Here is a 50287-nt window from a genome sequence, read left to right as displayed (position 1 = left end):
TGCATCATGCTGACACACAACATATCTCAGTCGTGCCTCGTTTAACTGCTGACGCAACCGCTGAATGTCTTCCTCCCGCCAGGGCGGCTTGATCCTGGAGCCACCAGAATAGATCGCAAACAGATCTGCATCTTCGAGATCCATTTCTTCATACCAGAACTGCAGGGCAGCTCTGATCAACATGATTTCTTGTCTCTGTATCATATCGCTCCTTTCTTAAGAACTTGGAAAATGGACCAAGTAAGACCTACAGTTTGGTAACAAATAGACGCCCTGAAACAGCCTTCGAGGAGACTCTTCCAGGGCGTTCAAAACTATCTGTACCGATCACTGATAGTTAAGGATATTTCCTTCATGTATTCTGACGCGGAAACTGGTGAAATTTAGATATTCATACGCAACGCGGAAATGATGCTCAGAGAACGTAGCGTCTGGTCGCGTTTAGCGTTGATTCGACATTGCGTGCTTAGGCAAGGCACTTACCCCTTAGTGGCACCATAAGTATGCTTGCATATCACAAAATAATTTGTATACTATTAAAATGACTTCAAAAGCCCTCATAGCGTGGATTGGCAATACTGACCTCAGGGCGTCGCGTGGGGAATCTCGGGACGGTGCCGGGCCTATTGCGAATGCGGTTACGAAGCGTGAGTTCGACGAGCTCCACCTGCTATCGGATCACAAAGCCGCTGATTCCAAGTCGTTTATGAAGTGGCTCAAAAAAGAGACCGGCACCCAAGCCAAAGTCTGGCCGGTGGAGCTGACCGGCCCAACCCGATTTGATGAGATCTACGAAGGGGCAATTGGCGTCTTGAAGACGCTGGAAAAAGAAGACATCGATCGTCATCGCACGTTTCATGTCAGTCCCGGGACGCCAGCGATGGGCGCCGTGTGGGTGCTGCTCGCCAAAACACAATTCCCAGCAGAGTTGATTGAATCGTCGAAGGAAGAAGGGGTCAGGACGATCTCGATTCCGTTTGAGATCGCGGCGGACTACATCCCAATGCGAGACATCGAAGGCGACGAGGAAATTAGGCGACTCACACAGGGACTACCGCCGGAAGCTCCAGAGTTCACGGAGATCATTCACCGCTGCCAGGTAATGAAAACAGTGATCGCACAGGCCCGGCGTGTTGCAGTCGAAGATGTGCCATTGTTAATTCAGGGCGAATCAGGGACAGGTAAAGAGCTGTTTGCACGAGCGATCCACGCGTCCAGTCTGAGAGCAGGCAAGCCGTTCGTTGAGGTAAATTGTGGTGCGATCCCAGCCGAATTAGTCGAATCCGAGTTCTTCGGCCACAAGAAAGGTGCGTTCACAGGAGCAAGTGAAAACAAAGTTGGATACCTGGAGACCGCTAACGGTGGCACGCTATTTCTTGACGAGATCGGTGAATTACCGTTGGCAGCACAGGTAAAACTATTGCGTGCGTTGCAGGAGAAGAAGATCACGCGCGTGGGTGAAGCAAAAAGCAAGAGCGTCGACTTTCGTGTTATTGCAGCAACCAATCGGATTTTGCTGGATGAAGTCGCAGCGGAGCGGTTTCGGGAAGATCTTTTTCACCGGCTTGCGGTCGGCGTTCTGAACCTTCCGCCGCTCCGGGAACGCCCGAATGATCTCAATCTTCTGATTGACTACTTTCTAGATCGAATCAATGTTGACCGTACCGCCAGTCCCGGCTGGGAACACAAGAAACTTTCTGCGGGTGCAAGAAATCTTCTGAACCAACATCCGTGGCCGGGCAACATTCGAGAATTATCTAATACGCTTTGCCGAGCCGCTATTTGGTCTGGTGGAATGAATATCGGAACCGAGCAAATTCGCAATTCGTTGTTCCCCGTCAAGCGTGCTTTGCCGGGATATGACTCGATCCTCAACCGCAGTCTGGGTAACGACTTGGATCTGACTGAACTGATCGGCGAAGTGGCTCGCCACTACCTGTCTCGAGCATATGACGAGGCGGACAAAAACAAGTCAGCGGCATGCAAGCTTGTGGGGCTTCCGAACTATCAGACGTTCACAAACTGGATGAAGAAATATGGAGTGAAATCGTAATGGCACGCTCGTTGCTTTTAGGGGATTTGTCGAAAACGAATTTCCAAACCAGAAGTAACAACGCCAAGGACAACGTCATGCAAGAAGTCACACTCAACAACTCGAACGGAAGCAACGGCCCTCACTTCAAGGTCGAAGGTGATTCATCGCACCTGCATAGCCGCATGACGCTTGAATTGATCGTCACTGACCCGGATGTCTGTTCCGAGCTGCGTGTCCATGAAACGGATGACGAACGGAACCGATACGCGTTGGCCGCCCTGCGAATCGGAATTCACGCTATGCGTCAAGCAGCCGGCGTCATTGATGCGACCTCTGTGCGAGACGAAGTATCGCAGATGTTGAGTTCGCTTCGTGAGGTATTGGCGGAGCACTCTGTTCAATGCACAGGCGGCATTTCTAACTCGCTAAAGGGATACTTCGATCCCGAGTCTGGCCAGCTGACGCAGCGGTTGGATCGTCTCGTGAAACGTGACGGCGAATTGGATGAACTTCTCAATCGCCACCTCGGCGAAGATTCGTCAACAGTCGCTCAGACACTCGCAGCGCATGTCGGAGACCAAAGTCCATTGTTCAAGATGCTGTCTCCCGAACAGGCCAATGGCTTGCTCGCTTCGTTGAAAGAGGTGATCGGGCTGGCCCTTCAGTCGCAGCGTGACCAAATCGTGAAGAACTTCTCGTTGGACGACAAAACGTCCGCATTGTCACGTCTCCTCTCCGAGGTCACCGACGCCAATGGAAAGCTGCGGAAAGGTCTGGCTGACGACGTCGCCGAGGTCCGCAACGAATTCTCGCTGGATAACGAGGAAGGTGCGCTCACACGTCTTGTCAATCGGGTCGAGAAAGCCCAGGAACAAATCTCGGATCAGTTCTCGCAGGATAATGAAGACTCTGCAATGTCGCGGATGGCGAAGCTGCTTGAAACCGTCAATGGCACTGTCAAAGGCAGCCTCACACTTGACGATGAGGCTTCGCCTCTCTCATTACTGCGACGCCAGTTGCTGGATGTGATCGGCCAGATCGAGAAGTCAAACACTGAATTCCACACCGAGATTCGTGAAACCGTCGCGACGCTGAAGGCTCGTAAGCTAGAGAAGGCTCGTGGCACACGTCACGGAGACGATTTCCAGGATGCAGTCGGAGAATATGTCGAAGCAGATGCTCGGAATCGAGGCGACGTTTGCGAACGCACCACCAATACGGTCGGACGCATTCCGCGTAGCAAGACGGGTGATTTCGTGCTGACGATGGGACCAGAATCGGTCACAGCCGGCGGTGCTATTGCCATCGAGGCCAAGCAGGAACAGGGATACGACCTCAAGTCGGTCCTGGAAGAGATCGGCAAGGCTCGCACAAACCGTGATGCCGAGGTGGGAATCTTCGTGCTCTCGAAGCTCGTTGCACCAGAGGAAATGGAGCCACTGACCCGATACGGAAACGACATCGTAGTTGTGTGGGATGCGGAAGACTGCATGACCGATGTTGTGCTCGCTTCAGCATTGTCGTTGGCTCGTGCTCTGGTGGCTCGTCGCGGCGTTGTTGACAAGGAACGCGCCGCCGATCTGACCGAGTTGGACAAGGCCATGCAACGGATCGCCAAGGACGCCTCCGGGCTGGCCGAGATCATCACGTGGTCAGGAACGATCACCAATAACGGAACGAAGATTCGCGACAAGGCAGAGCGATTGAAACAGGACTTGGAAAATCAGGTCGAGCGACTGGACGAACATCTCGGGCGTCTTCGTACTGAACCAACGATGAGCGCCTAAACGGGAACGCAAAGTATGCCATTGAACGAAAAAGAAACCTGCAAGCAACTGATCGAACCCAAGCTCGAACTATTGGGCTGGGACGTCGAGGGGCAGCTGCGCATTGGTCCCGGTCGCGTGAACTTCAGCGGCGACAGTGCGGACTCGATGTATGATCCCACTCAGGCGATCATTGCAGATTATCTTTTGCGTTACCGTGGCGTCCCCTTGGCGATTCTGGAGGCCAAAGCAGAGTCGGAAGATTCCGAAGATGCGATGCAGCAAGGGTCGCGGTATGCTGACCGGCTGATGATTCGATATTCCATCGCGACCAACGGGCACGATTGGATTCTGACCGACAACGAAACCGGCAAATACGAATCGCTTCCTGGTCCGCCATCGCCTCAGGACATCGTCGACCGCATGGGGGTGACGATCGACTGGGATCGCTGGGAGGGAGCGTTCGCTGCTAACTTCCATGTCGATCAGGTGACTCGGAAAAAGACTCGCCCCTATCAGGAAATGGCGATCGCCCAGAGTCTCTGGGAGTTCGCGCAAGGCCGCGACCGTGTTTTGCTGTTGATGGCCACCGGGACCGGCAAGACGTTCACTGTCTTTCAGCTCATTTGGAAGCTGATGAATGGCGGGGCACTCAATCGGCAACATGTCCTGTTTTTGACGGACCGCAACAGCCTGAAAGATCAAGCATACCGTGCCTTCAACGCGTTCGATGCCAACGAGCGTGTCACCATCGACAAAGCGACCGTTGCTGATGGCAAGCACCAAGTCGGCAAGTTGTTCTTCGCCAACTACCAGAACCTCGATGAAGACCTGGACGGAAAGAAGGTTTATCAACATTACGATCCCGACTTTTTTGATCTTGTCATCATCGACGAGTGTCACCGCAGCGGGTTCGGCGACTGGTTCGGAGTGCTGGAGCACTTTGGCACAGCATTGCAGCTCGGTCTGACCGCCACGCCGCGTGACTTGGAGGAATCCAAGCGACCGCTCACGCCCGAGGAGCAGCGCCGCGACACGTATCACTACTTCGGCGAGCCGATCTTCACGTACAGCTTGAAGCGGGCGATCGACGACGGGTATCTCGTGCCGTACCTGCTCGAAGAACGCGTTACCAACATCGACGAAGATGGCTACACAGCCGAAGATGGCAAGCGGTACGACACGAAGAACTTTGAGCGTGACATCGTGATCCCCAATCGCACCAAGGCCATCGCCGCCGACTTGTGGGAAGTCTTCGGCAAGTACGATCTGCGTGACGAGAAAACCATCGTCTTCTGTGTGAACGACACACACGCGTCATTGATGGCAGCGGAACTGCGTCGGCTTTCCGGCGACACCAACTACGCCGCTCGCATCACGCGATCAGAACGCAACAGCCATCAGCTGGAACGAAACTTTGCCGTTGTCGGCAGCGGGAAACCCCGCGTTGCCTGCACGGTCGATCTGTTGACCACCGGCTTTGACGCCCCGGACGTCAAGAACGTCGTCTTCGTGCGTCCGCTCAAAAGTGCCATCCTATACAAGCAGATGAAGGGGCGCGGTACGCGGCTCTGCGAAGACGTCAACAAGCGATACTTCACGATCTTCGACTACTCTGGGGCCAGCGCTCTGGAAGATGCCGAGTTCGATGGCCACCCCGCGAACAAGCAGAAAGGGACGCTCTCCAAGTCCAAGCCGTCAAAGAAAAAAGGCAAAGGCGACGACGAGCCGGAAACACCGAAGCCGGTTGCCGAGAACGTGCATGTCGTCATGTCGACGACCAACCGCAGCATCTCGTTTGGCGACGGACAGTGGATGCCGTTCGAGGAATACGCCGAGAAGTCGAAGGAATTCATCCAGACGGTCTCCAGCAAAGACATCGGTCAACTGCTGTCCATCTGGATCGACAAGAAAAGCCGCAAGGAACTTCGCGAGGAACTCGGGGATCAGGACATTTATACGTCAGCGTTCCGCCATTATCTGGAGCTGCCAGACACCGACGATGTCGACATCTTGGCCAAGATCGGCTTCGACCTGTTTCAGGTTCCCACACGCAACGATCGGGTGGGCCGTTTTTGGGACGAGGAGAATCCGTGGTACGAATCACAGTTTGGTATGACGCTGCCTCGTGAGCCCGGCGGCATTCAAAGTGGTAGCGGAAATTTCAGCATGGCCGCTGAGGAGAAAGGGGCTTATGGGGCCGGCGACACTTGGAAGATCGACTTCTGGCGGACGGCCCTCGACCACTATTCGCTGTTTGGTATCGACGATCTGGAGCAGGCGCGGACCTACGCTGCTCCCCAGTTTGTCGACCAGTTCGGCAGCTTTCAGTCACTGACCAGCCGCTACGGCGGAGCACAACTTTTGAAATCAGATTTGGAGGAGGTCAAGGAGCACTTGTACGTTCCCATGGCCAATTAGAATGACATCAATGAGTAAATCAAAAACCAATAACGGCAACGGCACTGTCGACAGTCGTCGGCAGGAGGTTCAGCGAATCGTCAAGAATGCTTGCGATCAGCTGAACTCCGAAGGTGTCGATGCCCGTAACTACGTTGAGCAGCTGGCCTGGCTGTTTTTCCTCAAGGCATTCGACGAGGCCGAAACCCGGCGTGAAGAAGAAGCCGCATTCGATGACGCTGGCTATGAACGTCGCCTGTCCGGCAATTTCGCCTGGTCGTCATGGGCGTCCAAGACGGACCATCCCGATGAGATGCTGGAGTTTGTCGACGGCAAGCTGTGGATCAAACTGACCAGTCCCGATCCCAAAAAGGGTTTGGGTGACGATCCGCTGGCCGAACGGTTCCGCCGAGTCTTTGACAACGTCCGCAACTACTGCCGTCGCGGTGCGTCCTTCGCAAGAGTTGTGGCCCAGGTCGACAAGCTGCATTTCAGCAGCGACACCGATGTGCATGTGCTGTCCGAGATTTACGAAGACCTGCTCAAACGTGTTGCGGCAGACAGCGCTGGCTATGCCGGTGAGTTTTACACCCAGCGGCACGTCATTCGAGTGATGGTTGAAGTCGTGAAGCCGCAGATTGGCGACAAAGTTTATGATCCCTGTTTCGGCACTTGTGGCTTTCTCGGGGAAGCCGCCGATTACATGCGCGATCCGCAGCGCAATCTGAGGGCGAAGCAGCTGAGCGGTCGAGACCTGGAGAAGTTGCAGTCCAAGACTTTCTTTGGCCTGGAAATCAAACCGCTGACCTATCTGCTCGGCACGATGAACATGATCCTGCACGGGATCGAGTCGGCCAATCTAGAATTGGGAAACACACTCGAAGTTCACAGCGACAACATCTCAGAAAAGGATCGCTACAACGTCATCCTTTCCAATCCTCCCTACGGTGGAAAGATGGCGTCGGAATTGCAGACTAATTTCCGTGTGCGTTCCAGCGCCACAGAGTGCCTGTTCATGCAACACATTATGCGGAACCTAGCCAAGGGTGGTCGTGCCGCTGTGATCATTCCTGAGGGAGTCCTGTTTCGAGGAGGGAGTGACCAAAAAGTTCGCCAGGAACTGCTCGAAAACTTCAATGTCCACACGATTCTGTCGCTTCCTGCTGGCTGCTTCCTGCCTTACACCGGCGTAAAGACCAATGTTCTGTTCTTTGATCGTCCAGAAACAGAGCCCAAAGCCGGCAAGCTGGCGACGAAGAACGTTTGGTATTACGAGCTGACTAACGACGGTTTTGAACTGAAACAAACGCGTCGTCCTATTGATGGCGATCAACTACCAGACTTCCTGAAGAAGTGGAAGAAGCGGACCAAAAGCGACAACTCTTGGGTCGTGCCAATTGATGAGATCATCGAACGTGGCTACGACCTGTCGGCCAAAAACCAAAACCGTAAGAACAACATCGAGCATCGCCCCGCTCTCGAATTGGTTCAGTCGGTTCGAGCAAAGGAAGAACGGATCATGGATTTGCTGGGCGAGCTTGAGCAGGTCCTGGAGGTTGGAGAATGACTATGGGTAACCTGGTGCCGATTGGCGATCTGCTGCTAACCGATTTCGACGGAGCTTGGGGCGACGACCCAACCGACGAATCGGGCACACCAGTGATCCGCAGCACCGATATGAGACGTGGTAGGCTCACGCTTCAGAGCGCGGAGCGTAGGGCGATATCGCCCAGTGTTTTGGAAAAGAAGCGTTTGCGTGGTGGAGATATCTTAGTCACGAAGTCTAGTGGAAGCGCGCATCTTGTCGGAGCGAGTGTGCTTTTTACAGGATCAGGTGTCGAAGATTATGTCTGCTCAAATTTCACCCGGTGCCTCCGCCCCAATCCAGAAAGCGTTGTACCTGAATACTTGTACTTCGGGCTCCAGTCTCCTCAGTTTAAAGAGCAAGTATTCGGTGCCCAGAGAACAACGTCAGGACTTCGGAATCTGAAAATTACGGAGTTCAAGTCAGGAGAACTACCTGTACCCGAGCTCGACGAGCAGCGGCGGATAGTTCACCGGATCTATGAATGTCTCAGCTGTGTCGATGAAATTGAAAAGCTGCGAGATGAGCAGTTAGACGAAGCCGCAAAACTACCCGATGCTCTGATTGATGCACTCATTGATGAGGCATGGGAAAAGTTTCCAATTGGCGAATTGGCATCAGAAGTGCGAAATGGATGGTCAGGGAAGGAGAAGCAAGATACCGAGCCTGTGCGGGTGTTGAAGTTATCTTGCGTCCACAATCGTCACATCGACGTAAGCAAGTCAAAAACGGTGTGTTTACCGTTAGCCACTGCCGCTGACTTCCTCATCAAGCGCAATGATGTGTTCGTTGTTCGCGGTAACGGTTCTGCTCATCTCGTTGGACGATCGGCAATTTCTGACCAAGACGAAGAAGCTGTGATCTTCAATGATCTTCTGATTCGTCTTCGTTTTCACGAGAACGTGCTGCCAGCATTTGTGAATGTTGTTTTCCATTCAAGATCGGTACGTGAACAAATTCTTGCAACGGCGAAAACCGCAGCCGGTATTTGGAAGATCAATCAAAAGCATTTGTCTGCCTTGCAGATTCCAGTTCCTTCACTCCCAGTTCAAGAATCACTTATCGAGACTGCTTCTTACGTACTTCGTGCGGCCAGGACGCTAGCGGATGAAATTCATCAGTCTGAGAGCCAAAGTCTTCGTAGTTCAATCCTTCACAAAGCCTTCTCAGGAGAGCTGTAATCAACGTGGCTGATGTGTCGTCCCACAATGCGATCTGGCAGATGCTCGACCGAGTACGTGCCAACTCCTCGATCTCGAACAGCGAGTTCGGCGTGGCACTCGCTGCGCTGATCTTCCTCCGTTGGGCCGACTTCGAGGAAGCCGAACGGGAAGCCATCGCCGCATTCGATGACGTCGACTACGAACCGGTGCTACCAACCAAGTTCCACTGGCGTTCCTGGTGCAACATCCACGATCCCTGTGAGCTGGAACACATCTTCCGGGAACTCCCTTCGGCACTCGATCGTTTAGCAAATTCCCGCCACGACGCAATGGCCACCCAACTCCACCGCGTCGCCCTCGCCGTCGAAAAGCTGACTCGATTTCCCGCCGGCACTCTCGCTCACCTCATCCACTGGCTCGCCGACCAACCCTTCGAGACACCCAAAGACCGGCGAGCTCTCCGCGATGTTTTGGACTTTGTATTACAGAACACCTACGACAAGTTCGCAGGGCAGTTCTTTACTCCCATTCAGATCGCCGCCTTGATGGTGGAACTCGCCAAACCCAAATCTGGCGAATCAGTTTACGATCCGTGCTTTGGCTCCGCCGGGCTGCTGACCGCAGCTCTGGAGATCGTAGAACATCGTGATCACGTTCGACTGGGCGATGCGACGTACACTTCCGGCAAACAGCCCTTGCATCTTGCTGGCGTCGAAATCAACCCCGATGCGTACGTCATCGGCATGACACGGCTCGTGCTTTCCGGTGTCAATGACCCGCAAATCGAACTGGGCAATAGCCTGGAGCGTGTACCGTCGAATAATCCCAGCTCCGAAGGCTTCGACATCGTCCTGGCGAACCCTCCCTGGGGCGTGAAGGTTGAGCTTTACGGGTTGGATCACTACCCAATTCCAATCAAGGACTCATCCTCGCTGTTTCTGCAACATGCAATCTCGCAACTTCGACCTGGCGGCCGGGGCGTGGTTGTCGTTCCGCCAAGCCTGTTGTTTCGGTCCGGTCGCGAACAACAACTTCGCGAATGGCTGCTCCACGAGAACACCGTTGAGGCAGTGATTTCGATTCCGCGAGGCGCATTCTCGCCCCATACCTCGATCGAAACCTGCCTGCTGCTGTTTCGTCGTGGAGGCACGACAAAATCGGTGCGGATGGTCAACGCCGTGTCGATCTTTGAGAAAGCCGCCAAAACCCAGATCGCGGCGGCTCCGTTTGTTATGGCTACACAACTGGGCCATCACGTTCGTTCACCCGAGCCGGGCCGTGAATGGTGGGATGTTGACGTCGAGGACTTGACAGAACTCGACTACGACCTCACTCCCAAACGGCGAGACCGAAGTGGCCTCGAACTCATTCTGGATTCGCTCCCGAAGGAAGCGGAAATACGGCTGTTGAAAGATTGCTGCACGGTCACGACCGGTCGCAGCATCCGGTCGAGCGACCTGACGCAGTCTCCGCCCAAGTCAAACTACGAACCATCAAGCCAGACCCTGTTCCCGGATGTGGAACGATCAGAGATCAATCCGCAACGTCCATTTGAGTTTGCAGATACCCCGATTCCCTACATTCGCATCAGAGATGTTGAAAAGGGACATGCAACGCGCGGTTCCTCGTGGTTGATGCCGACTGTCGCTTCGACCATCGAACCGAAATGGAAACTCCGAGCAGGCGACATCCTACTTTCCAAGTCTGGAACGATTGGTAAAGCTGGGATCGTTCGCAACGGCGCGGTGGGGGCGATTGCGGCCAACGGGTTCTTCGTCATTCGAGTGAAAGAAGGGACGATTGATCCGCACTACCTGCTGGCCTATCTGCAAAGCACCGAGGCCAATGCCTGGCTGGAAGACCGCGCACGCGGAGCGGCGGCGAAACATCTTTCAGTCGCGTCAATTAAAGAACTTCCGATAGCGTTGCCGCCACTTCAGGTTCAGCAGCGAACCGCTGAGCAGCGCCGGAAATTTGATGTCGACGCGCTGACCTATCTGTCTGAGTTGCTCACCGAAGATGACTCGGATTCCATAGCGTCTGAGCTGAACGACTGGGTGTCGCGGAATCTCAAACGCGTCGAAAGCTACGAAGGTGATCCGGCCAGCCAGAATGTATTGGAACTGCTCGAAGAAGTCGCTGACTCACGATGTCCGATCAACACCTGCAAGGAGTGCAAGCATCCATATTATCTGGACTATGCAACGAACTATCTCGAACCACCCACGGACTACTCAGAAGGCATTGCAACCCACTGCCTCGAATGCTGGTTGGGACTCGAAGCCAGAGGAGATCATGTTGACTGTTTTGGGGACGAGACACCGATCGGACCGTGGGCAGTTGAGTTCAGAGGAGTGACGAAGCCTCTTGCTGGTGTGTCGAGCATTCCTGATCCGACTGCCCTTGTCAGCGTGCTTCAGCGAGTCGCGTCAAACGTGCGCGACACTGCGACGCTTATTGATGGAAACCTGCCGAATCAGGAACGAGCGAGACTCCTGACTGGTCGAGTCGTCACCCTCATTAACCGATATACCCAGGCGCTGCTCGAAGACGCCAAGCTGGCGGTCGATGTCGTTGCCTCGACCGAGGATCACTTTGGTGCAATCGACATTCGTCTCGAAATCGAAAACCGAGGCCGAGTACCCGTTCGCGACGTCAGGTTCTCCATGTACCCGCCTATGGACGAGGTCGAACCAGGCACGATCCCATTCATGCAGCCTGGGCAACGCTATGAAGTTCACTTTGAGGGACAAAACCAGCGTCTTTCTGACGAGATCAGGATCGCTGAAATGTGGACCGATCCAGCCTGGTCACTCAACTGGACAGCCCGCGATCTTGCTGGGGATTCCGTTGAAGGCTCGCGCGACCTGAGTATCGACATTCGTCACGACTGCAACGAGTCGGAATCAGGGGCGGAAGTGCTCGGAGAATTAGACAGTAGCCCCTACGTCTGCGGCGATCCGGTAACTCGCGAACGACAGGACGTGTTCTTTGGTAGGGATGACTTGCTCAGTCAAATCAAACGACAAGTGTCACAAACCGGCAACGTCGTTTTGCTGGAAGGGAATCGCCGAGCTGGAAAATCGTCGGTGCTTTGGCACCTTGAAGGTGCAAATGCAGTACCCGGATGGCTGGGAGTTTATTGCAGCTTGCAAGGCACAGAGGGCGACAGTTCGGGGGGCATACCCACCGCCGAAGTGTTTCGAGGTATTGCGTATGAGATCGTGCAAAGCGTTCGCAAGCTGAACGGCTCCGCCATGTTACCTGATGGCTCTATACTTGACGGTGAACGGCGGTTGGGGATTGCGAGATCATTGCATCAGGGGATCAGCGAGGAAAGCCCGTTTCAGGATTTCCGTGAATACCTTGAACTGGTCCTTGAGACGCTTGCGCAACAACAGCTTGGCCTGCTGTTGATGTTAGATGAGTTCGATAAATTGCAGGAGGGTATCGACAAAGGTGTCACGTCTCCGCAGGTACCCGAAAACATCCGCTTCCTCGTACAGTCCTATCCAAAGTTCTCTGCAATGCTGACGGGGTCACGCCGCCTGAAGCGAATGCGGCAGGAATACTGGTCCGCCTTGTTCGGTTTGGGTACTCGGCTCGGCGTATCAGCATTGCCGCTGGAAGCAGCAGTTCGTTTGATCACTGAGCCAGTTGCCGGTCGATTGTCGTACTCCAAGTCGGCTGTCAACAGAGCACAAGCGCTGACGGCCGGACAGCCTTACTTGTTGCAATGTCTGTGCAACCGTGTATTCGACATTGCAGCGAGAACAGGAGTCCGCTTGATCACCGTGGACCACGTCAACGACGCGGCCGACGCGTTGGTTGAGGATAATGAACACTTTGCCAGCCTCTGGGATTATACCGAGTTTGATCGAAGGCGATTCCTGCTTTACCTGCTGCACCGCGAGGAGAGCGGCACAGACCCCATGCGTCTCGGTGTGATCGAAGCAAAGCTGGAAGAAGCAGGGGTGGAACTTCGCGAGGAAATCGTGATCGCAGACCTTGAATATCTGCGAGAGCTAGAGCTGGTCGATCTGCATGGTGAGTCAACGGTCGCGTATTACACCCTGACGATTCCCATGATGGGGCAGTGGCTGGACTCGCAACAGGATTTTGAAATTCTCCGTAGCCGTGCCCGTGCCGAAGCGGAAGACATCAGCGGAAAACTCAGCGAGTCGACACTGCTTCAAGATGAAATCGAAGACCTCGAAGACTCAATGGATATAGACGATGAGTGACACACACTTTCCCATACTGAGCACAGACGAAATTCCAATGATCGGGCGGCAGGCTCTGCTGGACGGGATTTGGGGAAAGCTGACGAAAGCATCCCCCGACAATCTGTCGATCGTTGGGCCAAGGCACATCGGCAAAACAGTCCTCCTGAATGCCTTAGTTGATCGGGCGAAGAAGGATGACTCACCGTATTCGCTAGTGATCTATTGGCAACTCGGGTACGCACCGCCGCAATCTGACGATGAGTTCATTGAGCAACTCTGCGACCTGCTGTATTCCGCTATGGGCTCAGATACGAGCACTTACGCGGAGGCGAGGAGTGAAATTGAAAAGGCACGTGCGAGTGATGAAGGCGTCTCTCTGATGCTTCTCCGCGAAATTATGGAGGATATTCAAAACTATCTTGAACAGTCCGTACTCATAATTTGGGACGGCTTTGACAAGCCGCTGAGTCAGGGCCGATTGACGGGAACCTTGTTCGGAAACCTTCGCGATCTAATTCACAATAAACGCCATCGACTTGTAACCGCAACTAGGCAATCGCAAACCGAACTCGCAAGGAGTATTGATGTAGAAGATAGCCCTTTCTGGGAAATGTTTGGAACTAACTTCGTTCGCATTGGCCCGTTCGACAATTGTGACCTTGACGCCGCAGTTGACGCAGCCTCAATCAGCATCAGTCAAGGTGGAAGAACCGAGTTGAGCAACTGGACAGGAGGGAACCCGGTTCTGCTGTTCTCAGTTCTGAACTCACTGGTGAGCTCTCAACAAAATGAGTACGACCACAAAAAGGTCAACGAGGTCGCCAGCAACATGGCGTCAGCACTATCTGACTTCTTGGACAGACTATGGGATGACTTTGGCTCAGCTACCAAGAATGCATTTCATCTGATCGTCGAGAACGGTGGGGGCGTTGACAATGATCGGATTGGCAAAGAAGAAGCACGCAATCTGCTTGCCCGAGGCTTTGCAGTTCGTGACGATGGAAAGATCAGATCGTCCTGTCGTATGTTGGAGCAACATGTTCGTGGCTCAAAACCGGACAGAAGTACATTGGAGCGCATGTTCGGAACCTGGCACGCTTATCGTACTGAGATACGGTCAATTCTTGAACTGAGAATCAAACAAATCCGTCAAGTAAATGCTCGGTTACATAGGCTCGTCAAACGCTGTCTCGATGACATCCCGGATTACCCAGACGACTGCCTCAATAATCTCACCAGCATTGAGGAAGTCGCTTTGGACGCTGTTTGGCAGCACGAACTTGATGGTGGGAACGCTGTTCCTCAGGACGTCATCTCGTACTGGACGCAACATCCACGCGACGGCGACAACATCATAGAAGGAATGATGAACGCCAACGACTGGAATCTCCCACGAGACCGCTTCAAGCAGCTCGCGATCCTTCAGCGACTGACGGGCAGCAAGATGCACTTCGATCCCAAGTCGAAATCTGTCTCCAAGGACACCTACGTGTTACTGAACGCGATCCACCAATTTCGGAATCGCAGCGAACACGCCGAAGGCCAGTCAATCCACGAAGGAGTAGCCGTGTCAGCCCTGCTGCTCTGTATCGAATTACTGAGCTGCTTAGAAAGGGAGCTGGGGTAGTCCATGAAAGATTTGTCGTTGCCACTGGATGCGTTTGTCCGCGCAGTAGGAGTTGATCACGAAGTACCGCACGCCATGCTGCTCGGTGCCGGGGCGTCTGTCAGTTCGGCCATCCCTTCGGCGTGGCAGTGTATCTGGGAGTGGAAACGTAAAATCTTCCTGACCAACAATCCCGGCCTGGAAAAGCAGTTTTCAGAGCTAACGCTGCTTTCGGCGCAGCGTGGCATTCAGGATTGGCTCGACAAGCAAGGTGGGTACCCTGCTTTGGACTCGCATGAGGAGTATTGCTTCTATATCGAAAAATGCTTTCCGGTTGGCCAGCATCGTCGGCAGTTCTTTGCCGACATGATTCGCAACGCGAAGCCTCATCACGGATACAAACTGCTAAGTCTCTTGGCTGAAGCAGGGATCGTTACATCTTGTTGGACGATGAACTTTGACGGTTTGGTCGCCAAGGCAGGGGGTGACTACGACATTACGCCCATCGAGGTTGGGATGGATTGCCAACATCGTGCGTTTCGCCAGCCACGCCGAGGCGAATTGTTATGCGTCTCTTTACATGGAGATTACCGATACGACGAGCTCAAGAACACGGATGGTGAGCTGCAAAAGCAGGAAGCGGAACTTCGTGACGCGCTCATCAAAGAGTCACGCGACGCGACATTGATCGTCATTGGGTACAGCGGGCGCGATGCTTCATTGATGAAGGCGCTCAACGACGCCTACTCACAACCTGGAAGCGGAGCCTTGTATTGGTGCGGATACGGCGACCACATCGCGACACCGGTAAAGCATCTCTTAGGGGCTGCCCGTGCCGCGAACCGGACGGCGTATTTTGTCCCAACGCACGGATTTGACGACATCCTCTCACGGCTCGCTTTGCACTGCCTGAAGGATGATCGGCAGGACAAAGCTAGAGCATTATTGGCCGCGACCAAACAAGGAAGCGATATCTGCGATTCATTTTATGTCGACGAACTTCCTTGCGCGGCGCTGATCAAAAGCAACGCATTCGAGATCGAATGCCCCTCTGAATTACTTGAGTTCAGTTTGAACGACTGGCCCGAAAAACCTTGGTCTTGGCTGGACGATCTGTGCAAGGGACGAAACTTTGTCGCCGTACCCTTCAAAGGAAAGTTGCTGGCAATCGGATTGATAGATGACATCAAAGAAGCATTTGGCAATCGTATTGAGAACTCTATAGAACGTACACCTGTAACTGACGCTGACCTCACGATCGAAAACGGCACTGTCAATTCGCTGATGCTTCGAGCGCTGCTGCGTGTTTTTAGCCAAACCACCGGGATTGAGGCTGACAATCGCAAGTTGCTTTGGCAGTCGGAGCCAGATCGGGTCAAGCCATTCGACGGAACTCAGTGTCACATCCATAGAGCAGCGGTTGTGTCACTGCGTTTCTTTGGTGATCGGAATCAACTGGTTCTCAAGCCGACCGTTATTGTGAAGAACAAAGATGGAAGTGACTTGCCAAAAGATGTTTCAAGCACGCTGAAGATGGAAGTGCTGGGATATGAACACAATAGCAAGTTCAACAAGGCACTCGATCTTTGGCGCAAATTACTGTTTCCACAAAAAGGAACGAACGAATTTGAATTCCCGGCGAACTGTGGCTCCACGTTCCGATTCAAAGTTCGCTCTGCACCTTGTTTCGCCTCGATAGGTACGCGACAGAACGAGCGGCCGATACAGATCGGTGACGGAATGCGTCCGCACATCAAACAGGTGGGCGTCAATGTTCCTGAGCCACTCTTGCAGTTCTCCAACAAGCAGGCGACGGGGTTTGTAACAGACCCTCATCCGCTACGGGGATTGGCAAACAATCAGCCATTCGACTTTGGGCTGACGTCTCGTGGACTCATGCCAGCCGTCCGAATCGGCGTCGTTTGCCCTACGAAGGAGTCTGCTCAGCTGGCCAGATACTTGCAGCAGGCTAATGTCCGGCAGCAACCGAACAATTCAGAAGCCGACTATCTTATCGATTATCCCGGATTTCAAAGTGCGTTCGGGTTACCCGTCGAATTGCCGCAGCACGGAGATGCCGGGTGGTCAGTCTGTCCCGAGCCTATGGATACTGGAAATGAGTTAAAAACCTGTCTGCAAGCCGCGCAGCAAATAACGCGGTCGGTTGATTCACTCGTCGCGGCAAATAAGCCCAATGTCGTCTTGGTTTTCATACCTGAGCGTTGGTCGCGTTTCCGAGTCTACCGGGACGAGAACGAAGGATTCGACCTGCACGACTTTGTAAAGGCGTATTGCATTCAGAAAGGTATCGCAACTCAATTCCTTGAAGAACACACGCTAGCTAGTCAGCAGCAATGCAGGGTTTGGTGGTGGCTGGCTCTCGCGTTTTATGCCAAGGCGATGCGTACACCATGGGCGCTGGCATCCTTAGACCCGAATGCTGCGTTTGTCGGTCTCGGCTTTACTGTGGATCGGTACGCATCGCGTGGTCACCAGACTGTGCTTGGGTGCAGCCATCTCTACAACTCACAAGGACAGGGATTACAGTTTAGGCTGAGCAAAATTGAAAACCCGATAATGCGGAATCGAAATCCGCACATGTCGTACGATGATGCTCGTCAAGTTGCAGAGTCAATTCGGCAGCTGTTTTTTGAGTCACAGTCCCGCTTGCCGCCGCGGGTTGTCCTCCACAAACAGACTCCGTTTCTGCGTGATGAAAAGCAAGGGTTACTCGATGGACTATCGGGGGTCGACAGCATTGATTTACTTGAAGTGCAGGTTGATTCTGCGCTCCGTTATGTCTCATCAGTTCAGACAACGAAAACCATCAACGGAAAACGTGTTGTGGGATTCGACGAAGACAATTTCCCGGTACGCCGTGGCACCGTCGTCAAGATTGGAAGTCGCCGAGCTCTGGTGTGGTGCCATGGTGTGACAGACTCAGTCAAAAGCGGCTGGAAGTATTTTCAAGGTAAACGGCACATCCCGTCACCGCTGATCGTGAAACGACACGCCGGTGACACGGACTTAGAGACAATCGCGGCGGAGCTACTTGGACTTTCAAAGATGGATTGGAACTCAGCCGACATGTATTCAAAGTTACCTGCTACGATCGACTCGTCCCGTCAAATTGCCCGAATCGGAGCCAAGTTGCAGAGATTCGGGCCAGTGTCATACGACTATCGACTCTTCATGTAAAGGCGTGTGTGTTTTCCAATAGTCAACTCCTTTCGGCAACGAAACGCAGGGCATCATCGCTGTCCGAAATGACTTACCCAAGGTGGGATATCGATTTTGGGATGAAGTCGCCGTTGGAGATCAAGAATTGCGCACGGCCAACGGATTAGAGCCGCAGAGTTGAAGTATCCGCCATGTTATGATCCCTAGAAATGTAAATGTACTATTTGAAGGATTTCAAAAGTACTTTTTAAAAGTTCTATTTAACCGTTTGTTTTTGAGCTTTAAAAACGCCTTTTATACCAAGCTCATCCCCCAACCACAGTACAGCCTCATTAAGCAAATCTTGCGGGACCGTGGTGTAGTGCTTATCAGCCATACTAACAGGTGCGTGATCCAGGAATAGTGACTCTAATCCCTGGTAGTCGCGGTTATTCCTGATCAGGGATGCCGATGTTTTCTTGAGCATCTTGAGAGTGAAATCGATATCGGCATTTTCGGCGAGGCGCCGGATTGATGACCTGACAGCATCTGTCTTCTGGATTTTATTGCTGGAATCTAAACGCTCAGTTTTCAATGTCTTCCCATTACTGGTAAGCAACACTCGCTCTTTACTGGAGCTTCTTTCCTTTTTGAGTAGTTCAAACGTCGGCTCCCAAAGTGGATAACTGACGGTAGGAACCGAGTCGTACTTATTGGTCTTACTGCGTTTCCTGGTAATGACACCAGCTGTCCAGTCAACTTCGTCCGGGAGGAGATCAGACATATCCTGCTGCGTCATCGCACAGTTCAGCCCAAGTAATATATACAATTTTGTGCGTGTCGTTGCCTTTTTCAGTATCTCCTGGACTTGTGGGATCTCCAGTACTTTCGTCTCACCTTTCTTTTTGGCGATCCGCATTCTTTTGTCTTCAATGTTTTTCGGGAGATGTTCCAGCTTGTCAGTGTTATTTGCTAACCAGCGCAGGAATGATTTGAAGCTGGACAGGATGTCGTGTGCATAGCTGTTTGAGAACTTGCCTGCCGTAATCTGCTGTAAAAGATGATTACGAAATCCCGATAGCGTCGAGGCATCAACCTTACACACGGAAGTAGTTCGCCCAGTGAACTTCATAACTACATCCAGATGAACTCGCAAAGTATCTGCCCGTGCTGCAGACAGTTGACCTGCAGCGACTTCAGTTCGCTTTTCGCTCAGAAACTGTTCAACATTTGACATGAACGTATCATCGACTCCTGCTTCAGGGGTCCTTCTATTCTGAGCCTCAAGCCGATCTTTCCAGAGAGTCTGCTCGAATGGGACCGGACCTTCGACTATTTGCGCTGGTTCAAATCCCTGCCTCACATACTCCGCTTTCAGATCCTCATTCATCTCGACTGGTGCAGGTCCTGCGAAAAAACGATCCGCCCAACAGAGTGGTGATGGAACTCGATCACCAAGTCGTTCTTCGAGGTCTTGAAGCTTATCCCTGGCCAAAGCTGCTGTAATCTCATCTCCGTGATCCACGGACCAGGTTAGAACACTGTTCCATTCTGCGATGACCGCCTCGTATTCGAGCCTGTGGGGCTTGTTCCTGATAGCTTCGTGATCAAGCTCAGCTTTCAGCCGCTTCCACTCGGACTCAGCTTGTCTTTTGGCTTCGCGATCACTCTTACCTAAACCACCATCAAAGCGATGTTTCTTTCCGCGGTACTCGACTTTCCATTTCCCGCGGCCACTTTCCCAGTTCAATTTTGGTTGCCGAGCCATCTGGTATTTCCCTCTGGTCCGTTAAATGGTCCGTTATTCTGTAGTTTTTATTGTAATAACGGACCAGGTGTCTTCGCAACCCATTGATATAAAACAACTTAAAATTCAGCACCTGTGTTTGGGACGCAGAGGTCGCACGTTCGAATCGTGTCGCCCCGACTTTTAAGTCGTTTTATATTAACGACTTATGGAAACGCTTTTTGGTCCGTTATTCTGTAATTTTCTGTAGAAAATTACAACTCTCTTGGCTTTGCCCATAATCGCTTTTATCAGCCTCTGAACCGCAAAGCAGGCTTACTGCAAGTGGCGTTGTGAATCTTGTGGTTTACTCGTGTGCATGTTTCCTGTCAGACCTGGACTGATATGTTGCCCGAAGTGGTTCGCGCTCGTGGGCGTGCTCACCGGGTATCGATCAGTCGTCAATACAGGATTGATAAAGCCGCCAGGTTATTTGATCTGTTGAGGTGGCACTGGATGCTGTGTCGGGGCAACCAGATCATCTAAGGCCGGAATTTTCTTCGCTGCCCAGCTTTCTTTACCTAACTTCGTAATAAGCTGGATGTCCTGGGGGGGAATCTGAGTCTGGTTTCCCACTTCAAGCGGATCATAATGAAACAGGTACAATCTGGATGTGAATTCTGCGATCGGCAAAGAAGATTCACCGTACACTTCGCCAAAACCATTTGTGGATACAACGACATCATTCCCCAGATCCTGACCACTGTCGTTATTCGGATTGAAAAAGTAGACACGCGTCTCACCTGTCTGATCAATGGTGACCCGCAATAGCGTGATCGCATGCCAGCCAACGAATCTTGCCAGGGAATCAGTAACTGCCAGACCAACCGGCTGCGGGTGAATTACCGGGTTACCGCCATTGTAACTTGGATGATAGCAGGCATAAAACAAGCGGATAAACTCTTCATATTTATGCAGATTCCCATGTATCACATCAACGGCGATTGCAAACCCTCTCCCGACCTGCCAGCCATGAAATTCCGGGTTTACATGCAAGTGTGGGTCCTCGCCTGCTTTATGTGCCAGACGACACATCTCCGCATAGACTCGATCGAGATGTGGTACCAGGACCATCGAAACCGGATCGAGATCGCTGCCCACCTGACCTGATGCTCCAGCAGGTAAAAATGCCGAGGAGATTTGTTGGCCTCGAAATGTCATGAGAATACCATCATCCCGTCCCGCCCAGGCGAGTAATTGCAGAAGATAGTCTGGATCAGAACACGCCCACCAGGACAACGCGCGCGCTGACTGGCAGGTAGGATTATCTCCCTGTCCTACACCCAGCGGTTGTCCCAGCATACTCAGCAGTCCGGCAAGCAGATAGACATCAGGTGGCTGCTCGCTGCCGCAGGAAGCAATCAGGCGGGTTTGAGTGGCCGGTGTCAACGGGAGGTTGATTTGCCGCCACAAGGAAGACGCCACTCCAGGAAAATGCAGGACGGCTCGCTCCAGCATACTCGATAAACCGAGCACCGATTGATTCGTCTCGGGGTACACAGCTTTTTCAATCAGGGCATGTACCAGATCCCGGTAGGTCAACAAGCTATCGGTCCCCGTGCTGCTCAACCCCAGGGCAGATATCAGTAATTCAGGGTTCTCTTTGACAAGATAGCGAATCAACACAGCATGATAAGCCGAGACGAGGCCTGTGTCATGCATGGAACGGGCACAGGCTCCCGCTTCTTCTCCCAGTGCCTGACTGTCCAGAGTAGTTAAACGTTCCGCATAGAATGACGTACCGGGATCTCCCACAGAGGCGGGACTCGGACTGAATAAAGAACTGATCAGTCGCTCGGCACCCGCAGGAATAATGATGTTTTCACGCTGATCACCATAGCAATATATCGCCAGCTTCGTGATCATCATTTTGATGGGTTCGATGCGAATGGGCCGTTGCCTGAGCAGTCGCCAGATTTCCTCTACCAGTTGCTCCAGCAAAGTATCGTATCCGATGACATCTGCAACAAATCTCACGACGTTACGGGGGAGCTGGGTTGCCGCTGCACTAACTCGCGCAGCTTCCGTCTGATGATCAAATACATATTCCAGAGTCAAGGCCAGCAACTCTTTGAGAAAATGTCCGGCCTGCTCTGCGGAGAAGCCGATGCGCGTGAGTTTTCGCTCTGAAATTGCCAGTATTCGTAATTGGCTCAGGCACTCCAGGGTGACAATCCAGCGTTCTCCTTCTGCCAGTGTGCGCGGGACAAGTCCCGCCTGCAGCCGCGCAGGGAAGTTCCAGTCACTGCCTTCAAAAACACCTGCAGCATCAAAGCGTTCCGCATATTGATATGCCGCTTCTGCTCCCCCTGGCTTGCGTAACAGTCGCTCGGCCGTATCGAGCAACCTGCTGCGATGGTTCGATTTTGCAAAAGGGGGAGCCTGCTCCAACCGCTCCAGAGCCGCTTCAAATCGCGCGAGCGAAGGAGCAAGTTCTTCGGTGTGAATATTTGTCATTGGTTAGAATCTTGCCAGAGAATCAGTTTGGCGTCGAACAAAAAACCGAGAAAAGAGTCTGTTATACATAAAAATCAAGATCTTCCTGGTGTTCAAGAAGTTCCCTCATTGTAGAAGGATCTTCCCCGAAAAAGAACAGCAGTCCCCAGTGAGTCCCGAATGCGGAACGCTTGGAGACTTTTGATTCAAGCGGTTCCGGTAATTCATGATATTCAAAATAGTCGTGATTCAGAGTTTCTTCAGGAATCTCCAGCCGGTTGACCACGCGTCGCCTGGGGTAGACTGCAAAGCAGCCGGCGTGTCCCTTGGCTGTTTTTGCGTCTTCCGAAAAGAACTCTTCGATTTCCTGCTCGGTGGTTTTGGGATCAAACACCAGCATTGATGCCTGATAGGCATTGAAACCATACGCGCGTTCGATCAGTTCAAATGCTTTGAATCCGGGCGGGCGGTAGGCAACTTCACCAAAATACATCGTCCCGTCACTTGTCAGGAAGTATTCCGGGTGAATCTGCCCAAACTGAATGTCGAAAGTACGGATCAGCTTTTCGACTTCTTCAATAATTTTTGATCGCCAGCTTTCCAGTTCCGGTGTGGGTGGGACAAACACGGAATACCCCAGCCGGACATACTCCGAGATATTCAGAAAACATATTTTCCCATTATGAATCCAGGCCTCGACGGCAAACTCGCGCCCGTCGAGATGACTTTCCATCAAGAGTGGAAACTCTTCATTGGGTATCCGATAGACTTCTTCGGGAGAACTAATCATGCGATGTCCCAGACAGCCTGCCTTATCAAAGGCTTTGACATGGATCGGGTCATCTGGATCGCCATCGAGCTTCAACAAAGTCTGGTTCACCCGGTGGATAAAGCGAATCACATCGTCCCGATCGTGAGCTTCTTCAAAAATGCCGACACGAATGCCTCCTAGTTGAGCTCGCCGCTTCATCAATGCTTTATCGCGAAACAGTACCGCCTGACCGTGTAAACGTGGATTCTGCTTGAGCACCGAATTAATTGCACCAGCCCATTCTACGGTCTCTTCATACAGGGGGATCGCGATATCAACCCCTTTCTCCTGTAACTGTTCAGCGATCTCCAGGGAACGTTCGTTGAGTCGTTCAAAATTCCAGGAAAGATAGGGGATATCATGGGCCCGGGCATACTCTTCTGCCCAGTCGGGAGCGACTACGATGTAACGGCGGTCGTAGTTTTCTGCAGCTTCTATTGCCCCCAGTGACCAACCTAATAAAGCAATGTAGCCCTTTTCAGGATTTTTCTCAGCCATAATAAACCTTCGTTGATAATCTCATTGTAAGTTTATTGCCGGCCAATCAGCGTCGACGTAAACAATTGCTATTCTCAAAAGATTGTTATCAAAAGACCGGCTTCGCGCAAATTTGTTTTGCATTACGCCATCTATTTACCTTAACGGGTCAATCATATAATTCAAGGGCACTCAGTTCCTTGCGTAGAGCTGAGCATACCCGGCTACAGGGAAGTTCAGTCTACCGCCGCTAACATGTGCTGGCTTCTGCTTAGGGCATTGATTCGACTCGATTGGGGGGGGATAAGATTAGGATTCGTTAGCGTGCAGCGCCTTTACACCAGCGAGATCCGACACCACGCGAAAACCGATGGAGTACAGAATATTCGATTAAGCGTATCATGTACGGCGAATCAACGAAGGGCAGATGGATGAAGTGTCGTACCAAAACTGCATCGGATCACCTTCGGGAACTTTGCAGGAAATGGGCCGCATGAATCTATCATGACATGTTTCGAGAACGTAACTGGTTGCCTGGAAACGACAGGTGGGAGTGCTCAAAACTGCTGAAGTGATCACCCTGTATCGGATGGGAATCATGTCTGATGCGATGGGAAAACCTGCCTGACAATGGAACCCGATACGCCAGGCAGACAGAAATCTTATAAAACGCTGCTCCAGTGCGATCCCTGCTATGAAGCCACCTGTGGGGTATGTGATGGCATGCAAAAGATTCGAATCAGGATGTTTCCCTTGCGTCATGTACAAAAATTATGGATCATTTTATTTTATATAGAGAATGATATTCATTCCAACTGCTTCGTCTCCTGCTGTCCCACTCTGAATGACTCCAGATGAATTGAAACCATAATGAAATTTAATCGTGTCTCACTGCTCGCTGTGACCTGCTATGTCCTGTTTTGTTTTGCCGCTCAGCTTCAGGCAGAGGTCCGGTTGCCCCACATTTTTGGCGATCACATGGTCCTGCAGCGCGGTCAGCCTGTGCCCATCTGGGGCTGGGCGGATCCGGGGAATGAGGTCTCTGTCAAACTGGGCACTTCCATTGCGTCCACGGTGGCCAATGCCTCGGGCGAGTGGATGGTACGCATGCCGCCCCAGCTGATCGGCGATCCCGTGACGCTCATGGTCAGAGAAAAAAATACGATCACATTTTCAGACGTTCTGATCGGCGAGGTCTGGCTCTGCTCGGGACAGTCGAATATGGAATGGCCGGTTTCCCGCAGTAACAATTTCGAAGAAGAGAAAGCAGCCGCCATCTACACGCTGATTCGTCACATCAAAATTCCCAGGGTTCCCCAGGGCTTTCCGCAGTCAGATGTCGATGCCACCTGGACCGTCTGTTCGCCCGAGACAGTCGGCGGCTATACCGCAGCCGGTTACTTCTTCGGTCGCAAATTACACAAGGAACTCAATGTTCCCATCGGGCTGATCAACTCTTCCTGGGGTGGCACCCGGATTGAACCCTGGACACCCCCCGCTGGCTTCGCACAGGTTCCCGCGCTGGCCGACATCGAAAAACAGGTGCAACTCACTAATCCTGCCAACACCGCCTATCAGGCGACGCTAGGCACTTATCTGAAGGGCCTGGAAAACTGGACGGCGGAAGCAAAAACCGCATTGAAAGCGGAAACTCCACTCACACCACCGCCCGAGTATCCCTCCGCCATTCAGCCACTCACCAGTCACACTTCGCCGACTACACTGTATAACGGGATGATTCATCCTCTCGTACCGTATGCGATTCGGGGTGCCATCTGGTATCAGGGCGAATCCAATCACAGTGAAGGCATGCTGTATTATGAAAAAATGAAAGCCCTCATTGGCGGCTGGCGGGAAGTCTGGAACCAGGGTGAATTCCCGTTCCTCTACGTTCAGATTGCTCCCTTTCAGTACGGCAGTGAATCGCCCAGTATTCTGCCGGTCTTCTGGGAAGCACAGAACAAGGCGCTGGAAATTCCCCATACCGGACAGGTCGTCATTCACGATATCGGCGACCTGAAAGACATCCATCCCACCAACAAGCAGGATGTCGGCGAACGTCTGGCGTTGATCGCATTGGCACAGACGTATGGTCAGAAAGGTCTCGTACATTCCGGGCCCGTCTTCAAATCGCTCCAGAAAGAAGGAGCCAAACTGCGTGTGACCTTCGATCATGTCGGCAGCGGACTGGTATCGCGCGACGGCAAACCGCTCAACTGGTTTGAAATCATCGGCGAAGAAACCGACTTCGTTCCCGCAGAAGCCGTCATTGAAGGGGACTCGGTGATTCTCTCTTCACCCAAAGTCAAACAGGCAGCCGCTATGCGGTTTGGCTGGAATAAACTGGCGGAACCCAACCTGTCCAACAAAGAAGGTCTGCCGGCGGCACCTTTCCGGGCAGGCGAAGTTCCCGAACGCGACTGGATGTCCCTCAAAGTCGACGAATCAAAAGAGTACAAGTTGATCTACGATCTCGATCTGAAACATCTGGGCAGAACAATCAATTACACAACCGATGCGAGTGGCGATTTCAAAACGCCCTTCGACCGCATCGCCTACTTCCTGGAACTGCAGAAGATCGGTGAAGAAACCCAATACGTATATGTCTCCATGGATGCCTTCACTGACGATGTCAAGCAGATCGGCGTTCCCACACTCGACAGCAAAGCCCGCTTTCAAACGAAAGTGAACAATCTCAACGTGGTCTCCAATGTCGCCGACATCGTGACGGGTAACGGTCTGCCTGGCGGCAACATCGAATTCTGGTCCGGCAACTATGGTCCATTGAATGCCAAGAACATTCCCAACGCCAGCGCTACGCTCTGGGATTTCGGCGATGAATTTGCCGATCCCGCTGACGGATACGGCTGCATGCAGGTCCACAACTATGAAGCAAAGCAGACGCTGTTTGCGATCAACCAGTGGAAGGGCGGCCCCTCTGCAGACATCGGCATCGGCAACAGTAGCAGTGACGGCCGTACCCGCGACTGGACGTTTACATCAAATGCCTCACAATACGAAGTCAAACGATTGCGCGTGCTGGTGCGAACAAAGTAGAGAAGTAGCAACTCTGAGTTCAAGTGGCAAAGAGTCGTGATCCATCAGCAGGTTTTTATAAACTTGATGAACCGCGAAAAAATCACCAGACCAGAAGCCGGGGTAGCCCCGAATGTAATTCGGGGTTGTCGCAGACAACAGGAAACTGTCAGGGCAAACGCACAATTCAGAACAACAAAGCCCACCTTTTCGCCGTAGGGGCGCGACCCATGTGTCCGCCCGCCTGGGGAGTATCAACTCAACATCGCACACAATGGAAACAGAATGAAACATCCCAATCAGAAATATCGACCACGAAAAACTCAAAACCAGCCATAAGAAAGAACTGGGAAAGCCCGGATGTAATCCGGGCCGAGCACAGCCGGACAAGGTGGCCTGGCCCCTGACGCTGATTAATCTTTACAGACTCGTCGGCGGCTTGAGTACACGAAAGAAAACGTGAAGACAATACCATGAAAACAGAGCGGGAGAAGATGTTGTCTGGCGCGCTTTATGATGCCCTCGACCCCGAACTGGTCCAGGCGCGGGAGCGTGCCCGCGATCTTTGTCAGGACCTCAACGCCACCCGGGAGCGGGAACAGGATACGCGCCGTCAGATCTTGAATAAACTGTTAGGCAGTGGCGGTGATTCGGTCTGGCTGCAGCCCCCTTTCTTCTGCGACTATGGCAGCAATCTCTATCTCGGCGAACGCGTCTATTTCAATTTCAACTGTGTTGTGCTCGACGTTTGCGAAGTGCGGATCGGCGACTATTCCTTTTTCGGTCCCGCCGTCCAGATTTACGCAGCCACACATCCCATGCAGGCGGAACTGCGTCGCACACAGGAGTTCGGCAAGCCTGTGTCGATTGGCTCCGATGTCTGGGTTGGCGGTGGAGCGATCATCTGCCCCGGCGTCTCGATTGGATCAGGAACGGTGATTGGTGCAGGCAGCGTAGTGACAAAGGACATTCCCGAAAATGTATTCGCCGCCGGCAATCCCTGTCGTATCATTCGAGAACTCAACACAGGAGAAAAAGAGGTTCGGTCTCTTTAGGAGCATTTCAATGCGATTCCTCTTGATTTTCTCCGGACTGTTAGCTGTTGTGCCGTTCGTGATCGGATTCGTGGCCTCACTCTTTATTCCAGACGTGACCTGGTTCGAACGTCTGGGGGTGGCTGCGGTACCTGCCTTCTGTACGTTTTTTGCTGCGATTCTGCTCTTCAGCCGGGATTCTGCCAGGTACTCTGCCACGATAAAGAAAGTCCGTGACAATTTACTCGTCTCCTGGGACTCGACCGACGAACAGTTTCTGTCAGCCAGACCATGCGAAGATACCTCGCTGTTACTTGAGCTAAGAGGAACGATCGCGCAATTCTTTGATGTCCCAGCCTGTAAGGTGGCACGGGACGTGGACCTGATTAGTGATCTGCACGTCGATCAGTTAGAGCCGACTTTCCAGTTCGCAGTTGTCAGACCGGCAATTGCTTCTCGGCAGAAGGAACCACAGTCATTTGAGTTTTCGACGACGAATTTTCATTCCATCGATGAACTGGCGATTGCAATCCGTGAAGTTCTTGATCGCGGTGAAGGAACGATACAAACGGAGGAGAGTTAACAGGATGTCCCATCCACCGTTGATAAATCCAAAGGACATTAAAGCTGGCCACCAATTGATAGATGAAAATTCACACCGAAAAACCCGATCAGTGGAATGCTGAGCACGATGCCCAGGAGAATCGCGCCTACGATCACACCAGGCGTCAGCAGACTACGTGACCTCTTCGACCATGCAAAGAGGATAATCGAGGGTAGGACCGGAAATATTAGAATCATCCACTCATTGTCGTGAACCTGTTCCGGATACGGAATCATGCGCACGGTATAAAAGTCCAGCACACACCATTGTAGAAAAATCATCAGCGAAACAAACGCCGTGGCTGCCCGAAAGGAGCGGGGCGAATCAGCGTCTTTGTCTATCTGTTCCATGCCTTCACTCTCCGATGTCTTCGTTCCACATCTCGGGGTGGGCGGCGATGAACTCTTCCATCAGTTGAATGCAGTGTGGGTCCTGCAGCACTTCGATTTCGATGCCGCTCGATTTCAGCAGGCGTTCGTCTCCCAGGTAGGTCTGGTTTTCGCCAATCACGACGCGGGGTATCTGGTACAGGCGAATCGCACCGCTGCACATCGGGCAGGGGGAGAGTGTCGTGTAGATCACACTGTTGCGATACACGCTGGCCGGTTGCCTGCCTGCATCTTCCAGCGCCGACATCTCGCCATGCAGAATCGCACTCCCTTTCTGCTGCCGCTGGTTGTGTCCGCGGCCAATAATTTTGCCTTCGTAAACCAGCACCGACCCGATGGGCACGCCTCCTGCATCGCGTCCTTTTTCGGCTTCTTCAATCGCCGCCTGCATGAACTCATCCATCGTGTGCACTCCTTGTTACTATGCCGTCAATCCGGCAGTCACTTCCCGGTATTCAGAATCGTCTGCAGATACGCCGGGTAATTCACTTGCTCTGAACCTTTCGTCAGGCTGTCTCCGAAACAGACCACCGTCGTCGTATCAAACTGGCCTGCCTGCAGTTTCTCGGCGACCAGCTTTGCCAGCAGCTCGTATCCCGCGGGAATCAGATGCACGCCATCTTTCACCCCACTGTTGGCCGGGTTGCGAAGCATGCTCGTTTTCTGGCCGTCGGCAATCTTGTGTTTGATCAGATATTCGTGGAAATCGAGCAGCTCCACTTTCTTCGCTTGTGCCACATCCAGCAGCACGCTTCGGACTTCCTGCATCCGTGCGACCGGCGACTGATCGTCATACTTCTTACGGTCATGTCGATTGAACAGCAGTTCGGGAAGGCACGTGGGAGGTGTCACCAGCAGCACTTTCGCACCGGCTGCTTCGATCTGGTCGATCAGCGATTCCACATTCTTCCGGTAGCTTTTAATGTCGATGAATCCGCCCGAGTTGAGCCGGTCATTCGTGCCCACCATCAGCACCACGGTCGTTGGCTGCTTCGCCAGCACATCGCGGTCCAGCCGCTTCAGGAGTTGTGAACTCCGGTTTCCACCCACGCCCGCGTTAATCACGGTCGCGGCGACCGCTTCCATCGGCATCAGTAAAACACATGAGAACAGAAACAGAAAACAGTACTGAAACATGGTGGCAGACTTTCAATGGGTGCATGATAAATCGACTCGTGTATGTCACTCCCGTCATGCTACTCGAAACAGCAGGTCACCGACAATTCCAATACGGACAATTCACTCGGTCAGACTTTTGCGAAAGAAGATCCGCTGCTGCCCGGCGGGAAAATCAGGAAGCGTCCCAAACGAAGTGTAACCCAGTCGTGTGTAAAATTCGGGCGCCTGAAAACTGAAGGTGTCGACCCAGGCTGCGTGGCAGTTCCGCGCGCGGGCAATGCGTTCAGCTTCCAGGACCAGCCGGCGCCCCAGTCCCTGTCCGCGATAGTCCGTATCGACGGCCAGCGTCTCGATATACAGCCAGTCCCAGCAGGTAAAGCCAACCAGTCCCGCAATGATTGTGCCCGACTCCACAATCTTGAGCTTCACAGGATCTGGCGTATAAGGAAAGCCGGTCGCCGCCGCGTTCTCCGACAGAATTGCTGTCACCGCGGTTTCAATCGGTTCATGATGCGCTTCTGAAATCTGATGATTCACTGCTGCTCCAGTTTTACATTCATCGCTTTTATGTTCCTTAAAGCATGCGTGCGTAATTCAGACCTGTTATGATAAGTCAGGACATGTTGCGTTCAAGTCTGATCTCTGAATTCAAATCAGGTGTGAGAAAAGAACTGATGATGTACCGTATGCCGTTACTGGTGATACAGGCCACGATACTGCTGTTCTCCCTGTTTTCCATCACGCAAACCAGGCACACTTCAGACAAAAAACCCTGGAATGTGGTATTCTTCCTGTCGATGATCTGGGTTGGACTGATCTGGGCTGTTATGACGTTGACTTCTACCAGGCGCGAACATCGATCGGCTCGCTGCTTAAAGCATCATCTCAAACAGATCGGTGCCCAATTGCCTGTTCCCAATTCAAAGAACTGAGGAACTCTGTCAACCGGCGTTGCGACGGTCCAGGTGTTTTTTCAGCAGTTTCGAATTGCGGCGGTTCGACTTGAAGAAGACGTCAAAGACATCTCCCACCACGGGGACGGCACCAATCAGGAAGTCGAGCCCTACATTGCCCGCCATGCGTGCCAGCACCCAGTTGGACGCGCCCAGCTGTTTTGCCTGATAGATCAGATAACCCGATAAGGCAGTCGAAACCACATCACCCAGTCCGGGTATGATCCCGATAAGCGAATCCCAGCCAATCCGCATGTTGGTTCCCGGCACTCTCATGGAATCATCCAGAAAACGGGTCAGTTTTTCAAACTCCGCGAAGCGATCAGCGCGTTCCGCGCGGTAGGCACTGTCCCGGGCGGGCAGAACAATGGGTTTGACTGGCGATGATTGTTTGCTTTTTACTTTCTGAATCATGATACATGCCTTTCAACACAGGTGATCATGGAGGGATCGCGATTCGATGGAATCAGCTTTTGCGAAGCAGTACTTCACTCTCCGTACGGTGATAGTTTTTTTCTTCAGTGACCAGGATGGCTCCGGGAGCCGGTTTGAGACCGCTGCCGAATTCGATGGACCAGTTTTGGGTAAATTCTGCTCCCAGCAAAATGATCAGGGAGGAGTAATAGACCCAGATCAGAATTCCAATCATGGATGTCGCGGCACTTCCCCAGCTGGAACCTGCTTCCGAATATTGCAGATACCAGCCGATACCGGTCTTTCCCATCACAAACAGTAACGCGGTTACACCTGCACCGACAAAGACGTCACTCCATTTAATGTTTGCATCAGGCAGAACCTTAAAGGTCGCGGCAAATAATAGAGTCGCCAGACCTAAAGTCAAGATGCCATTAATGATCATCATCACGGTGAGCATACCACCCGTCAGTTCCCCATTCTGAATCCAGCGGGTAAACTCATCCACAAACGTGGTCAGTACCAGGGAAATGAGTAACAGCAGTCCGATAACGATTAGCATCCCCAGAGAGATCAATCTTTTTTTGATGAAGGGCATCACTCCGCCCTGGCTGGGATCGGGCTCGACATTCCAGGCTTTGTTCAGCGCAGTCTGCAACTGGGCCAGGACACCACTGGCAGAAAAAACCAGGATGCCTATTCCCAGGATACGAGACCACAAAGGGTGTTCCTGTTGTTGCCCGGGCTGGGCGCGCGCGGCGACACTCGTCAGATTAAATTCTGAAGCAGATGAATCACTGTCCGCCTGCAAGACACTTTGTTCGATCGGTAACCCCAACTGGGTATTAATCACCGTGGTCACTCTTTCGGCTGACCAGAACTGGGTGGTCACGGCAAACACAATGGCCAGCAAGGGGGGCAGTGAAAAAATCGTGTAATATGCAATCGCCGCACCACTGCCCATGCATTCGTCGGACAGAAAGTCTGATCCGGAACGTTTTAATACGTTTCGCAGGCGCTGAAATTTCATGGGACTCCGATCCTCAAAATAGAAGGCAGGGGATGCTCAGGTAGTAAAAGCAATTCACATGCCACATGGGCTAATCGCCAATCTTAAGTGGAAATATACCTGAACATTGATGCCTGAGCCTGCGAACTGGTCTCTGAACTGCCAGTATTGCAAAACGGGCGAACAACAGTGGATTGTCTCTCACGACCGTCTGGTATCGCGCCGCTGAACGAACCCGAGCCCGCGAGCTTTTATTCTACCGGCATAGTGGGCTACACTGATGCGCCGCTATTAAGCAGTGTGTGAGCGCTCCTGCTTAATTGAATTAATATGAAGGATTCTGTGATGACCACGTCTACACCTCATCTGTTTACATCCGTCACGATTGGCGACCTCACGCTGCCCAACCGGATTGCGATGGCTCCCATGACACGGTCCCGCGCGGGGACAGAGCGGGTTCCCAGGCCGATCATGGCGGAATACTATGCCCAACGTGCCGCCGCCGGCCTGATTATGACAGAAGCAACCACGATCTCGCCGCAGGCGAATGGCTGGAATGAAAGCCCCGGCATTTACACGGACGAAATGGAAGCCGCCTGGAAGCAGATTCCCGCCGCCGTCCATGAACAGGGGGGCAAGATCTTCCTGCAGCTCTGGCACTGCGGCCGGGCTTCGCATCCCAGTTTCCACAATGGAGAGAAACACGTCGCACCGTCAGCGATTCCCATCGACGCCGAGTATATTCATACGCCCCAAGGTAAAGAACCGCACGAAGTTCCCCGCGCACTGGAAACCAATGAACTGCCCGCTGTCGTCGCCGATTACAGACAGGCGGCCGAACGGGCGAAACGGGCCGGCTTTGATGGCATCGAAGTTCATTCTGCGAACGGCTACCTGCTCGACACGTTTCTGCAGTCGAAAACCAACCATCGCAATGACGCGTATGGCGGCAGCGTAGAGAACCGGTATCGTCTGCTGGGCGAAGTTGTCTCTGCCGTAACCGAAGTCTGGCCGGCAGAACGTGTGGGCGTGCGCCTTTCCCCCAATGGAAACTTCAATGACATGGGGTCTCCCGACTATCGCGAGCAGTTTACTTACGTCGCCTCTCAGCTGGATAAGTTCGGCCTGGCTTATCTGCACGTCATGGATGGCCTGGGCTTCGGCTTCCACGAACTGGGAGAGCCGATGACGCTGGCCGAATTCCGCAAGGTCTTTCACAACCCCTTGATCGGCAACTGCGGTTATACACAGGAATCCGCCGAAGCAGCCATCGCCGCCGGTGATGCCGACATGATTGCTTTCGGCCGCCCCTTTATCAGCAATCCCGATCTGGTACATCGGTTCGCGGAAGGCCTGGAACTCGCGCCCGAAGCTGACATGCAGGACTGGTACAGCCCCACCGGTGCGAAAGGTTATACAGATTTCCCCGCCGCGGAAGAGGCGTAAAGCGCTTCACACTCAGTATTGTTGAACTGCTCAGTCTGCCGTGATGTCATAGATTGAGCAGGGGGGCATGATATTGGATTCGCAGTCCTCTAAAATCGTCTTACGCAGATCTGCTTGTCTGGTTTTGATGACAGCTTCAATCTGATCCATATCACTAAAGGCAATGCATAGGCGGGACACATGATGGTCTGTGAACAGCGACTCAATGAGTAACAGGATCAGTTCAATTCGATCCCGACTGCGAAGGGGCATGCCGATGTCCGCTTCCGGTGCATAATCCAGACCGTCAATCAGATTAGTGGCATTTTTAATCCCCGGACAATCTGAAACAAGAAATACCAGCGCTGACGCACTGGGCAGATGGCTGTCAGGAAAGTGATATAGTTCGCTCGGATCCAATAGAGATACACCCAGGCCGGAACTGTTTTCCAACTGGGAGACCAGTTCCTGATGAGGCACGTCAAGTTGCGGTGCAAATTCAGCAAAACCGGGAATTGTATTGGACATATCAGAAAATCTTAGTCAGAAGGCTTCACCTTACGAAGATCACACCTACTCACGCCATAATTTCCGGCACGAGTCGGGCTTCGGGGACGACGGTGTGCGGGCGGTTGAGGGTGTCGTAGATCAGATGCTGGTGGTCGATACCCAGCAGGCGATACATGGTGGCGACGATGTCGCCGGGTGAGACGGGGCTGTGCGTGGGAACCGCGCCGGAGCGGTCGCTGGCACCCAGGACGAAGCCGGGCTTGATCCCGCCACCGGCCAGCATGATCGAGTAACACGAATTCCAGTGGTCGCGGCCGGCGTTGTTGTTGATTTTTGGTGTGCGGCCGAAGTCACCCAGTACGGCGACCAGCGTGCGTTGCAACATCCCCCGTTCAGCGAGGTCGGCAATCAGACTGCTGCAGGCGGCGTCGAATTGCGGCAGTAGTTGATTTTTCAGACTGTTGAAGTTCTGGCCGTGTGTGTCCCAGGTGGCGTTCGCATCCGGTGCCCAGGACATGGTGACCACGCGCGTGTTGGCTTCAATCAGCCGCCGTGCCAGCAGCACACTCTGTCCGTAGATGTTGCGACCATAGCGGTCGCGGACGCTGTCGGGTTCTTCACTCAGCTTGAATGCCTTCTGGGCATTATTAGATGTCAACAGGTCAAACGCCTCTCTCTGAAAATCATTCATCGAAGCCAGTGTCTGATTCGAATCGAGGTTCAAACCCCGGTCGAGCGACGAAAGCAGGCTGCGGCGGTCGTTCATGCGATCGATGGCGAGCCCCTCCGGCAGCGCCAGGTTGCGGACATGAAAATTCGGTTGATTGGGATCATCGAGTACCCAGAACGGATCGTAGGTTGCTCCCATGAAACCAGCCAGGAATCCGGGCTGCAGCGGGCCGCCGGCACCTTCTTTTGTCTGGTAGGGAAGTGAGATATAAGGTAACGAACCGTGGGGCGTGGGCCGCAGTTTGGCGAGTACGGCTCCCGGGCAGGGATGATCATCGGGCTTCGCGCCGCCTCCCTGTTCGCCGCGATCGTGTCCGGTGAGTGCGGCATAGACGGCAGCCGCATGCGAATTATTCACGCTGTGATTCATCGAACGAATCACAGTCGTGTAATGCATTTGCTGTGCCAGCAGTGGCAGATGTTCGCAGACCTGAACCCCTTCCAGCGAACTGGCGATGGGATTGAACTCGCCGCGAATTTCAATCGGGCCGGAGGGCTTCATGTCCCACATGTCGAGATGGCTGGGGCCACCATTCAGAAACAGAATGATGCAGGCATCCGCTTTCGCCGCTGGCCCGGTGGCTGGACTTTCTGCTCTTACTGCCTGTGCTGCCAGAAGTTGAGGCAGGGTGAGACCGGCGGTACCCAGTGCGCCCACACGTAATAATTCGCGGCGTGATAGACGATGGTCTGATAAACTGCCCTGCATCAGCGGCCTCCTGTGTGCGGATGTGTTCCGGATCGGAAGAAACGCTATTTTAACACTCGACACCTGTGTAAGTCTATCGCACAAGAGATTCTTTATGCATCTGGTGGACAAAATGGGATCCACGCTCGTTTTTTTCAAAAAACAGGTAACATGCGGCCGGCTTCTTCGCTCAGTAGTTTAGGCGCGGGAATGTCGGGCTCCCCGCGAACAGGAAATCAGAACAATTTTTATCAACGGAATCTGAAAGAAAGGGATTCACAATGTGTAACAACTGTAATCTGAATATCGATGCGGAGCGGACAGACGAATTCGGTCAGAAACTGCTGCAGATCGTCAATCACAGCGCGCTGTCATTCATGCTCTCCATCGGTCACCGGGCCCGGCTGTTTGACATCATGAGCGAAATGGAGCATGCCACCAGTGAGGACATCGCAGAGCGATCCGGCCTGAATGAACGTTATGTCCGCGAGTGGCTGGGCGCGATGGTCACGGGCGGAATTGTGGAATACGATCCGGTGTTGAAGACCTGTTTTCTACCTGCCGAGCATGCCGCCCTGCTGACACGGGCCGCCGGGTCGAATAACTTTGCCACGACGATGCAGTGGTTTTCCGTGCTGGGATCCGTGGAAGATAAGATCGTCGACTGTTTCAGTGAAGGGGGCGGAGTCCCTTATTCGGAGTTCGCCCGCTTCCACGAAGTCATGGCGGAAGAGAGTTATAATTCAGTCGTATGCGGCCTGTTCGAACATATTCTCCCGTTGGTGCCCGGACTGGAAGACCAGCTGAAAACAGGCATCGAAGTTCTGGATATTGGCTGCGGCAGTGGTCTGGCGCTGATTGAAATGGCAGCGGCGTTTCCCCAAAGTCGCTTTACCGGCTTTGATATCTCGGAAGAATCGATCGGCCGGGCACAAGCATCAGCGGCGAAACGGGGCGTGACCAACGTGAATTTCCAGGTACAGGATGTTTCGCAGATGGATCTGACTGACACCTTTGATCTGATTACGGCCTTCGATGTGATTCACGATCAGGCCAAGCCGGATCAGGTTCTCCGCGAAGTGAATGCGGCTCTGAAACCGGGGGGCACCTTCCTGATGCAGGACATTGCCGCCTCCAGCAATGTGGAGCAGAACATCACCAATCCGCTGGGGCCGATGTTTTATACCATTTCGACCATGCATTGCATGACCGTCTCTCTGGCCCAGGGGGGCGCGGGGCTGGGAACCTGCTGGGGCAAAGAACTGGCGTGTTCCATGCTGGAAGAGGCAGGCTTCAATAATATTGATGTTCAGGAGCTGCCTCACGATATTATGAATTATTTTTACACAATGACGAAAATGAGTTGAACGGTTTGTTGTGGACCGTGTCTCAACAGGGAGTAGAAACCCGTATGTTTCTACTCCCTGTTTTCATTACACTTAGGGAAAAATAATTAATAGTTGTTGAACTGAAATCTGCCTGTGAATTAAAACAGGATGTCGTTGTATAATTTAAGTTGGATGTCTGAGCAGGCTGCCTATAATTTTATTTGAGCGAGGGTCTGTAGCATCTCATGAGAGAAAATCTGAAGAATCAGGAAAGAATGTGATGTTTAAGGCCTTTCCAAGTGTTGAATATAGTGCAAAAATGCCGATTATAAGGAATAAATCTGTTACGTTGAGTTTGCCGTTCAATGGAGTGATGGTAAGCAGGCCGTGATGGAAAGCACGGATGTCTGGAGCCGGAACTTCAATGCTCGCAAGGGATTGAAAGGAATCGCCCGACAGACGAAATGATGCATGTAATTTGTGAAAACCAAGTGTGGCCTACTCCTGCGTCTTTCCCTCCTTCTGCGGGGTCTGAAGCAATTCAGTCCCGAACCATGTCTGAGAGAGCACATCGCGTTTTCCACGGTTTCAACTTTTCAGTGAGCAAGTGTCTGGTTTTTCGTGATCGAAAAACAGGGCCAGGCCAGCGAACCCGTCTCTTGATCGAGCGGCAGTCGCGATCATTGGGAAGACAGACCTTTAAAAATAATTTTTCATCCAACTGAGACTGTACCGCCTGAACCCAGGCGACTACCGGGGAGTAATTAAAAGAATGTCAACCACTGATGTGTCTGGTGCTAATGGCAAAATCAGCGAACAACTGGATGCTGTTGTAATTCGTTTTTGTGGTGATAGTGGCGATGGAATGCAGCTGGCCGGCACGCAGTTCACGAATGTGTCCGCTGTCTTCGGTAACGATGTCAGCACGCTGCCTGACTTTCCCGCAGAAATCCGCGCACCTGCCGGTACGCTGGGCGGTGTCAGTGGTTTCCAGATCTGTTTCTCCAGCTCAGACATTTACACACCCGGTGATGAAGTCGACACTTTAATCGCCATGAATCCCGCGGCGCTCAAGACCAACGTAGCCGATCTCAAGCGGGGCGGAACACTGATCGTCAACGAAGATGCGTTCGAAAAATCGAACCTGTCCAAAGCCGGTTACGACAGCAACCCGCTCGACGATGAAGAAGCTCTGGCTGCCTACCAGCTGCAGAAAGTGCCGATGACCAGTTTGACGCGCGATGCCGTCGCCGAGCTGGGACTTTCGCCACGTGAAGCCGAACGCTGCAAAAACTTTTTCGCGATGGGCCTGGTGTACTGGCTTTATCAGCGCGATGCGACCCCCACCGAAGAGTGGGTCAAAAGCAAGTTTGCCAAAAAGCCGGAACTGGTTGAAGCGAACCTCAAAGCGTTACACGCCGGCTATAACTACGGCATTACGACTGAAGCGATTACCGTGCATTACCGCGTTGATCCCGCGGAACTGCCAGCCGGTAAATACCGTAAAGTGACCGGTAACGAAGCATTGGCCTTCGGATTTGTCACCGCTGCCAGGCTGGCCGGAAAACAGCTGTTTTATGGCGGTTATCCGATTACTCCCGCCAGTGACATTCTGCATGAACTTTCCAAACTGAAAAATTTCAACGTCGTTACGTTCCAGGCAGAAGACGAAATCGCCGCGATCACCAGTGTGATTGGTGCCTCTTTCGCCGGCGATCTGGCGATTACTGCCAGCAGTGGTCCCGGTATCGCTCTCAAAGGCGAAGGCATGGGACTGGCAGCGATTATGGAATTGCCGCTGGTTGTGGTCGATGTTCAACGCGGCGGACCCAGTACGGGGCTACCCACCAAAACCGAACAGTCGGACCTGTATATGTGCATGTTCGGCCGCAATGGTGACTGCCCGATGCCTCTCGTCGCACCTGCGACACCGGCAGACTGCTTCGAGATGGCACAGGAAGCCCTGCGGATCGCAGTGGAATTCATGACACCCGTGCTCTTGCTCAGTGACGGTTACATTGCCAACGGTGCCGAGCCCTGGAAGATCCCGGAAATCTCGTCACTCACACCAATCCCCGTCGTTCAGGAAAATACACAAACCGATGGGGAATTCATGCCCTATCTGCGGAACGAAAAGAAGACCCGTCCCTGGGTCATTCCCGGCACACCTGGTTGCGAACATCGTGTGGGCGGCCTGGAAAAATCGGATGTGACCGGCAATGTGAATTACTCTCCCGAAAACCATCAGTATATGACCACACTCCGCGCAGAAAAAATTGCGGGGATTGCAGACTTCATTCCTGAACAGACGGTCGAGGGTCCCGAATCAGGTGACCTGCTGGTGATCAGCTGGGGAGGCACTTACGGCGCAGTTCGTACCGCCGTCAAACAGTCCGTAGCTGAAGGCCTGTCCGTGGCCCACGCCCACCTGCGTTATCTGAATCCGTTCCCCCGCAACCTGGGCGAACTGATTAAGAAGTACAAGAAAGTGTTGATTCCGGAATTAAACACCGGACAGCTACGCCTGATCATTCGGGGCACCTATCTGGCTGATGCCGTGGGCCTGAATAAAGTTCAGGGGAAACCGTTCCTGATCAGTGAAGTTAAACAGAAAATCAGAGAGATGGTCAAAGAGAACTAACCTGTTTTCGAACATCGTCTGATCTGATACCATTATAAACCAGTTTAAAAAACGAGTTATTGCGTTTAAGGATAGTTAAAAATGAGCGTTGATGTCACACTGCCTGTCCTCTCGCCAAAAGATTTTGCCAGCGATCAGGAAATCCGCTGGTGCCCCCGCTGTGGTGATTACTCCATTCTCGCCCAGATGAAAAAAGTCCTGCCGACTCTGGGGATTCCCAAAGAGAAGTTTGTGTTCGTTTCCGGAATTGGCTGCTCCAGCCGTTTCCCGTATTACATGGACACCTACGGCATGCACAGTATTCACGGCCGGGCCCCGGCAATTGCCACGGGCGTCAAACTGGCTAACCCTGATCTGCAGGTCTGGGTGATCACCGGTGACGGCGATTCGCTGTCGATCGGCGGAAATCACTTCATGCACGTACTGCGTCGCAATGTGGATCTGAAAGTGATCATGTTCAACAACCAGATTTACGGTTTGACCAAAGGTCAGTACTCTCCCACCAGTCCGACCGGGACGAAAACGAAGAGCACGCCCTTTGGTTCGGTGGATCGGCCTTTGAATCCGCTGTCGGTTGCCATCGGTGCCCGCGCGACATTCGCCGCCCGTTCCGTTGACGTTGATATCAAACACCTCTGCTCCGTTCTCGAACGGGCGGCACATCACAAAGGGTCTGCCTTTGTGGAAGTCTACCAGGACTGTAATGTCTTTAATTCGGGCGCGTTTGAATTTGCTTCCAAGAAGGACCAGAAAGAAGAGAATGTCATCTATCTCGAACATGGCAAACCGCTGATCTTTGGTAAAAATCGCGATAAAGGCGTTCGCCTCAACAGTCACGACCAGCCGGAAGTGGTCGAACTGGGCAAAGGGGTTACAGAAGACGACCTGCTGTTCCACGATGAAAAGTCAGAAGATATGAATCTGGCGTTTCTGCTGGCCAGCATGCGATATCCGGAAATGCCCGAACCGATGGGGGTCTTTCGCTGTGTCGAACATCCCACCTACAACGACGCTGTCTACAGCCAGGTGGAAGCCGCCACCGAACGCAACGGCGAAGGAGACCTGGAAGCATTGTTTAACACCGGAGATACCTGGACCGTGTAAGCGACTCAGATTTCAAATAAAAAAAGGCGTTACAGAATTCACTGTAACGCCTTTTTTGTATGTATGCTTTTTGTCTTCACTGAAAACGGATTACTGCGAAGCTTCTTCGCCAAATGAGAGTCGCATCTGGCGCGATTCGGCAGGGTCCAGTTCTTTGAACAGCAGGCTGGGTTGAATGCCTTTGTTGTTCTGATATTTGTCGCTGTTGTATTCGACAATTTCCCCAATTGGTACATTGTAAATAATCTGGCAGATGGCAACGCCCGCGTAAACCCGCACGGGCTGTGCGACCGTAATTTCCAGGGTCCAGTATCCACAGAATCCGATATCGCCGACGCCTGCGGTCGCGTGTACGGAAATTCCCAGTCGCCCGATCGAAGACCGGCCTTCCAGGAGCGGCACGAGATTGTGGGTTTCGGTCCGTTCAACGGTTCGTCCCAGGTAGAGCTGGCCGGGATAGAGCACCATGCCTTCTTCGGGAATGACATATTTGCCCAGGCGGTTGGGGCGGGCCATATCGAGCACGATTTCTTCGTAGACCATCAACTCGTTATGCAGGCAGAGGTTATAGCTGTTGGGGTTCAGATATTTTTCATGATAGGGTTCAATGACAATATCTGTGCCCAGGCGTGATTTGATTTCTTTCCCGGTCAGGATCATTGGCTTCTCATTATGGTGAAGGTTGGAAAAAGACTCTGCGTACTGGAACCATAAACCGGTGCGGACCGGCTTTCAACGGTTCGGGCGGATCTTTTCGGAAACAGAGCCAAGTACCAGTATGTGCCAGTGAAAAGCGTTCACTCTGCCAGAGGCTTTAAGCCGATCCGCGGGCAGATTTTCAGCAGACTGCATTCCGTGCAGCGGGGTCTGCGGGCGACACACGTGGCACGACCGTGCAGGATGACGCGATGGGAAAAGTCGATCCACTCTTTTTCGGGCAGGACCTCCATCAGATCGCGTTCGATGATTTCCGGGTTCTTGCTGGTCGTCAGTCCGAAAATATTGCAGATGCGTTTCACGTGTGTATCGACGACGACGCCACTGGGAATTCCGAATGCCGTTCCCAGAACGACATTGGCTGTCTTACGCCCGACGCCGGGTAATGCGACCAGTTCTTGGAGTGTGCGGGGGATCTCGCCTGCATGTTCCTGTGTGACGGCCAGCGCCATCTTGCGGATGTTGGTCGCTTTGGCGCGGAAGAAGCCGAGCGGGTAGACAATCTTTTCGACATCAGCCTGTTTACTGGTCGCCAGTTTTTCTGCGGTCGGATATTTCTTGAACAAGGTCGGCGTTGTCGCGTTCACACGTTCGTCGGTGCACTGTGCGGAGAGAATTGTCGCGACAAGCAGTTGAAACGGAGAATCGTGGATCAGCGCACATTCGGGTTCCGGGAACAATCGGGCCAGGCCGCGTGCGATTTTGCGGGCATGTTTCTTTTTGTCATCAAGTGAGTCGCTATAACCGGAACCTGCTGAGACCTGCGATTTTTTTTTAGCCATATTCTGCGTGACAATTCCCAAAATGGAGTGCTACTCTGACTGACATGATTTGAACCAGCCAGCTGAGATTCATGAACCGACTCAGTATGGGGCACTCGGAGTGGTTTTTCAATGTAGGGAGTGGGAAATAGATTATGGTACCAGACACCGCAGTGATCGAGCAGCAGCTAAAGACTATCTCCGGAATGGTTCCCGTATTGAAACTGGAAGGTTGTGTGCTGCTGCCGCATGCCGTCATCCCGCTTCGCCTCACCGATCCCGCTGACTGCCAGTTGATCGATGAAGCCCTTGAGGCCCGAGGTATCATCGCCGTCGATCTCAAACAGAGGTGTGCCGCTACGGGCGCGGAACTTTCTATGGAGTCTGAAATCCGTACGGTCTGCGTCGCTTCGGTGCTGACTCCCCATCAGTTGCAGGCGGGGGGCCGTTCGCTTCTGCTGCAGGGCCTGTGTCGCGCACAGATGGTGGTGTTGCAGAAATCCGGGTTGCCTTATCAGAAAGCGCTGCTCGATTTAAAAGCAGATTATTATGCCGATCAGCCTGTCATTCACCGCGAACATCGTCAGCTGGAACTGCTGGAGCATTATTCCCGCATCTATATGAATCATGCTTCCAATCCGTTGTACTATAATCAATTGCATCGGGAAATCAGGCTGGGCACTCTCTGTGATACCCTCGCCGGTACGATCCGGCTGGAACCAGCGTTGAGTCAGATGCTCCTGAATGAGCCGGATGTCGATCTTCGCAGTGATCTCCTGTTAAGTTTCCTCAAAAACAAACACCGCGAACTGCAGCAGAATCCCGCCGCGGGAGTTGGTGCTACCGAATTCAGTTGTAACTGAGTCGCACGGTCCTTTCTTTCTTGAGACCTTTTCTCTGGTTGCGTAAGATAAATGATTGATCTTACACGCAGCACTGCTTCCACCCTGGATGGCGCAATCGGAGAAACGTTGAAATGAAAAACTGTTTGACTGCAGTACCGGGCCTCCTTCTTCTCAGCATATTCACCTCTGGGCTTGTCCACGCAGAAACAAATGTGGCAGCGAACAAACGCCCCAACATTCTGTTCTGTATCGCCGACGATGCTTCGTTTCCGCATATGGGCGCTTATGGCTGTTCCTGGGTCAAGACGCCCGGCTTTGATCGAGTAGCGCGGGAAGGACTGCTCTTCAACAACGCTTATACCCCGAATGCCAAGTGCGCGCCGTCACGGGCCTGCATTTTGACGGGACGCAATTCCTGGCAGCTCAAAGCAGCCGGTAATCACATGGCATTTTTTCCAACTGAATTCAAAACATATGTCGAATCCCTGGCAGACGCCGGTTATGCAGTGGGTAAGACGGCGAAAGGCTGGGCGCCGGGGGTTGCCGTCGATGCGAACGGTAAACGCCGCGATCTGGTAGGGCCCGCATACAATCAGAAACGCACCAAACCCCCGGCCAGTGGAATCTCGCCCATTGATTACGCGGCGAACTTTGAACTGTTCCTCAAGCAGAGTACTGCGGAAAAACCGTGGTGTTTCTGGTATGGCGGATTAGAACCGCATCGTGGTTACGAGTATGGTGCCGGTATCAAAAAAGCCGGCAAGAAAGTTACCGACATTGATCGTGTTCCCGCTTACTGGCCTGATAACGAAACCGTTCGCACGGACATGCTCGATTACGCTTACGAAATCGAATATTTCGACCAGCATCTTGTGCGGATGCTCAATCTGCTGGAGCAGCGGGGCGAACTGGAGAACACGCTGGTGGTCGTAACCGCCGATAACGGGATGCCCTTTCCCCGTGTCAAAGGACAGGAGTACGAGCGTTCCAACCATCTGCCGCTGGCCATCATGTGGAAACAGGGGATCCAATCCGGCAACCGGGTGATTGAAGATTATGTCAGTTTTATTGACTTTGCTCCCACGTTTCTGGAAGTGGCGGGCCTGACAGCAGAAGAGGCTGGCATGCAGCCGATCACCGGGCGGAGTCTATCGGATATTTTTCACTCAGAAAAATCAGGGATTGTCAATCCGCAGCGCGATCATGTTCTGATAGGCAAAGAACGCCATGATATCGGCAGGCCCCATGATCAGGGATATCCGATTCGAGGAATCGTCAAACAGGGGATGCTGTATCTCAAGAATGACGAACCGGGACGCTGGCCTGCCGGTAATCCCGAAACCGGTTATCTGAACTGCGATGGCAGCCCGACCAAGTCAGTGATCCTGCAACTGCGTCGCGACGGGAAACAGGAAGCATTCTGGCAATGGGCGTTTGGCAGACGACCGGGAGAAGAACTGTACGCCATCAGTGAAGATCCGGAATGTATGCAGAATCTCGCAACACTACCCGCATATCAGGATCAGAAAGAGTCTCTGAAGAAACAGCTGCAGGACGAACTGACAGCACAGAAAGATCCGCGGGTTCTGGGCAACGGTTCGGTCTTTGAGAAATATCAGTATTCCGACCCCCGCACGCGTGGCTTTTATGAACGCTATATGCAGGGAGAAAAAGTCAAAGCAGGCTGGGTCAACGAAACTGACTTTGAATCGAGGCCGCTTGACTGACAGCTTCAGTGTTTATTCGTCTTTATCAGCAGACAGGTAACCGGCGGAAGACTGAAAGTATTTCTGGCGACGTCGATTGGAATCCTGAGAAGCCGCGGAGAGTCCCGCTTTCAGATCTTCCAGATTCGCCTGGCAGTAGCGGCACCCGGTTTCATGTAAGTGGAATTCGATGTATTCGTGATAGTCGGAAGGCAGCGTCTCCAGAAGATAGCCTCCCAGCTGGCTCCGCGAAGGGCAACTCAGGCGATTTCGTCTCCAGATTTCTCCTACCGAATGGACGCCATCGTTTCGCTGGCGTGACAGCGTTGCCAGGCGAACCCGTAATGAATCCGAACTGCGGAGGGTGGCTTCGACTTCTGACATCAGCGCGACCGAGAGACTTTCATCCAGGTAGGCCAGCAGTTCCTGGTCTGTAAACGGTTTTTCTGACATGACTTGAGAGCCTCAATCCTGTTGGGATTTTGAATGCTTCCGCTGTGAGTACCTGTTCTATTATGAGTGAATGTTAACAGGCTTTAAAGACTATTCGTGTAAACAGTTGTGTATTTCTAAAGAAATGAGAGACCAGGTCTGTCGCTTATGAAAGTTCGGGCAGAGATTTGTGAATTTAACGACAAATCGGGTCAGGTAAGCCCTTTTTCCAATTAGTCAAACGGGTTTCTCCTGCCGGAATGGTTGTCGCTGGCAGCTTTGCTCGTTAGCATACGCTTTATACATCGACGCGCTTAGGTTGCGCCTGGTGGCGCGTGAATGCTGTCGCCGCTCAAATCTACGGTTACCCGATTTCGGCACCGCACTTCTTCAGTCATGTACAATCAGTTCGTCAGAGTACAGACTGAGGGAAGTAAGTTGGTTGGGAGCGGGGCAACTTTTTTGTCTGTCTAGAAGAATTGAAGGAATCACAGTGGCTGCTCAAGCAAATGCCTTATCATTGGAAGAGTTGAAGGAAAAAGGTAAAGTCCTTCGTCGTCTGATCATCCGTATGACCACCGAAGCCGGCAGCGGACATCCCAGCAGCAGCCTGTCTGCCGTGGAAGTCGTGAACGCACTCTGGTTTGGTGGTTTTATGAAATACGATCCCGAAAATCCCAGCTGGGACAGCCGCGATCGTTTCATTCTGAGTAAAGGCCACGCGGTTCCCGTACTGTACGCAGCCATGGCGGAAGCGGGCTACTTCTCGGAAGACGATGTCATGACTCTCCGCAAACTGGGCAGCCCGTTTGAAGGTCATCCCAACATGAAACGTCTGCCCGGCATCGAAGCCTCAACAGGTTCGCTGGGACAGGGACTTTCACTGGGGATCGGCCAGGCCCTCGGCGCACGCCTGAACAAAAATGGTTCCAATGTTTTCGTCGTGATCGGCGACGGGGAAATGGGCGAAGGTCAGGTCTGGGAAGCATTGGCCACCGCTGAAAAATACAAGCTGGGTAACCTGACTGCCATTATCGATCAGAATGGATATCAGCAGACCGGCTCAACTCATGATGTACTCGATCTGGGTTCCTTTGAAGAAAAAATCTCTGCTTTTGGCTGGTATACACAGACGATTGAAGGCAACGACCAGGAAGCGGTTGTCAAAGCTCTGGAAAATGCAGCTAAAGTGACAGATCGACCCAAAGCCATTATATCAAAGACCAAAAAAGGGTATGGAATTCTGCCCATTCTGGAAGAAACCGGCGATGTGAACTATCACGGTAAGCCACTTTCACCGGAACTGGCAGAAAAAGCTCTGGCGTTTCTTGCTTAGAACCCTGCCAGCAGGTGTCGCAGACCGGAACCACTTTCGGGAACGCAATGATCGCTGGCGGATCGAATCAAATAACATCTAAAGTCAACACATACAAAAAAAGAGACAGATCATTATGTATTTAGGCGAATTGAGTGGATTGAAAATCGGACAAGCCACCCGCGATGCGTTTGGTGATGCATTGAAAGAACTGGGTGATAAATATCCGGGAATCGTGACGGTAGACGGTGACGTCGGGAACTCAACCCGCACAGAAGTCTTTGCCCACGCCTATCCGGAACGGGCCTTTAATGTCGGGATTGCAGAAAGCAACATGGTCAGTGTGGCCGGCGGTTTGGCTTCTACGGGACATATCCCGGTTGTCGCCAGCTTCGCGGCTTTCCTGCTGTGTAATGCTTACGACCAGATCAGAATGTCGATCGCGTTCCCGAACATGAACGTCAAACTGGTGGGAACTCATGCCGGTATTTCCATCGGCGAAGATGGTCCTTCCCAGATGGGCATCGAAGATGTCTCCCTGGCCTGCAGTCTGCCGGGCATGGTCGTGATGGTCACCGCGGATGCGGTTTCCACAAAAGCAGCCACTGCGGCAATGCTGGAATACGAAGGTCCTGTTTACCTGCGCCTGGGACGTCCCAAAGTGTCCGAAATCTATTCGGAAGGGGATACTTTCGAGATCGGCAAAGCCAATACGGTTCGTGAAGGTGATGACGTTACCATTATCGCAAACGGACTGATGGTCGCCGGTGCGATCGATGCGGCGACCAAACTGGCAGAAGAAGGCGTCAGCGTGCGTGTGATCGATATGCATACGGTCAAACCTCTGGACGTGGATGCGGTTCAGAAAGCGGCTCGTGAAACAGGCGCGATTGTGGTTGCTGAAGAGCACCTCGCACACGGCGGACTGGGATCTGCAGTCGCCATGGCGGTTTCACAGACCAGTCCGGTCCCGATGGCTTACGTCAATGTGGGTGACTGTTTTGCAGAAAGTGGTGATCCTCAAGGTCTGCTGGACAAATACGGTCTGACAGCTGCTGCGATTGTCGAAGCTGTCAAAAAAGTAAAATAAGGAATCAACAGGCCCTCTTGGGATTTCACAGGAGGGCCTTTTCTATTCCTGTTTCAGAATATCTGATTCTAAGTCCCGTTCACATTTTGTGAGAGAACTTTGTGACTGAGTTTCGCGCGTTTCATAATACCGACCCACCGCAGCTGCTGAAGTTATGGCACACTGCAGGACTGGGTAGAGGAGCCGCGGAATGTCTCAGTAACGATGCCTTTGAAGTGCTGATTTTTTCGCAGCCGTACTTCGATCCGGAAGGCCTGATCGTTGCGGAACAGGATGGCGAACAGGTCGGCTTTGTGCTGGCCGGTTTTGGTGCTAACGAGGCAGGCTCTGCACTGGACTTCACCAAAGGTGTGATCTGTGCGGTGATCGTACACCCTGATTACCGTCGTCAGGGCATCGGCCGTGAGCTGGTACAACGGGCAGAGGAGTACCTCAAATCCAAAGGGGCAACCGATATTATCGCGGGTCCCTCTGGTCTGCGCTCCCCGTATCTGGTGGGCCTGTATGGGGGGACTCGACCTTCTGGTTTTCTGCTGTCTGATCCACTGGCGGCTCCTTTTTTTGAAGCCGTGGGTTATGAACCGATTAGTTCGACCCGTATTTACCAGCGTGACCTGCTCGGCCAGAAACCGCCGATCAAGTTTCATCTGGTGAATATCCGCCGCAAAATGCAGCTGAACATTTCCGATGATTTCCAGGCGCCCAACTGGTGGTGGCTGACCCGCATGGGGCGACTCGAAACACTGCACTTTGAGCTCGCTTCCAAAACCGGTGAACCGGCGGTCGCTTCTGCCACCATCGTCGGACTGGATCTCTACATTCCCAAGTGGGAAGAACGGGTGATCGGACTGACCGATGTCTTCGTGAAGGAAGAGGACCGCGGTAAAGGGTATGGCCAGTCGTTACTGCTGGAAATCGCCCGCCGCCTGCAGGATGAACTGATCACTAAACTCGAACTGCATGTGGACGAGAATAATACGGTTGCCTCGAATGTTGCAGAAGCGGTTGGCTACTATCAGGTTGATACTGGTATTGTATATCAAAAGATTTCACGTTAGCGTGTAAGAGGATGGTGGTGTCGACTTTAGGAGACATCGGGTATGCGCGACAGTGATTTCCAGAGCGCATCACCTGTCACCATCGTGTCTGTTTATCGAGTATACTCGGTTCAGATGGACCTGGAGACGTTTTGTTAAACTGGACACAGGCTAAACTTGCAAAGGTAACCGTACATGGCGGCACTGTATATCACCGAAGACGATGTTCGCTCCCTGATGGATATGGAAAAATCCATCCTCATCACACATAAGGTTTTTAAAGAACTGGCCGCCGGTCGCGCGAAGAATGAACCCCGGCAGCGAGTCAAGGCACCCGGCATCATGCTGCACACGATGTCTGCCGCCAGTGAATATCTGGGCTATGTCGGCTGGAAAGCCTACACAACCACCAAAGAGGCTGCCCAGTTTCACGTTGCCATTTACGATCAGGAGACTGGCGAAATGCGGGCGTTGATCGAAGGGGATTTTCTGGGCCAGCTGCGCACCGGCGCTGCCAGTGGAGTGGCAACCGAATACATGGCGCGACCCGATTCCAAAGTCGTGGGTCTGTTTGGCACCGGGCTGCAGGCGCGCACACAACTGCAGGCGGTCTGTCTGACGCGCAAAATCGAATTCGTTTCGGTTTACTCACGCAACTATGAGCATTGCAGTCGGTTCGCAGAAGAAATGACCGAACTGTGCGATGTCGAAGTCACCGCCTCGCATTCTCCCGATGAAACTGCCGCAGAAAAAGATATCGTGATCTGTGCCACCAGCAGTAAAACACCGCTGTTTGACGGACGCGTCCTGGATGAAGGCACTCACCTGAATGTGATTGGTTCCAATCATCGTTCGCGGCGCGAAATTGATCGCACGACCATTAAGCGGGCTGATGTGATTGTCTGCGATGACATTGAGCAGTGTAAGATTGAAGCGGGCGACTTCATGCCGCCCGTGGATGAAGGGATTACCGACTGGCGGCTGATGCATAACCTGTGTGAAATTGTTGCCGAGCGTGAAACCGGTCGCGCCACAGATGACCAGGTCACGCTGTTTAAATCGGTCGGTCTGGCGGTGGAAGATATTGCCATGGGCGTCAAGGTTTATGAACTGGCGCTCGAAGAGGGTCTGGGCGTCGACCTGCCATTTTGAAACAGAATTGCTGCTGACAGGTCAATGCTTCAGGAGTTCTGTTTTTCCTGTTGCTTGACTGCCTGGTAGATCTGTTCCATTTCCTGCAGCGAAGCTTTCTGAATGGAACTACCGGTTCGTTCCAGTTCCTGTTCAATTTTCTGCACGCGCTGTTGAAACTTACTGTTGCTTTTTCGGAGCGCTTCTTCGGGATTGATTTTCCAGCGGCGGGCAATATTGGCGACCACAAACAGGATGTCTCCCAGTTCTCCTTCCACCCGCTCGCGCAGTTCCGGGTCCGCAAGTTCCCTGTCAGCGACGATGTCCGCCTCAACACTGGCCGGTGTATGGGGAATCTGCCCTCCGGGATAGATTTCATCGGCCAGTTCCTGTATCTCTTCCCGCAGTTTATCAAACAGCATGTCGCGATGCGGAAAATCGTATCCCACCTTCGCTGCTTTTTCTGCGATCCGTGAGGCCCGCGCCAAAGCCGGCAATGCTGCAGGCAGGCCATCAAAAATCGACCGTCGCTGCTTTTCCTGCTCCTTGATCTGATCCCAGTTGCGGCGTACCTCCTCGGGAGTTTCTGCGGCAACATCGCCGAATACATGCGGATGCCGTTCGATCATTTTCAGCGTCAGGCGATCGACGACATGCGTCAGATCAAATCGACCTTCATCGGCGGCGATCTGGGCATCAAGCACGATCTGCAGTAACAGATCCCCCAGTTCTTCAATAATATGTTCATCATTGCCGGAATCGATGGCTTCCAGCAGTTCGTAGGTCTCTTCGAGGGTGTAAGGTTTGATCGTTGCCAGAG

Annotated in this window: 37 protein-coding genes and 1 pseudogene; 22 read left to right on the top strand and 16 right to left on the bottom strand. The window is 52.8% G+C overall.

What is annotated here, in order from left to right; genetic code table 11:
* Positions 1-204, bottom strand: a pseudogene (locus AACZ40_RS06980) (hypothetical protein); the annotation flags it as partial.
* Positions 205-706: 502 nt separating this feature from the next.
* On the opposite strand from AACZ40_RS06980, the gene AACZ40_RS06975 reads away from it, so the two are divergent.
* From AACZ40_RS06975 to AACZ40_RS06940, 8 genes are read left to right on the top strand one after another with little or no spacing between them, the layout of a single operon-like run.
* Entirely contained in the window at positions 707-2053 is a 1347-nt protein-coding gene (locus tag AACZ40_RS06975) for a sigma 54-interacting transcriptional regulator (protein ID WP_291173994.1), read from the top strand.
* Positions 2053-3822 (top strand): hypothetical protein, encoded by a 1770-nt coding sequence (locus tag AACZ40_RS06970; protein WP_291173996.1) that lies wholly within the window; start codon positions 2053-2055, stop codon positions 3820-3822. Before AACZ40_RS06975 ends, AACZ40_RS06970 begins: the two co-directional genes overlap by 1 nt.
* Before the next feature lie 15 nt (positions 3823-3837).
* Positions 3838-6222: a DEAD/DEAH box helicase family protein gene (locus AACZ40_RS06965; protein WP_291173998.1), complete on the top strand. Its 2385-nt coding sequence runs from the start codon at positions 3838-3840 to the stop codon at positions 6220-6222.
* Positions 6223-6232: 10 nt separating this feature from the next.
* Entirely contained in the window at positions 6233-7768 is a 1536-nt protein-coding gene (locus AACZ40_RS06960) for an N-6 DNA methylase (protein WP_291174000.1), read from the top strand.
* Entirely contained in the window at positions 7765-8967 is a 1203-nt protein-coding gene (locus AACZ40_RS06955) for a restriction endonuclease subunit S (protein WP_291174002.1), read from the top strand. Before AACZ40_RS06960 ends, AACZ40_RS06955 begins: the two co-directional genes overlap by 4 nt.
* Positions 8968-8972: 5 nt before the next feature.
* Complete coding sequence (locus AACZ40_RS06950) at positions 8973-13193, top strand: N-6 DNA methylase (protein ID WP_291174004.1); 4221 nt, start codon at positions 8973-8975, stop codon at positions 13191-13193.
* Positions 13186-14802 (top strand): AAA-like domain-containing protein, encoded by a 1617-nt coding sequence (locus AACZ40_RS06945; RefSeq protein WP_291174006.1) that lies wholly within the window; start codon positions 13186-13188, stop codon positions 14800-14802. Before AACZ40_RS06950 ends, AACZ40_RS06945 begins: the two co-directional genes overlap by 8 nt.
* A 3-nt stretch (positions 14803-14805) precedes the next feature.
* Positions 14806-17979 (top strand): SIR2 family protein, encoded by a 3174-nt coding sequence (locus AACZ40_RS06940; protein WP_291174008.1) that lies wholly within the window; start codon positions 14806-14808, stop codon positions 17977-17979.
* A 238-nt stretch (positions 17980-18217) separates the two neighbouring features.
* On the opposite strand, the gene AACZ40_RS06935 is transcribed toward AACZ40_RS06940, so the two are convergent.
* The 3 genes from AACZ40_RS06935 to AACZ40_RS06925 all read right to left on the bottom strand — a co-directional run bounded on the left by AACZ40_RS06935 (position 18218) and on the right by AACZ40_RS06925 (position 23471).
* Positions 18218-19708 (bottom strand): tyrosine-type recombinase/integrase, encoded by a 1491-nt coding sequence (locus AACZ40_RS06935; RefSeq protein WP_291174009.1) that lies wholly within the window; start codon positions 19706-19708, stop codon positions 18218-18220.
* A 447-nt stretch (positions 19709-20155) separates the two neighbouring features.
* The gene (locus AACZ40_RS06930; RefSeq protein ID WP_339673713.1) at positions 20156-22183 is read right to left on the bottom strand and encodes a hypothetical protein; all 2028 of its coding nucleotides are present in this window, start codon (positions 22181-22183) and stop codon (positions 20156-20158) included.
* 61 nt (positions 22184-22244) lie between these two features.
* On the bottom strand, positions 22245-23471 hold the full coding sequence (locus AACZ40_RS06925) for a carboxylate--amine ligase (protein WP_291174013.1): 1227 nt from the start codon (positions 23469-23471) through the stop codon (positions 22245-22247).
* Positions 23472-24320: 849 nt separating this feature from the next.
* Between AACZ40_RS06925 and AACZ40_RS06920 the strand changes: the two genes are divergently transcribed.
* The 3 genes from AACZ40_RS06920 (at position 24321) to AACZ40_RS06910 (ending at position 28103) form a co-directional block, all read left to right on the top strand.
* Positions 24321-26507 carry a sialate O-acetylesterase gene (locus tag AACZ40_RS06920; protein WP_339673711.1) on the top strand — a complete coding sequence of 729 codons (2187 nt, stop codon included), beginning with the start codon at positions 24321-24323 and terminating at the stop codon, positions 26505-26507.
* A gap of 452 nt (positions 26508-26959) precedes the next feature.
* Entirely contained in the window at positions 26960-27541 is a 582-nt protein-coding gene (locus AACZ40_RS06915) for a sugar O-acetyltransferase (protein WP_291174016.1), read from the top strand.
* Positions 27542-27551: 10 nt separating this feature from the next.
* Positions 27552-28103 carry a hypothetical protein gene (locus AACZ40_RS06910; protein ID WP_291174018.1) on the top strand — a complete coding sequence of 184 codons (552 nt, stop codon included), beginning with the start codon at positions 27552-27554 and terminating at the stop codon, positions 28101-28103.
* 38 nt (positions 28104-28141) lie between these two features.
* Here the strand turns inward: AACZ40_RS06910 and AACZ40_RS06905 are convergent, their stop codons facing one another.
* The 4 genes from AACZ40_RS06905 to AACZ40_RS06890 all read right to left on the bottom strand — a co-directional run bounded on the left by AACZ40_RS06905 (position 28142) and on the right by AACZ40_RS06890 (position 30169).
* On the bottom strand, positions 28142-28474 hold the full coding sequence (locus tag AACZ40_RS06905; RefSeq protein ID WP_291174020.1) for a hypothetical protein: 333 nt from the start codon (positions 28472-28474) through the stop codon (positions 28142-28144).
* Positions 28475-28478: 4 nt separating this feature from the next.
* Complete coding sequence (locus AACZ40_RS06900; RefSeq protein WP_291174021.1) at positions 28479-28916, bottom strand: nucleoside deaminase; 438 nt, start codon at positions 28914-28916, stop codon at positions 28479-28481.
* Positions 28917-28954: 38 nt separating this feature from the next.
* Positions 28955-29650, bottom strand: a complete 696-nt coding sequence (locus tag AACZ40_RS06895) for a GDSL-type esterase/lipase family protein (RefSeq protein WP_291174023.1) — start codon at positions 29648-29650, stop codon at positions 28955-28957.
* A 102-nt stretch (positions 29651-29752) separates the two neighbouring features.
* Positions 29753-30169, bottom strand: coding sequence for a GNAT family N-acetyltransferase (locus AACZ40_RS06890; RefSeq protein ID WP_291174025.1), 417 nt, complete (start codon positions 30167-30169; stop codon positions 29753-29755).
* Positions 30170-30252: 83 nt separating this feature from the next.
* On the opposite strand from AACZ40_RS06890, the gene AACZ40_RS06885 reads away from it, so the two are divergent.
* The gene (locus tag AACZ40_RS06885) at positions 30253-30564 is read left to right on the top strand and encodes a hypothetical protein (protein ID WP_291174026.1); all 312 of its coding nucleotides are present in this window, start codon (positions 30253-30255) and stop codon (positions 30562-30564) included.
* A 9-nt stretch (positions 30565-30573) separates the two neighbouring features.
* On the opposite strand, the gene AACZ40_RS06880 is transcribed toward AACZ40_RS06885, so the two are convergent.
* Together AACZ40_RS06880 and AACZ40_RS06875 are read right to left on the bottom strand one after the other, a co-directional pair.
* Complete coding sequence (locus AACZ40_RS06880; RefSeq protein ID WP_291174028.1) at positions 30574-30999, bottom strand: DUF4112 domain-containing protein; 426 nt, start codon at positions 30997-30999, stop codon at positions 30574-30576.
* Between the two features lie 52 nt (positions 31000-31051).
* On the bottom strand, positions 31052-32029 hold the full coding sequence (locus tag AACZ40_RS06875; RefSeq protein ID WP_291174030.1) for a YihY/virulence factor BrkB family protein: 978 nt from the start codon (positions 32027-32029) through the stop codon (positions 31052-31054).
* Between the two features lie 324 nt (positions 32030-32353).
* Here AACZ40_RS06875 and AACZ40_RS06870 point away from each other — a divergent pair, with 324 nt between their 5' ends.
* Positions 32354-33454, top strand: a complete 1101-nt coding sequence (locus AACZ40_RS06870; protein WP_291174032.1) for an alkene reductase — start codon at positions 32354-32356, stop codon at positions 33452-33454.
* 30 nt (positions 33455-33484) lie between these two features.
* Here the strand turns inward: AACZ40_RS06870 and AACZ40_RS06865 are convergent, their stop codons facing one another.
* Both AACZ40_RS06865 and AACZ40_RS06860 read right to left on the bottom strand, forming a co-directional pair.
* Positions 33485-33961, bottom strand: coding sequence for a hypothetical protein (locus AACZ40_RS06865; RefSeq protein ID WP_291174034.1), 477 nt, complete (start codon positions 33959-33961; stop codon positions 33485-33487).
* Positions 33962-34010: 49 nt separating this feature from the next.
* On the bottom strand, positions 34011-35381 hold the full coding sequence (locus AACZ40_RS06860) for a DUF1501 domain-containing protein (RefSeq protein ID WP_291174036.1): 1371 nt from the start codon (positions 35379-35381) through the stop codon (positions 34011-34013).
* Positions 35382-35641: 260 nt separating this feature from the next.
* Here AACZ40_RS06860 and AACZ40_RS06855 point away from each other — a divergent pair, with 260 nt between their 5' ends.
* The 3 genes from AACZ40_RS06855 to AACZ40_RS06845 all read left to right on the top strand — a co-directional run bounded on the left by AACZ40_RS06855 (position 35642) and on the right by AACZ40_RS06845 (position 40433).
* Positions 35642-36727: a class I SAM-dependent methyltransferase gene (locus AACZ40_RS06855; RefSeq protein WP_291174038.1), complete on the top strand. Its 1086-nt coding sequence runs from the start codon at positions 35642-35644 to the stop codon at positions 36725-36727.
* Between the two features lie 733 nt (positions 36728-37460).
* Positions 37461-39329 carry a 2-oxoacid:acceptor oxidoreductase subunit alpha gene (locus tag AACZ40_RS06850; RefSeq protein ID WP_291174040.1) on the top strand — a complete coding sequence of 623 codons (1869 nt, stop codon included), beginning with the start codon at positions 37461-37463 and terminating at the stop codon, positions 39327-39329.
* An 81-nt stretch (positions 39330-39410) separates the two neighbouring features.
* Positions 39411-40433: a 2-oxoacid:ferredoxin oxidoreductase subunit beta gene (locus AACZ40_RS06845; protein WP_291174042.1), complete on the top strand. Its 1023-nt coding sequence runs from the start codon at positions 39411-39413 to the stop codon at positions 40431-40433.
* Positions 40434-40523: 90 nt separating this feature from the next.
* Here AACZ40_RS06845 and dcd read toward each other — a convergent pair whose 3' ends face one another.
* Entirely contained in the window at positions 40524-41093 is a 570-nt protein-coding gene (dcd, locus tag AACZ40_RS06840; protein ID WP_291174044.1) for a dCTP deaminase, read from the bottom strand.
* 137 nt (positions 41094-41230) lie between these two features.
* A complete protein-coding gene (gene nth / locus AACZ40_RS06835; protein WP_291174046.1) occupies positions 41231-41932 on the bottom strand; it encodes an endonuclease III in 702 nt (233 codons plus the stop codon).
* A gap of 134 nt (positions 41933-42066) precedes the next feature.
* On the opposite strand from nth, the gene AACZ40_RS06830 reads away from it, so the two are divergent.
* Entirely contained in the window at positions 42067-42774 is a 708-nt protein-coding gene (locus AACZ40_RS06830; RefSeq protein ID WP_339673705.1) for an LON peptidase substrate-binding domain-containing protein, read from the top strand.
* 194 nt (positions 42775-42968) lie between these two features.
* Positions 42969-44483 (top strand): sulfatase, encoded by a 1515-nt coding sequence (locus AACZ40_RS06825; RefSeq protein ID WP_291174051.1) that lies wholly within the window; start codon positions 42969-42971, stop codon positions 44481-44483.
* A gap of 12 nt (positions 44484-44495) precedes the next feature.
* On the opposite strand, the gene AACZ40_RS06820 is transcribed toward AACZ40_RS06825, so the two are convergent.
* Positions 44496-44915 (bottom strand): hypothetical protein, encoded by a 420-nt coding sequence (locus AACZ40_RS06820; protein ID WP_291174053.1) that lies wholly within the window; start codon positions 44913-44915, stop codon positions 44496-44498.
* 472 nt (positions 44916-45387) lie between these two features.
* Between AACZ40_RS06820 and AACZ40_RS06815 the strand changes: the two genes are divergently transcribed.
* From AACZ40_RS06815 to AACZ40_RS06800, 4 genes are all read left to right on the top strand, one after another.
* A complete protein-coding gene (locus AACZ40_RS06815) occupies positions 45388-46230 on the top strand; it encodes a transketolase (protein WP_291174054.1) in 843 nt (280 codons plus the stop codon).
* A 115-nt stretch (positions 46231-46345) separates the two neighbouring features.
* Positions 46346-47299 (top strand): transketolase C-terminal domain-containing protein, encoded by a 954-nt coding sequence (locus tag AACZ40_RS06810; protein WP_291174056.1) that lies wholly within the window; start codon positions 46346-46348, stop codon positions 47297-47299.
* Positions 47300-47400: 101 nt separating this feature from the next.
* Positions 47401-48357, top strand: coding sequence for a GNAT family N-acetyltransferase (locus AACZ40_RS06805; protein ID WP_291174058.1), 957 nt, complete (start codon positions 47401-47403; stop codon positions 48355-48357).
* Positions 48358-48531: 174 nt separating this feature from the next.
* Positions 48532-49488, top strand: coding sequence for an ornithine cyclodeaminase family protein (locus tag AACZ40_RS06800; RefSeq protein ID WP_291174060.1), 957 nt, complete (start codon positions 48532-48534; stop codon positions 49486-49488).
* Between the two features lie 29 nt (positions 49489-49517).
* Here the strand turns inward: AACZ40_RS06800 and mazG are convergent.
* Positions 49518-50287 (bottom strand): nucleoside triphosphate pyrophosphohydrolase (gene mazG, locus AACZ40_RS06795; protein ID WP_339673701.1); only part of this gene is annotated, 770 nt, incomplete at its 5' end.

Source organism: uncultured Gimesia sp. (genome assembly GCF_963972345.1).
In the GTDB taxonomy this organism is placed as follows: domain Bacteria; phylum Planctomycetota; class Planctomycetia; order Planctomycetales; family Planctomycetaceae; genus Gimesia.
This window is presented reverse-complemented; position numbering and strand designations above follow the sequence as displayed.

What these genes read in the sequence shown, in the direction of transcription:
- AACZ40_RS06860 (WP_291174036.1), bottom strand. Translation starts at nt 35,381, where the DNA reads ATGCAGGGCAGTTTATCAGACCATCGTCTATCACGCCGCGAATTATTA.
- AACZ40_RS06875 (WP_291174030.1), bottom strand. Translation starts at nt 32,029, where the DNA reads ATGAAATTTCAGCGCCTGCGAAACGTATTAAAACGTTCCGGATCAGAC.
- AACZ40_RS06900 (WP_291174021.1), bottom strand. Translation starts at nt 28,916, where the DNA reads ATGGATGAGTTCATGCAGGCGGCGATTGAAGAAGCCGAAAAAGGACGC.
- AACZ40_RS06960 (WP_291174000.1), top strand. Translation starts at nt 6,233, where the DNA reads ATGAGTAAATCAAAAACCAATAACGGCAACGGCACTGTCGACAGTCGT.
- AACZ40_RS06930 (WP_339673713.1), bottom strand. Translation starts at nt 22,183, where the DNA reads ATGACAAATATTCACACCGAAGAACTTGCTCCTTCGCTCGCGCGATTT.
- AACZ40_RS06940 (WP_291174008.1), top strand. Translation starts at nt 14,806, where the DNA reads ATGAAAGATTTGTCGTTGCCACTGGATGCGTTTGTCCGCGCAGTAGGA.
- AACZ40_RS06945 (WP_291174006.1), top strand. Translation starts at nt 13,186, where the DNA reads ATGAGTGACACACACTTTCCCATACTGAGCACAGACGAAATTCCAATG.
- AACZ40_RS06885 (WP_291174026.1), top strand. Translation starts at nt 30,253, where the DNA reads ATGTTGCGTTCAAGTCTGATCTCTGAATTCAAATCAGGTGTGAGAAAA.
- AACZ40_RS06975 (WP_291173994.1), top strand. Translation starts at nt 707, where the DNA reads ATGAAGTGGCTCAAAAAAGAGACCGGCACCCAAGCCAAAGTCTGGCCG.
- AACZ40_RS06895 (WP_291174023.1), bottom strand. Translation starts at nt 29,650, where the DNA reads ATGTTTCAGTACTGTTTTCTGTTTCTGTTCTCATGTGTTTTACTGATG.
- AACZ40_RS06905 (WP_291174020.1), bottom strand. Translation starts at nt 28,474, where the DNA reads ATGGAACAGATAGACAAAGACGCTGATTCGCCCCGCTCCTTTCGGGCA.
- AACZ40_RS06830 (WP_339673705.1), top strand. Translation starts at nt 42,067, where the DNA reads ATGGTACCAGACACCGCAGTGATCGAGCAGCAGCTAAAGACTATCTCC.
- AACZ40_RS06925 (WP_291174013.1), bottom strand. Translation starts at nt 23,471, where the DNA reads ATGGCTGAGAAAAATCCTGAAAAGGGCTACATTGCTTTATTAGGTTGG.
- AACZ40_RS06965 (WP_291173998.1), top strand. Translation starts at nt 3,838, where the DNA reads ATGCCATTGAACGAAAAAGAAACCTGCAAGCAACTGATCGAACCCAAG.
- AACZ40_RS06855 (WP_291174038.1), top strand. Translation starts at nt 35,642, where the DNA reads ATGTGTAACAACTGTAATCTGAATATCGATGCGGAGCGGACAGACGAA.
- AACZ40_RS06810 (WP_291174056.1), top strand. Translation starts at nt 46,346, where the DNA reads ATGTATTTAGGCGAATTGAGTGGATTGAAAATCGGACAAGCCACCCGC.
- AACZ40_RS06970 (WP_291173996.1), top strand. Translation starts at nt 2,053, where the DNA reads ATGGCACGCTCGTTGCTTTTAGGGGATTTGTCGAAAACGAATTTCCAA.
- AACZ40_RS06935 (WP_291174009.1), bottom strand. Translation starts at nt 19,708, where the DNA reads ATGGCTCGGCAACCAAAATTGAACTGGGAAAGTGGCCGCGGGAAATGG.
- AACZ40_RS06845 (WP_291174042.1), top strand. Translation starts at nt 39,411, where the DNA reads ATGAGCGTTGATGTCACACTGCCTGTCCTCTCGCCAAAAGATTTTGCC.
- AACZ40_RS06955 (WP_291174002.1), top strand. Translation starts at nt 7,765, where the DNA reads ATGACTATGGGTAACCTGGTGCCGATTGGCGATCTGCTGCTAACCGAT.
- AACZ40_RS06820 (WP_291174053.1), bottom strand. Translation starts at nt 44,915, where the DNA reads ATGTCAGAAAAACCGTTTACAGACCAGGAACTGCTGGCCTACCTGGAT.
- AACZ40_RS06915 (WP_291174016.1), top strand. Translation starts at nt 26,960, where the DNA reads ATGAAAACAGAGCGGGAGAAGATGTTGTCTGGCGCGCTTTATGATGCC.
- dcd (WP_291174044.1), bottom strand. Translation starts at nt 41,093, where the DNA reads ATGATCCTGACCGGGAAAGAAATCAAATCACGCCTGGGCACAGATATT.
- AACZ40_RS06850 (WP_291174040.1), top strand. Translation starts at nt 37,461, where the DNA reads ATGTCAACCACTGATGTGTCTGGTGCTAATGGCAAAATCAGCGAACAA.
- nth (WP_291174046.1), bottom strand. Translation starts at nt 41,932, where the DNA reads ATGGCTAAAAAAAAATCGCAGGTCTCAGCAGGTTCCGGTTATAGCGAC.
- AACZ40_RS06800 (WP_291174060.1), top strand. Translation starts at nt 48,532, where the DNA reads ATGGCGGCACTGTATATCACCGAAGACGATGTTCGCTCCCTGATGGAT.
- AACZ40_RS06865 (WP_291174034.1), bottom strand. Translation starts at nt 33,961, where the DNA reads ATGTCCAATACAATTCCCGGTTTTGCTGAATTTGCACCGCAACTTGAC.
- AACZ40_RS06870 (WP_291174032.1), top strand. Translation starts at nt 32,354, where the DNA reads ATGACCACGTCTACACCTCATCTGTTTACATCCGTCACGATTGGCGAC.
- AACZ40_RS06880 (WP_291174028.1), bottom strand. Translation starts at nt 30,999, where the DNA reads ATGATTCAGAAAGTAAAAAGCAAACAATCATCGCCAGTCAAACCCATT.
- AACZ40_RS06920 (WP_339673711.1), top strand. Translation starts at nt 24,321, where the DNA reads ATGAAATTTAATCGTGTCTCACTGCTCGCTGTGACCTGCTATGTCCTG.
- AACZ40_RS06910 (WP_291174018.1), top strand. Translation starts at nt 27,552, where the DNA reads ATGCGATTCCTCTTGATTTTCTCCGGACTGTTAGCTGTTGTGCCGTTC.